The 55,549-nt window shown below is 70.2% G+C and carries 54 protein-coding genes and 1 pseudogene (2 of these 55 running past the window's edge); 27 read left to right on the top strand and 28 right to left on the bottom strand.

Annotated features, from left to right (window positions below; all coding sequences use genetic code 11):
- On the bottom strand, nt 1-396 hold the beginning of the coding sequence (locus tag ACWFR3_RS00545; RefSeq protein ID WP_453732284.1) for an NCS2 family permease. Its footprint begins 969 nt before the window's first position; the window shows 396 of its 1,365 coding nt (coding positions 1-396); the start codon lies at nt 394-396; its stop codon lies beyond the left edge, outside the window.
- 215 nt (nt 397-611) lie between these two features.
- Between ACWFR3_RS00545 and ACWFR3_RS00540 the strand changes: the two genes are divergently transcribed.
- A complete protein-coding gene (locus tag ACWFR3_RS00540) occupies nt 612-1,589 on the top strand; it encodes a LacI family DNA-binding transcriptional regulator (protein WP_453732283.1) in 978 nt (325 codons plus the stop codon).
- Between the two features lie 133 nt (nt 1,590-1,722).
- On the opposite strand, the gene ACWFR3_RS00535 is transcribed toward ACWFR3_RS00540, so the two are convergent.
- Nucleotides 1,723-2,928: an NADH:flavin oxidoreductase gene (locus ACWFR3_RS00535; RefSeq protein WP_453732282.1), complete on the bottom strand. Its 1,206-nt coding sequence runs from the start codon at nt 2,926-2,928 to the stop codon at nt 1,723-1,725.
- A gap of 201 nt (nt 2,929-3,129) precedes the next feature.
- On the opposite strand from ACWFR3_RS00535, the gene ACWFR3_RS00530 reads away from it, so the two are divergent.
- Both ACWFR3_RS00530 and ACWFR3_RS00525 read left to right on the top strand, forming a co-directional pair.
- A complete protein-coding gene (locus tag ACWFR3_RS00530) occupies nt 3,130-3,531 on the top strand; it encodes a VOC family protein (RefSeq protein ID WP_453732281.1) in 402 nt (133 codons plus the stop codon).
- A 1,583-nt stretch (nt 3,532-5,114) separates the two neighbouring features.
- Nucleotides 5,115-6,347, top strand: a complete 1,233-nt coding sequence (locus ACWFR3_RS00525) for a GNAT family N-acetyltransferase (protein ID WP_453732280.1) — start codon at nt 5,115-5,117, stop codon at nt 6,345-6,347.
- Nucleotides 6,348-6,399: 52 nt separating this feature from the next.
- Here ACWFR3_RS00525 and ACWFR3_RS00520 read toward each other — a convergent pair whose 3' ends face one another.
- Entirely contained in the window at nt 6,400-8,196 is a 1,797-nt protein-coding gene (locus ACWFR3_RS00520; RefSeq protein ID WP_453732279.1) for a cytochrome c biogenesis protein CcdA, read from the bottom strand.
- Between the two features lie 433 nt (nt 8,197-8,629).
- Here ACWFR3_RS00520 and ACWFR3_RS00515 point away from each other — a divergent pair, with 433 nt between their 5' ends.
- The 3 genes from ACWFR3_RS00515 to ACWFR3_RS00505 all read left to right on the top strand — a co-directional run bounded on the left by ACWFR3_RS00515 (nt 8,630) and on the right by ACWFR3_RS00505 (nt 11,920).
- On the top strand, nt 8,630-9,208 hold the full coding sequence (locus ACWFR3_RS00515; protein ID WP_453732278.1) for a fasciclin domain-containing protein: 579 nt from the start codon (nt 8,630-8,632) through the stop codon (nt 9,206-9,208).
- A 244-nt stretch (nt 9,209-9,452) separates the two neighbouring features.
- Complete coding sequence (locus ACWFR3_RS00510; protein WP_453732277.1) at nt 9,453-10,259, top strand: GntR family transcriptional regulator; 807 nt, start codon at nt 9,453-9,455, stop codon at nt 10,257-10,259.
- Between the two features lie 113 nt (nt 10,260-10,372).
- The gene (locus ACWFR3_RS00505; protein WP_453732276.1) at nt 10,373-11,920 is read left to right on the top strand and encodes an MFS transporter; all 1,548 of its coding nucleotides are present in this window, start codon (nt 10,373-10,375) and stop codon (nt 11,918-11,920) included.
- Between the two features lie 53 nt (nt 11,921-11,973).
- Here the strand turns inward: ACWFR3_RS00505 and ACWFR3_RS00500 are convergent, their stop codons facing one another.
- The 4 genes from ACWFR3_RS00500 to ACWFR3_RS00485 form a co-directional block, all read right to left on the bottom strand.
- Nucleotides 11,974-13,506, bottom strand: a complete 1,533-nt coding sequence (locus tag ACWFR3_RS00500) for an amidohydrolase family protein (protein ID WP_453732275.1) — start codon at nt 13,504-13,506, stop codon at nt 11,974-11,976.
- A gap of 340 nt (nt 13,507-13,846) precedes the next feature.
- Nucleotides 13,847-14,542 (bottom strand): 3-oxoacid CoA-transferase subunit B, encoded by a 696-nt coding sequence (locus ACWFR3_RS00495; RefSeq protein WP_453732274.1) that lies wholly within the window; start codon nt 14,540-14,542, stop codon nt 13,847-13,849.
- Complete coding sequence (locus tag ACWFR3_RS00490) at nt 14,539-15,210, bottom strand: 3-oxoacid CoA-transferase subunit A (protein ID WP_453732273.1); 672 nt, start codon at nt 15,208-15,210, stop codon at nt 14,539-14,541. Before ACWFR3_RS00490 ends, ACWFR3_RS00495 begins: the two co-directional genes overlap by 4 nt.
- On the bottom strand, nt 15,207-16,454 hold the full coding sequence (locus tag ACWFR3_RS00485) for a thiolase family protein (protein ID WP_453732272.1): 1,248 nt from the start codon (nt 16,452-16,454) through the stop codon (nt 15,207-15,209). The genes ACWFR3_RS00490 and ACWFR3_RS00485 overlap by 4 nt, the downstream gene beginning before the upstream one ends.
- A 64-nt stretch (nt 16,455-16,518) precedes the next feature.
- On the opposite strand from ACWFR3_RS00485, the gene ACWFR3_RS00480 reads away from it, so the two are divergent.
- Together ACWFR3_RS00480 and ACWFR3_RS00475 are read left to right on the top strand one after the other, a co-directional pair.
- Complete coding sequence (locus ACWFR3_RS00480) at nt 16,519-17,406, top strand: LysR substrate-binding domain-containing protein (protein ID WP_453732271.1); 888 nt, start codon at nt 16,519-16,521, stop codon at nt 17,404-17,406.
- Nucleotides 17,407-17,724: 318 nt separating this feature from the next.
- Nucleotides 17,725-18,621 (top strand): arginase family protein, encoded by an 897-nt coding sequence (locus ACWFR3_RS00475; RefSeq protein ID WP_453732270.1) that lies wholly within the window; start codon nt 17,725-17,727, stop codon nt 18,619-18,621.
- Nucleotides 18,622-18,712: 91 nt separating this feature from the next.
- On the opposite strand, the gene ACWFR3_RS00470 is transcribed toward ACWFR3_RS00475, so the two are convergent.
- Nucleotides 18,713-19,921, bottom strand: a complete 1,209-nt coding sequence (locus tag ACWFR3_RS00470) for an MFS transporter (protein WP_453732269.1) — start codon at nt 19,919-19,921, stop codon at nt 18,713-18,715.
- 79 nt (nt 19,922-20,000) lie between these two features.
- On the opposite strand from ACWFR3_RS00470, the gene ACWFR3_RS00465 reads away from it, so the two are divergent.
- The 4 genes from ACWFR3_RS00465 to ACWFR3_RS00450 all read left to right on the top strand — a co-directional run bounded on the left by ACWFR3_RS00465 (nt 20,001) and on the right by ACWFR3_RS00450 (nt 25,019).
- Nucleotides 20,001-20,390 carry a MerR family transcriptional regulator gene (locus ACWFR3_RS00465; RefSeq protein WP_453732268.1) on the top strand — a complete coding sequence of 130 codons (390 nt, stop codon included), beginning with the start codon at nt 20,001-20,003 and terminating at the stop codon, nt 20,388-20,390.
- Between the two features lie 362 nt (nt 20,391-20,752).
- Entirely contained in the window at nt 20,753-22,249 is a 1,497-nt protein-coding gene (locus tag ACWFR3_RS00460) for a hypothetical protein (RefSeq protein WP_453732267.1), read from the top strand.
- Nucleotides 22,250-22,634: 385 nt separating this feature from the next.
- Nucleotides 22,635-24,263 (top strand): sulfite oxidase, encoded by a 1,629-nt coding sequence (locus tag ACWFR3_RS00455; protein WP_453732266.1) that lies wholly within the window; start codon nt 22,635-22,637, stop codon nt 24,261-24,263.
- Between the two features lie 90 nt (nt 24,264-24,353).
- Complete coding sequence (locus tag ACWFR3_RS00450) at nt 24,354-25,019, top strand: fasciclin domain-containing protein (protein ID WP_453732265.1); 666 nt, start codon at nt 24,354-24,356, stop codon at nt 25,017-25,019.
- A gap of 133 nt (nt 25,020-25,152) precedes the next feature.
- On the opposite strand, the gene ACWFR3_RS00445 is transcribed toward ACWFR3_RS00450, so the two are convergent.
- From ACWFR3_RS00445 to ACWFR3_RS00430, 4 genes and pseudogenes are all read right to left on the bottom strand, one after another.
- Nucleotides 25,153-25,821, bottom strand: coding sequence for a Type 1 glutamine amidotransferase-like domain-containing protein (locus tag ACWFR3_RS00445; RefSeq protein WP_453732522.1), 669 nt, complete (start codon nt 25,819-25,821; stop codon nt 25,153-25,155).
- Nucleotides 25,822-25,938: 117 nt separating this feature from the next.
- Nucleotides 25,939-26,754 (bottom strand): annotated as a pseudogene (locus ACWFR3_RS00440) (aminoglycoside phosphotransferase family protein).
- Between the two features lie 127 nt (nt 26,755-26,881).
- On the bottom strand, nt 26,882-27,880 hold the full coding sequence (locus tag ACWFR3_RS00435; RefSeq protein WP_453732264.1) for a hypothetical protein: 999 nt from the start codon (nt 27,878-27,880) through the stop codon (nt 26,882-26,884).
- Between the two features lie 106 nt (nt 27,881-27,986).
- Nucleotides 27,987-28,538 carry a helix-turn-helix domain-containing protein gene (locus ACWFR3_RS00430; protein WP_453732263.1) on the bottom strand — a complete coding sequence of 184 codons (552 nt, stop codon included), beginning with the start codon at nt 28,536-28,538 and terminating at the stop codon, nt 27,987-27,989.
- A 73-nt stretch (nt 28,539-28,611) separates the two neighbouring features.
- On the opposite strand from ACWFR3_RS00430, the gene ACWFR3_RS00425 reads away from it, so the two are divergent.
- Nucleotides 28,612-29,556 (top strand): alpha/beta hydrolase family protein, encoded by a 945-nt coding sequence (locus ACWFR3_RS00425; RefSeq protein WP_453732262.1) that lies wholly within the window; start codon nt 28,612-28,614, stop codon nt 29,554-29,556.
- Between the two features lie 807 nt (nt 29,557-30,363).
- Here ACWFR3_RS00425 and ACWFR3_RS00420 read toward each other — a convergent pair.
- The 4 genes from ACWFR3_RS00420 to ACWFR3_RS00405 form a co-directional block, all read right to left on the bottom strand.
- Complete coding sequence (locus tag ACWFR3_RS00420) at nt 30,364-31,572, bottom strand: RNA-guided endonuclease InsQ/TnpB family protein (RefSeq protein ID WP_453732261.1); 1,209 nt, start codon at nt 31,570-31,572, stop codon at nt 30,364-30,366.
- A 163-nt stretch (nt 31,573-31,735) separates the two neighbouring features.
- Nucleotides 31,736-32,752 carry an NADP-dependent oxidoreductase gene (locus ACWFR3_RS00415; protein WP_453732260.1) on the bottom strand — a complete coding sequence of 339 codons (1,017 nt, stop codon included), beginning with the start codon at nt 32,750-32,752 and terminating at the stop codon, nt 31,736-31,738.
- A gap of 55 nt (nt 32,753-32,807) precedes the next feature.
- On the bottom strand, nt 32,808-34,298 hold the full coding sequence (locus tag ACWFR3_RS00410) for an MFS transporter (protein ID WP_453732259.1): 1,491 nt from the start codon (nt 34,296-34,298) through the stop codon (nt 32,808-32,810).
- Complete coding sequence (locus tag ACWFR3_RS00405) at nt 34,295-35,170, bottom strand: polysaccharide deacetylase family protein (RefSeq protein WP_453732258.1); 876 nt, start codon at nt 35,168-35,170, stop codon at nt 34,295-34,297. The genes ACWFR3_RS00410 and ACWFR3_RS00405 overlap by 4 nt, the downstream gene beginning before the upstream one ends.
- Between ACWFR3_RS00405 and ACWFR3_RS00400 the strand changes: the two genes are divergently transcribed.
- Nucleotides 35,169-36,197: a LysR family transcriptional regulator gene (locus ACWFR3_RS00400; protein ID WP_453732257.1), complete on the top strand. Its 1,029-nt coding sequence runs from the start codon at nt 35,169-35,171 to the stop codon at nt 36,195-36,197. The genes ACWFR3_RS00405 and ACWFR3_RS00400 overlap by 2 nt on opposite strands.
- Before the next feature lie 133 nt (nt 36,198-36,330).
- The gene (locus tag ACWFR3_RS00395; protein WP_453732256.1) at nt 36,331-36,558 is read left to right on the top strand and encodes a hypothetical protein; all 228 of its coding nucleotides are present in this window, start codon (nt 36,331-36,333) and stop codon (nt 36,556-36,558) included.
- A gap of 108 nt (nt 36,559-36,666) precedes the next feature.
- On the opposite strand, the gene ACWFR3_RS00390 is transcribed toward ACWFR3_RS00395, so the two are convergent.
- Nucleotides 36,667-36,948: a hypothetical protein gene (locus ACWFR3_RS00390; protein ID WP_453732255.1), complete on the bottom strand. Its 282-nt coding sequence runs from the start codon at nt 36,946-36,948 to the stop codon at nt 36,667-36,669.
- 55 nt (nt 36,949-37,003) lie between these two features.
- Here ACWFR3_RS00390 and ACWFR3_RS00385 point away from each other — a divergent pair, with 55 nt between their 5' ends.
- Entirely contained in the window at nt 37,004-37,597 is a 594-nt protein-coding gene (locus tag ACWFR3_RS00385; RefSeq protein ID WP_453732254.1) for an alpha/beta fold hydrolase, read from the top strand.
- Between the two features lie 209 nt (nt 37,598-37,806).
- Nucleotides 37,807-38,184, top strand: a complete 378-nt coding sequence (locus tag ACWFR3_RS00380; protein WP_453732253.1) for a nuclear transport factor 2 family protein — start codon at nt 37,807-37,809, stop codon at nt 38,182-38,184.
- Nucleotides 38,185-38,212: 28 nt separating this feature from the next.
- On the opposite strand, the gene ACWFR3_RS00375 is transcribed toward ACWFR3_RS00380, so the two are convergent.
- Nucleotides 38,213-38,635, bottom strand: a complete 423-nt coding sequence (locus ACWFR3_RS00375; protein ID WP_453732252.1) for a VOC family protein — start codon at nt 38,633-38,635, stop codon at nt 38,213-38,215.
- A 277-nt stretch (nt 38,636-38,912) separates the two neighbouring features.
- On the bottom strand, nt 38,913-39,488 hold the full coding sequence (locus ACWFR3_RS00370; protein ID WP_453732251.1) for a CGNR zinc finger domain-containing protein: 576 nt from the start codon (nt 39,486-39,488) through the stop codon (nt 38,913-38,915).
- A gap of 104 nt (nt 39,489-39,592) precedes the next feature.
- On the opposite strand from ACWFR3_RS00370, the gene ACWFR3_RS00365 reads away from it, so the two are divergent.
- The 4 genes from ACWFR3_RS00365 to ACWFR3_RS00350 all read left to right on the top strand — a co-directional run bounded on the left by ACWFR3_RS00365 (nt 39,593) and on the right by ACWFR3_RS00350 (nt 43,638).
- A complete protein-coding gene (locus ACWFR3_RS00365; RefSeq protein ID WP_453732250.1) occupies nt 39,593-40,768 on the top strand; it encodes an epoxide hydrolase family protein in 1,176 nt (391 codons plus the stop codon).
- 217 nt (nt 40,769-40,985) lie between these two features.
- The gene (locus ACWFR3_RS00360; protein WP_453732249.1) at nt 40,986-41,195 is read left to right on the top strand and encodes a hypothetical protein; all 210 of its coding nucleotides are present in this window, start codon (nt 40,986-40,988) and stop codon (nt 41,193-41,195) included.
- Between the two features lie 645 nt (nt 41,196-41,840).
- Nucleotides 41,841-42,425, top strand: a complete 585-nt coding sequence (locus ACWFR3_RS00355; RefSeq protein WP_453732248.1) for a hypothetical protein — start codon at nt 41,841-41,843, stop codon at nt 42,423-42,425.
- 268 nt (nt 42,426-42,693) lie between these two features.
- Nucleotides 42,694-43,638, top strand: a complete 945-nt coding sequence (locus ACWFR3_RS00350; protein ID WP_453732247.1) for a dipeptidase — start codon at nt 42,694-42,696, stop codon at nt 43,636-43,638.
- A 158-nt stretch (nt 43,639-43,796) separates the two neighbouring features.
- On the opposite strand, the gene ACWFR3_RS00345 is transcribed toward ACWFR3_RS00350, so the two are convergent.
- On the bottom strand, nt 43,797-43,994 hold the full coding sequence (locus ACWFR3_RS00345; RefSeq protein WP_453732246.1) for a hypothetical protein: 198 nt from the start codon (nt 43,992-43,994) through the stop codon (nt 43,797-43,799).
- A gap of 32 nt (nt 43,995-44,026) precedes the next feature.
- Nucleotides 44,027-44,947: an EamA family transporter gene (locus tag ACWFR3_RS00340; RefSeq protein WP_453732245.1), complete on the bottom strand. Its 921-nt coding sequence runs from the start codon at nt 44,945-44,947 to the stop codon at nt 44,027-44,029.
- 126 nt (nt 44,948-45,073) lie between these two features.
- Between ACWFR3_RS00340 and ACWFR3_RS00335 the strand changes: the two genes are divergently transcribed.
- Nucleotides 45,074-45,631 carry a CGNR zinc finger domain-containing protein gene (locus tag ACWFR3_RS00335; RefSeq protein ID WP_453732244.1) on the top strand — a complete coding sequence of 186 codons (558 nt, stop codon included), beginning with the start codon at nt 45,074-45,076 and terminating at the stop codon, nt 45,629-45,631.
- Between the two features lie 227 nt (nt 45,632-45,858).
- Here the strand turns inward: ACWFR3_RS00335 and ACWFR3_RS00330 are convergent, their stop codons facing one another.
- Nucleotides 45,859-46,593 carry a TetR/AcrR family transcriptional regulator gene (locus tag ACWFR3_RS00330; RefSeq protein ID WP_453732243.1) on the bottom strand — a complete coding sequence of 245 codons (735 nt, stop codon included), beginning with the start codon at nt 46,591-46,593 and terminating at the stop codon, nt 45,859-45,861.
- Nucleotides 46,594-46,679: 86 nt separating this feature from the next.
- Here ACWFR3_RS00330 and ACWFR3_RS00325 point away from each other — a divergent pair, with 86 nt between their 5' ends.
- The 3 genes from ACWFR3_RS00325 to ACWFR3_RS00315 all read left to right on the top strand — a co-directional run bounded on the left by ACWFR3_RS00325 (nt 46,680) and on the right by ACWFR3_RS00315 (nt 49,236).
- Nucleotides 46,680-47,633, top strand: a complete 954-nt coding sequence (locus ACWFR3_RS00325) for an ATP-binding cassette domain-containing protein (protein WP_453732242.1) — start codon at nt 46,680-46,682, stop codon at nt 47,631-47,633.
- Entirely contained in the window at nt 47,630-48,451 is an 822-nt protein-coding gene (locus tag ACWFR3_RS00320; protein ID WP_453732241.1) for an ABC transporter permease, read from the top strand. The genes ACWFR3_RS00325 and ACWFR3_RS00320 overlap by 4 nt, the downstream gene beginning before the upstream one ends.
- Before the next feature lie 152 nt (nt 48,452-48,603).
- On the top strand, nt 48,604-49,236 hold the full coding sequence (locus ACWFR3_RS00315) for an FMN-dependent NADH-azoreductase (protein WP_453732240.1): 633 nt from the start codon (nt 48,604-48,606) through the stop codon (nt 49,234-49,236).
- A gap of 464 nt (nt 49,237-49,700) precedes the next feature.
- On the opposite strand, the gene ACWFR3_RS00310 is transcribed toward ACWFR3_RS00315, so the two are convergent.
- From ACWFR3_RS00310 to ACWFR3_RS00300, 3 genes are all read right to left on the bottom strand, one after another.
- Nucleotides 49,701-50,405, bottom strand: coding sequence for a hypothetical protein (locus ACWFR3_RS00310; protein WP_453732239.1), 705 nt, complete (start codon nt 50,403-50,405; stop codon nt 49,701-49,703).
- 262 nt (nt 50,406-50,667) lie between these two features.
- On the bottom strand, nt 50,668-50,859 hold the full coding sequence (locus tag ACWFR3_RS00305; protein ID WP_453732238.1) for a hypothetical protein: 192 nt from the start codon (nt 50,857-50,859) through the stop codon (nt 50,668-50,670).
- Nucleotides 50,860-51,282: 423 nt separating this feature from the next.
- Nucleotides 51,283-51,663: a winged helix-turn-helix transcriptional regulator gene (locus ACWFR3_RS00300; protein ID WP_453732237.1), complete on the bottom strand. Its 381-nt coding sequence runs from the start codon at nt 51,661-51,663 to the stop codon at nt 51,283-51,285.
- Between the two features lie 74 nt (nt 51,664-51,737).
- Here ACWFR3_RS00300 and ACWFR3_RS00295 point away from each other — a divergent pair, with 74 nt between their 5' ends.
- Nucleotides 51,738-52,427 (top strand): NADPH-dependent F420 reductase, encoded by a 690-nt coding sequence (locus ACWFR3_RS00295; protein WP_453732236.1) that lies wholly within the window; start codon nt 51,738-51,740, stop codon nt 52,425-52,427.
- A gap of 428 nt (nt 52,428-52,855) precedes the next feature.
- On the opposite strand, the gene ACWFR3_RS00290 is transcribed toward ACWFR3_RS00295, so the two are convergent.
- Entirely contained in the window at nt 52,856-53,227 is a 372-nt protein-coding gene (locus tag ACWFR3_RS00290) for a hypothetical protein (RefSeq protein ID WP_453732235.1), read from the bottom strand.
- Nucleotides 53,224-53,889 (bottom strand): TetR/AcrR family transcriptional regulator, encoded by a 666-nt coding sequence (locus tag ACWFR3_RS00285; RefSeq protein ID WP_453732234.1) that lies wholly within the window; start codon nt 53,887-53,889, stop codon nt 53,224-53,226. The genes ACWFR3_RS00290 and ACWFR3_RS00285 overlap by 4 nt, the downstream gene beginning before the upstream one ends.
- 70 nt (nt 53,890-53,959) lie before the next feature.
- Between ACWFR3_RS00285 and ACWFR3_RS00280 the strand changes: the two genes are divergently transcribed.
- Nucleotides 53,960-54,622 (top strand): O-methyltransferase, encoded by a 663-nt coding sequence (locus tag ACWFR3_RS00280; RefSeq protein WP_453732233.1) that lies wholly within the window; start codon nt 53,960-53,962, stop codon nt 54,620-54,622.
- A gap of 186 nt (nt 54,623-54,808) precedes the next feature.
- On the opposite strand, the gene ACWFR3_RS00275 is transcribed toward ACWFR3_RS00280, so the two are convergent.
- Nucleotides 54,809-55,549, bottom strand: partial view of an alpha/beta fold hydrolase gene (locus tag ACWFR3_RS00275; RefSeq protein WP_453732232.1) — the 3' portion only. It continues 129 nt past the right edge of the window; 741 of the gene's 870 nt are visible here — the last part of the coding sequence; its start codon lies beyond the right edge, outside the window — the gene reads right to left on this strand; the stop codon is at nt 54,809-54,811.

Below are 55,549 nucleotides of genomic sequence, written 5' to 3'. Positions count from 1 at the left end.
GAAGGCGACGCCGGACCAGAAGACCATGCCCAGGGCCGTGTCCCAGGGGACGTGGTCCTGTCCGACGATGGTGAAGGCGATCAGTGCTACGCCGCCGAGGCCCGGGGCGACGACGAAGGGCAGGTTGGCGATCAGGCCCATGGCCAGCGTCGCGAGGGCGATGGCGATGATGACGGCGGTGGTCGCGGCGCCGTGCGGGACCCCGGCGGAGGCCAGCTGGCCGGGGACCACGACGACGGCGTAGGCGGCGGCCATGAACATCGAGGCGCCGGCCACGAGTTCCGTGCGGTGGCTGCTGCCGCGGTCGCGGACGCCGAAGAGCCGCTCGACGCGCGAGGCGGGCGGCGGGGTGGCGGCGTCGGTCTGCTCGCCGGGCGGCGGAGCGGTGGTGGGCATGGGGACCTCGGCGGGGTGAGGGGCGGGCACGCGGCTGTCGGCGCGGGCGGAGTACGGGCGTGCGGGGAACCCGGCTTGGCCCGGTCTCTGCAACCGGTCTCTGAAACCGGTTGCAGAGACCGGTTGCGGGTATCATGGCACGGCATCAGGCGAAAGTGAACACGGGTCTCGGGCGGATCTTCGATCCTGCCGGGCACATCAGGCAGGGGACGGCATTGGCGACGCTCTTGGACGTGGCGCGTGCGGCGGGGGTGTCCAAGGCCACCGCCTCGCGGGCACTGCAGCGCCCCGAACTGGTCGCCGAGAGCACGCGCCTGCGCGTGCGGGAGGCGGCCGACCGGCTCGGTTTCCATCCCAACGCCGCCGCCCGCGCGCTGACCACGGGCCGTACGGGCCTGATCGGGCTGATCGTGCCCACGCTCTCCAACCCGTTCTTCGCGCCGCTGGTGATGGGCGCGCAGCAGGCGGCCGAAGAGACCGAGAGCCACCTGCTGATCGCGGTCTCGGAGTACGACGCGCAGCGGGAGGCCGCCCTCGCCGACCGGCTCTCCGAGCAGGCCGACGGCCTGATCATGGTGACGCCGGTCGGCACCGACGCCGCGCTGCGCGAGCGCTTCCGCCGCCGCCCGCTGGTCCTCGTCGACCGCCAGGTGGGCCGGCTGCCCGCCGTGGTGGCCGACACCGCCGCGGGCCTGGGCGAACTCCTCGACCACCTGCTGGCCCAGGGCCACCGCCACATCGCCTACGTCTCGGGGCCCGCGGGCTCCTGGGCCGACGAACAGCGCCGCACCGCCCTGAGCGCCCAGGCGTCGGCGGCCGGCGCCCGGCTGAACGTCCTGGGGCCGCTGCCGCCCACCTTCGACGCCGGCATCGAGGCCTCCCGCGCGCTGCCCGCCGAGGCAACGGCCGTCCTGGCCTACAACAGCTATCTGGCACTGGGGCTGCTGCACGGCCTGAACGTGGCCGGACGCCGCGTGCCGGCGGACGTGAGCCTGGCGGCGGCCGACGACCTCAGCACGCTCAGCGCCACCACTCCCCCGGTGACCGCACTCGACGTGCCGCTGCAGGAAGCCGGGGCCCTGGCCGTCACCCGCCTGCACGAGCTGCTCGAGGGCCACCGGCGCACGGTCACCTCACGTCTGCCGGCCGCTCCCGTCCTGCGCGCGTCGACGGCACCGCCGCGCGGCCGGTAGCCGCCCGTCCGGGACCGCCCGTCGCCTTGCTCGAAGACCTCGGCGCGGGTTCGTTCGTGGACTCAGCCCCGGCCGGGGCGCGCTGCGGCGCCAGCGCCAGCGCCACCCGCCCGGCACGCGCCGCGCCGGGCCCCTACCGGGTGCCGATCAGCGGGCAATGCGTCCCGGTGTAGATCGTGGGCATGCACAGGTTGCAGTGCGTACAGCGCGAGCGGGTGCCCGGGGACTGCCCGATACGCCGTGGCAGGTCGGGCTCGCGCAGCAGGGCCCGGGCCATGGCGACGAAGGCGAATCCCCCGGCCATGGCCCGGTCCATGCCTTCCCGGTCGGTGACGCCGCCCAGGAGGATCAGCGGGAGCGTGAGTGCCTCGCGGAACTTCTGTGCATGCTCCAGCAGATACAGCGGCTCGTACGGATAGGCGCGCAGGAACGATCTGCCGATCGTGCGCAGACCGATCCGCTGGGGCAGCGGGAACTGGTTCGCGAACTCCTTGACCGGGGCCTCACCGCGGAACAGGTACATCGGGTTGAGCAGCGAGCTGCCGGCGGTGAGCGCCAGCGCGTCCACCGAGCCGTCCTCCTGCAGCCAGCGGGCCACCTGCAGGCTGTCGTCCAGGGACAGGCCGCCGCGCACCCCGTCGGTCATGTTGAGTTTCGCGGTGATCGCGATCCGGGTGCCGACCTGTTCCCGCACGGCGCGGGCCAGGTCCAGGGCCAGCCGAGCCCGGTTGGACAGGCTTCCGCCGTAGGCGTCGGTGCGCCGGTTGAGCCGGGGGCTGAGGAAAGCGCTGGCCAGGTAGTTGTGGCCCAGGTGCAGCTCGATGGCGTCGGCCCCGGCATCCAGGGCCAGCTGGGCCGCCGCCGCGTGGGCCCGGACCACGCGCTCCAGGTCCTCACTTGTGGCGGCGCGGTCGCGGCGCAGGCTGACCGGGTTGAACCCGCCCATCGGGGACAGGGCGGGAAGCTGATTCGAACGGGCGTCGGCCACCGGGCCGGCGTGCCCGAGCTGGAGGGAGACGGCGGCGCCCGCCTCGTGGACGACGGCGGCAAGTCGGCGCAGTCCGGGCAGCACCTCAGGGCGCATCCACAACTGCGCGCGCTGGGTACGGCCTTCGGGGGCGACGGCGCAGTAGGCCACGGTGGTCATCGCCACGCCCCCGGCTGCGGGGCGACGGTGGTATTCGATCAGCTCGTCGGTGACCAGCGCGTCGGGCGTGGCCCCCTCGAAGGTGGCCGCCTTGATGATCCTGTTGCGCAGTCGCACCGGGCCCAGCCGGGCCGGGGCGAGCACGTCGGGTACCGGCTCGGAGGGGCGGGGAGGCGGGGCGGCCGCAGTCATACGGAAAGCGTCCCAGAAACCTGACGAACTGTCAGCCGCCCGTGGTGACCCACCCGGTACGCCGTTGGCCGACCGGCGAACCCCCGCGCGACCGGCAACCGCCCTTCCAGGACCGCCGGATCACCGGCACGCCAAACAGCAACTGATCGACGCGGCAAGACCCTGTACACGGGCGCCGCCGGTGGGCAAAGATCGCGATTCATGACCGACAGTGTGAGCGCACGTTCGTGGCCGGGCGGCATCAAGGCCATCACCCTCTTCACCGAGGACCTGGCAGCGACCAAAGAGTTCTACCGGGAAGTCTTCGCACTCCCCGTCCACTGGGAGAACGAGAACTCGGCGGTGTTCCAGTTCGGCGACACGCTGATCAACCTGCTCGACAGCACAGCGGGGCCCGAACTGATCGAACCCGCCTCCGTCGCGCCCCGCGAGGCCGGTTCCCGTCTGGTGTTCACGCTCGCCGTGGACGACGTGGATGCGACCTGCGCGCTCCTGGCGGCGCGGGGCGTCGAGCTGCTGAACGGGCCGATGGACCGGCCCTGGGGCATCCGCACCGCCTCTTTCCGCGACCCGGGCGGCCACCTCTGGGAGATCGCGACGTGACAGCGCCGATGCCGTGAGAGCGCAGCGGCGCGGCTGACGGGACGGGTCCAACCGGGCCTGAACGAACTCCGCGCCGTTTTCCCGCACGGCGATCTGCCTGCCGCCGCCGAGCCCGCCCCGCCGCCCCCACCGGCCCCGCTCGGCCGCGCCGGCCATCCCGACGAGGTCGCCGCCACCGCCGTGACGCGGGACGCATTCGCCCCTCCAGGGCTGGGGCCCGACCCGCACGCCTCAAGCGAACGGGAAGACATAAGGAACAGGGCACCGCACCGGTGGCCACGCACCTGATGGTTGAGGACAATCGGATCGTGCGCATGCACCTGTACGAGGACACCCTGACCGTCGAGGCGGCGTTCAACGCCGGCTGAGTGGAGGGTGCCCAGGGCCCCGTGGCCCGGCCGGTGCGAGTCGTCCAGGGGCTCGCAGACCGTTCACCGGGTCGCTCCATACCTGCACTCCAGAACGACGACCGCCGGCACGGCGGATCACCGTCGTGCCGGCGGCGGCTTTGGGCGAGGTCAGCGTCCGATGCTTCGCTCGCTCCCAGACCACCACTGGGCCGGTATCGCGCTATGGAGCGCACGGACCCTGGCGGCGCCGAAGGCAACTCCCTTGACAGGATGCACAGGTACGTCCACGCGCGCTATTTGTTGGACTTCTTAGGAAGATCCTCTGCTACGACGGCAACAAGCAGGATCAGGACCGCTGCGGCCATGAAGGCGGCCGACAGAATACGGAGCACGGCTGCGTCACTCTGTACGTACAAGGCCCAGAAGGCGACGGCCATCCCCCCTACGGCAGCAGCGACGCACCCAAGGTGGAGGCACGTCAGCCACCGGGGAGGATCCTCACCGTCAGGCACCCGACGCGTGGCAGAGCGCCCAGGCACCCGACGCGTGGCAGAGCGCCCAGGCACCCGATGCGCGACAGAGCGCCCAGGCACCCGGCGCGCGACAGAGCGCCCGGGTATCCGATGCGTGACAAATTTAGCGAGCAGCACAACGACGCAGACGTTGACAGCATTGCTGAAAAAGTCGGGATCGAAGTCGTTGCAGCTCATATCGGGGCCCTCGCCATCCAAGCCGCGCACCCCGAGACGATCACCACTTCTGGAGGCACGATGCCCTCCACAGCGCCAGCACAAGGCAACAGGCCCTGCAGTCCTTCTGAGACGACCGTACCGAGCCGAACACTGCACGGATCCACCCCAACAAGCACCGAATTCGCACAGTATCCCCCTCCCAGGAGGCGGACTTGTACGGCAGCGGTTCTCGTTCTGCGTGCCGGGCGGCCTTCTCCGCGATCGCCCGGCAGGCCATCGCCCTGGCCACGGCCGCCTTCGTGGCGAGGGTGATGTTGTCGTGGATACCGGCCCGCCGGCGGTCGTATCCCTGCACCCCTACGCGAGACCACCGGGCGGAAGGCAGCTCGATCACCCAGTACGGGCGCCGTGGCGACGCCCCTGGGACCGGGCCCTGCTGTGACCTGCCGTATTTTGTTTGCGCTGGTCACAGCCCAGAGGATGCACTGTGATCAGACACCATGAGGCGTGGTGCCGGTATCGCAAGGAGGCAGCGGCAGCAATGGAGATCCGTTCCATAGATGGCGACGACCTGGACGTTTTCGTCGACACTGTCCATGCCGCGTTCGGGCACTTCCCCGAAACCCCGGTTGAGGGCGGCGGGCTGTGGTGGTCGGCGCTCGAAGCCGACCGCTGTCTGCTCGCCCGGGCCGAAGACGGGCGGCCTGTCGGCACGGCTGCCGCGTATTCCTTCGAACTCACGCTGCCCGGTGACGTCCTCGCCCCGGCCGCCGGGGTGACGGCCGTCGGTGTCCTGCCCTCGCACCGGCGCCAGGGTGTGCTCAGCGCGTTGATGCGCCATCAGCTGGCCGAGCTGCGGGAGCGCGGCGAGTACCTCGCGGTACTGCTGGCCTCCGAGGCGCAGATTTATGGCAGGTTCGGCTACGGACCCGCCACCTACACCGGGCAGCTGACGGTGCCGCGCCACCAGGCCGCGCTGGCCACGCCCCGCTCACACCAGTTGGCCGGCCTGTCAGCTGCGGGCGCGGACAGCGGCTCGGTCGAGGTAGTGCGGCGCGCCGAGTGCGGAGCCATCCTGGAGGAGGTCTACGACCGCTACCGCCGCGCCCAGCCCGGCGCGCTGTCGCGGCCGCACCGCTGGTGGGCCCTGCGCGCCGGGCAGGCCCCGATCTCACCCGCACCGCGCTACGTCGCCGTGCACCGGGACGCCGACGGCATCGCGGACGGCTACGCCAGCTACGCCATCGGCGACGCCCAGACCCTGACGGTCGATGAGATCATCGCCACCGACGACGCCGTCTTCACGGCCCTGGCCCGCTTCGCCCTCGGCCACGACCTGGTGGCCCGGGTCGTGTTCAAGCACGTACCGCCCCATCACCCGCTGCGCTGGCAGCTCGCGGACTTCCGCGCCGGCGAGGTCAGCGGCGACAGCGACTGGCTCTGGGTACGTCTCCTGGACGTGCCGCGCGCGCTGACCGCCCGCGGCTGGTGTGCGGACGGCGAGTTGGTCCTCGACGTCCAGGACCCGTTCCTGGCCCAGCACGGCCGCTACCTGCTGACCATCCGGGACGGCAAGGCCGACTGCGTGCGCACCGACCGGGAGCCCGACCTGTCCCTGGACGTGCGCGACCTGGGCTCGCTCTACCTCGGCGGCACCGCCCCGAGCACCCTCATGCGGGCCGGACACATCCACGCCCACCACCCTCACGCCGCCGCCCTCGCCGACAACCTCTTCCGCGCCGAACGCTCCCCGCACTGCCTGCACTGGTTCTGACCGTCAGCGCGCCGGCCGCCTGTAGGTGCGCAAGGCGTTGCCGAACACCCGGCTAGCCGAAGGTGAGCACGTAGGCCTGGATTCCGGGTTCGAGACGCACTTCGAGGTGTCCCTGACGGGCTGTCTTCTCGTCGACGAGGCGGTGCATCGTCGGTGTTCCGTCGATCTGCAGCGTCTTGATGGTCTTGCCGTCGAGCAGGGCGGTCACCTTGCCCTTCCCGGCGAGCACCATGTTGACGTTCTTGGCCTTGTAGGTCATGGCCAGACGGGCGTCCGGCCCGGCGGTGAAGTACTCATATCCGGCCGTCCAGGTGCCGCTCAGCGCGAGCCGGTCGGCAGGGATGCCGGTCGGGAAGCGGTAGACCTTCGCCTGGTCGTCGGCCAGCGGGTCGCCGACGTAGCCCTTGATCAGGTGGTTGCTGAGATAGGTCTCCGGCGTGCGGTCGGCGGTGAGCTCCGCGTCTGCCTGGCCGGTCCGGGGCGGCAGGGTCACGGTCGGGTCCGCCTGGCGCAGAAGGTCGCGGATGAGTTCTTCGGTCTGCGCGTACTGGCCCTCGCCGAACTTGAAGTAGCGCACCGTGCCGTCGGCGTCGATGAGGTACTTGGCGGGCCAGAACCGGTTGCGGTAGTTGCTCCAGGTGGTCAGCTTGTTGTCCAGGGCCACGGGGTAGGTCACGCCGAGCTTCCTGGCCTGGCTTTCGACGTTGGCCGCCTTCTTCTCGAAGCCGAACTCCGGCGAGTGGACGCCGATGACCTCCAGGCCCGCGCTCTTGTAGGCGCGTTCCCAGGATCTGATGTGCGGCAGGCTGCGCTGGCAGTTGATGCACGAGTAGGTCCAGAAGTCGATCAGCACCACTTTGCCGCGCTGCTCGGCCAGATCGACCGGTGCGCCGCCCGGCGTGTTGAGCCACTTCGAGATGCCCTCGATGGGCGGGGCCTGGCCGCACGAGCGCAGGTCGGCGGCACCGTCCTGGCAGCGGGAGAGCTCCTTGTTGGAGTCGTCGTAGAGGCCGGAGAGCTGCTGGCGGGCGACCTTGCTGTCCTCGATCTTCTTCTGGGCTGCGGACGTGTAGTCCGGCAGCGCCCGCTGGATGGCGTCGGTGACGTTGAGGGCCAGCCCCAGAGCCAGGACGATCATGAGGCAGCCGGCCACGATCCGCAGCTTCCTGGCGCGCTTGCGAAAGGCGCCGATCCGCTCCGAGACCCGCCGTCCGGCCAGGGCGAACACCAGCAGGGGAAGGGCGGTGCCGATGGCGAAGGACACGGTCAACGCCACGATATCGAGGCTGAGTTGGCCCTGCGCGCCGGCGACGGTGATGGCGGCGAGCACGGGGCCGGCGCAGGGCACGTACAGCAGGCCCAGCCCGAGTCCGAGAGCGAACGCCCCGCCCTCCTTGTTCACCTGGCGTTGGGGGATCCGCGCGAAGGGCTTCTCCAGGAGCCGCTCGACGGGCGGGAAGATCAGGCCGAGTCCGATGAAGACGAGCAGCCCCAGACCGGCGTAGCGCAGGATGTCCTGGGGCAGGCCGAGCGCGGTCACGATGGTCACGCCCAGCAGCGTGAAGAAGCTGAAGCTGATCACGAGGCCGGCGACGACGGCGTAGGGGCGCCGGTTGCGGGGGCTCTTCACCGAGGGCGGATCGTCGACCAGCACACCGGAGTCGGAGTCACGCGAGGTTGCGGCTGCTGACCTGCCGGGCTTCGCGCTCGCACCCGCCGAAGCGGGCTGCTGCGGCCTGTCGGATGCCGGGCCGCCCGCGAGGAATACGACGGGCAGGACCGGCAGGATGCAGGGCGAAACGGCAGTGATCAGGCCTCCGAGAAGACCTATCAGAATCAGGATAATCATGAGATGCCGTCCCTGTGCCCGGCCTCCGGCGGACCCGGATGCTTATAGGTAATCCGGACCCGGGACGCGGGCGGATTGGCGTAAATAATTCAGCAATGCGGCGACAGCACGCACTCGCCCAGACATGCTCTGACACGCCATGGCCTGGGCAGACCTATACCGGCGCGCGCAACCATGCACGGCGCCGCAGGCAGAATTCACCGCTCGTGAACTCACGGTGGTAAGCAGGTAGCTCGCCGTCAGCATTTGAGCATTTGAATACATTTTTTTCGGTAAAGGCCAATCCGGCTCTGGTTCCGCTTCGAATTACCGGTGAGATCGAGATGAGTCGGCTTCTGTGACCCGCTTCGGGGGCGAGTTCTCCGCCGGCCTCCCTCGACGCTCCTACCGGCGCTCGCCGAGCGCTCGTCTCCGTCCCGAGGAGGGACCGGTCATGACTACCCGAAGCATGATCCGTACTGCCGCCGTCTCTGCCGCGGCCATCGCCCTGCCTGTGTCCCTTGGGGTGCTCGCCCCGGCGGCACACGCCGACGACAGCAAGACCTTCGGGTCGGCGTGCTCGTCGGTTCCCAAAGAGGGGGCAGGCAGCCTCGACGGCATGGCCAAGGACCCGGTCGCCACCGCCGCCTCCAACAACCCGGCACTGTCCACCCTGGTGACCGCGGTCAAGAAGGCGGGCCTGGTCGACACGCTCAACAACGCGAAGGACATCACCGTCTTCGCGCCGTCCAACGACGCCTTCAAGAAGATCCCGAAGGCCGACCTGGACAAGGTCCTCGCCAACAAGGAACAGCTCACCAAGATCCTCACCTACCACGTGGTGGGCGAGAAGGTCGCGCCGAGCCAGCTGTCGATGGGGTCCTTCAAGACCCTGGAGGGCAGCAAGCTCACCACCGACGGATCCGGCGAGAAGTACAAGGTCAACGACATGGCCAACGTCGTCTGCGGCAACGTCAAGACCGCCAACGCGACGGTCTACATCATCGACAGCGTTCTCATGCCGCCCAAGTAGGCGGCAACGTCTGCAGTCGGGTCCGGGGTGTCGCAGCAGCAAGGCGACACCCCGGACGCGTGCCCCGTGCCCGCCCGGAGCGGGTGGCGCACCCGCCCGGGCGCCCGGCAAAGCCCCAGGTCACGGCATCACCGCAGGTCACATGGGGTGGCGTAACTTCGCGGCAACATTGCTGGCCTAGCGTCGGTGTCCGGCGCGGCGTGTTGCCCGCGCCGGATACCGACTCATCCACCGTGAGGGAGCCATGCGCGATCCGAAGCCGAGCGGGGACGGGTCCGGCGTGCCGCTGACGCGGGCCGACCGGGCCCGTACCGTGGCCAGCGTGCTGCGCAGGCAGGTCATGCGCAGCGCTTTTCCCGGTGGCGTACTGCCCGACGAGCGTGCCCTGATCGCCGAGTTCGGCACCTCCCGCAACACGGTCCGCGAGGCGCTGGGTCTGCTGCGTGACGAAGGTCTTGTCGAACGCCGCCGGGGCGTGGGCACGGTCGTGATCGGCCGCGCCTACGAGCATCCGCTGGGCGAACTGTCGGGACTCGCCGAGGTGCTCCAGCGGCACGGCGCCGTCGTCAACGAGGTGCGCGAATCCCGCCTCCTGCAGCCGCCGCTCACGATCGCCCGCCGTCTTGACCTGGCCGAAGACAGCCCGGCCGTCTACCTGGAGCGGCTGCGCCGGGTGGACGGCATCCCTCTGTCCCTGGACTGCACCTATCTCATCCCCGAGGTGGGTGAGCCCCTGCTGGCGCACGCCGGCCGCACACCGCGCACGCTGGAAGACCACGACGTCTTCGATCTGATCGAGACCGCGACGGGCCTCCCGCTGGGCTCGGCCGAGGTGTCCGTCCACGCCACCATCGCCGATCCGGCGACCAGCACGGTCCTTGAGATGCCCGCGGGCGGCGCGATCCTGGCCGTCGAACGCCTCACCCGTCTCGCCGACGGCCGCCCCGCCGACCTGGAGTTCCTCCATCTGCGCGGGGACCGGCTGACCCTGCACGCCACGCTCGACCGGGCGACCAAGTACGCCGCCAGTCACCCCAGTTATCCGTCGTAGCGGCAGCACGGACGAACGGCCGGTGCCAGCACGCCTCCGTGAGGGGGTGGCAGCGCCGTGTCCCGCTCGCGGTGTGCCGTGCTGCGCCCGGCTGCTCTTTCACGGAGGTCTCGTTGGACCACGCCAATCCCGCCCCTGTCACCGGTCCGGGCGCCCACCCCCGCGCCGAGCCCGCGCCCGCCACCGCCACCACCCCCGCTCGCGGCGCCCGCCGTCACCGTCCGCCCGCGCTGACCACGCTGGCCATGTGCCTGTGCGTCACCCTGGTCATCGGCATGGTCTCCGCCGTCAATCTGGCCATCCCCGACCTGTCGGCCGACGCGCTGCGCCCCTCCGCCCAGGCCGTGGTGTGGGTGGTGGACGGCTATGTCGTCCTCTTCGCCTGCCTGTTGGTGCCCGCAGGCGCGCTCGCCGACCGCAGGGGCCGCAAGGGAACGCTCCTGTGCGGCATGACCGTGTTCACGCTCGGCGCGGTGATCTGCGCCGTCGCCCCGCACATCACCGTACTGATCGCCGGGCGCATGATCAGCGGGGTCGGCGCGGCCGCCGTGCTGCCCAACACCCTGGCCCTGCTGGTCGAGGGGCTGCCCGAGCCGGCACGGCGCAAGGCCGTCGCCGTGTGGGCCTCCATGACCGGGCTCGCCGCCGTCCTGGGCAACGTGGGCGGCGGCGCCGCGCTCCAGTACGGCAGTTGGCGCACGCTCTTTGTCTGCCTCATCCCGCTCGCGCTGTGCGCGCTGCTCCTGGTGGCCGCCGTGGCACCCGTCACCGCCCACCGTCCGAGCCCCGCCGCGCCGCTCGCCAGCGCCCTGCTCACCGCCGGTTTTCTGGCCCTGCTCTACGCGATCGTCTCCGGCCCCCAGTCCGGCTGGAGTGCCCCGCCGGTGCTGGCTGCCGCCATAGCCGCGGTCGTGCTGCTGGCCGGCTGGGCGCGGCATGAACTGCGCGCCCGCGAACCGCTCCTGGATCCGCGGCTCTTCGCCCGGCCGGCCGTGCGCGCGGGTGCGGCGGGGATGGCCGCGCTCTTCGCCGGCATGTTCGGCCTCTTCTACCTCAACGGCCAATACCTGCAGTACGCCAAGGGGTACGGGCCGCTCGAAGCCGGGCTGCGGTTGCTGCCCATGGCCGCGGCGCTGTTGGCCGGACCGCGCCTGGGCCTGCTGCTGGAGCGGGTGTGCGGCCGGCGCGGCACCGTCCTTTTCGGGATGCTGGTCCTGGCCGCCGGGCTGTGCGTGGTGTCCGCCGCCGACGCCCGCACCCCCTACACGCTTTATGCCCTGGGCGCCGCACTGACCGCGCTCGGCTGCGGCACCGCGAGCCCGCTGCTGTCACACGCCATGATGAGTGCGCTGCCCGCCCGGAGGGCGGGAACGGGCTCCGCCCTGCAGAGCCTTGCACGGGAGTTGGGCAGTGCCGTGGGCATCGCCGTCACCGGCACCCTGACCACGGCCGTCTTCACCGCCCGCCTTCCCTCCCCCCTGTCGGGCGCCGATGGGCCGACGACGGTCGCCGAAGCCGCGTCCCGCACCGCCGACCCCCGCCTGCACACGGCGGTCGTCGATGCGTTCACCGCGGGCCTGCACACCGCGACGCTGGCCCTGGCCGCCGCGATCACGCTGGTGGCGTTCGCGGTCGCACGGTGGCTTCCGCCGGGGCGGTGAGCCAGCCGGCAGAGCCGGGGTGAGGGCCCGCGGGCCGCCACCCCGGCCGGCGGCTACCGCGGCTCCACGCGCTGCAGTCCTGCGCGGCGCACCACCTCAGGCCCCGTCTTCGCCGCCTGTGCCACCAGCGCGCGGCCGTCCCAGTCCGGCGGCCACCCCTCCCACAGCCGCAGCTTGCCGTCGACCACAACCGCGGTGATCTGGTCGCGGTTGGCCAGCCGGACCAGTTCCCACTCCAGGTCCCACGAGGGGGTGAGTTCGGGGACGTTGATGTCCACGACGAGGAAGTCGGCGGCCTTTCCCGCCGCGATCTCCCCGGTCACCTTGCCCAGACCGAGCGCGTCGGCGCTGAGCGATGTCGCGTGCTCCAGCCACAACCCTCCCGCGCCGCACGAGGAATCGCCCGCGGCGATCCCGTACGCAAGGCGCTGGGCCGTCTCCGCGGCGTCGATCAGGCGGAATCCGTCGCCGCGGGTGCCGTCCGTGCCCGTCCCGAAGCGCACGCCCATCGCGGCGAGCATCGTGGCGTGGGCGACGCCGTTGCCCTTCCAGGCACTGGCCACGGGGTTGTAGCTGATGGCCGCGCCGGAGTCGGCGAGCATGCGCATCTCGCCGGGCGTGAGCAGCGTGGCATGCGAACCGAGCGTGTGCGGGCCGAGCGCCTTCAGATGGTGCAGATACTCCACGGGCCGGCGCCCCACGCTCTTCAACGACCTTTCCACGGAGGCCAGATGCTCGTTGACGTGAATCTGGAACACCGCGCCGGCCTCGCGGCACAACTCCGCCGTCCGCTTGATGATGCTCGCGGACGCGTCCTCGGGCACGGGGATGGCCAGCGAGGGGTGGATCAGCGGATGCGCCTCCCACCGCCGCAGATGTTCCGGTCCGCCCTTCCCGTCGGAGACGACCTTGGACAGGACGCACCGGATACCGGCCTCTTCCGCTCCCCTGGCCACCACGGCCACATCGACCGGCGCCCGCGTCCCGGCATCGGCGACCGTCGTGAAGCCGCCGCGCAGCGCCTCCAGGGACGCCAGCTTCGCCGACACATAAGCACTCTCTTTGTCCAGGGCGTGTTCCAGCGGCTCCCAGATCGTCTTGAAGATCTCCGAAGGCTGCCCGAACGACTGGGCCTTGCCGAAACTCTGCGTCAGGTGGTGATGGGCGTCGACGAAACCCGGCATGATCAAGTGCCCGTCCAGCCGCACCGGCCGCAGGCCAGGGTGCGCGGCGATGAGTTCGCGCGCCGGGCCGACCGCCTTGAACTTCCGGCCGTCAACGAGCACGGCCTGGCCGCGCTTTGGCCCCTCCGGCAACAGCAACAACTCCGGTACGAGCAGTTTCCTGGCCCCGCTGAACTGCTCGGCGCGCACCGCACGGGGTGCGTCGGCACCGCCCTTGGGGCCCGTGTCCGCGCTGGCGCTCCCGGCGGCCGGAGCACTGATGAGCCCGGCGGCACCCGCAAGGCCCGCCCCGACGAGAAACCCGCGCCTGCCCGGCGGCTCCCCCGCACCCGCCGGCCCCTGCTCTGGCCGGTCGCTGTGCTCTTGCGCTGCTGACCGCTCGTGTTGCTGCTCGCTTGCCAACTCACCCGCCCGCTTTCGTACGTCACATGCCTGCGCAGTCCTCGATTCCGCGCACGCCGGACTCCGCGCACGGGCGACAGCGGTGCGCCGCAGCGACGGCGAAACCCGTTGTCAGCCGTACGCGTGGCTGGGCGTGCGGAGTGGCCCGACCCTAGAACGACCGCCGACAGTGGAACAAGACTTCCGGCATGCGGCATTCACGTATCGAGGGGGCAGGTGGCACAACCGCCGCCCACGGCCACTTAACGCCTGGTCAAGCCGTACATCCGGGCTGCATAAAGTGGCGTAACTTCACGGAAACATTACGGGTAGGGCGGGTGCACTGCGGCTAGGTGCTGCCTCACTGCCCTCCGAAGATCAGCGGCACGTCCAGGCGCGCGGCCAGCTCGTCCGGCGTGATGCCGAAGGTCTGCGCCACGCGCACTCCCTGCGGGGAGAGGTCGAACACCGCGAGATCGGTGTAGACGCGGTCGACGCAGGAGAGGCCGGTGAGCGGGTAGCCGCACTCGGGCACCAGCTTGGGTGTTCCGTCCTTGGTGAACAGGGTCATCATCACGAACACCTTCTTCGCCCCGATGGCCAGGTCCATGGCTCCGCCGACTGCGGGGATGGCATCGGGTGCGCCCGTATGCCAGTTGGCCAGGTCGCCGCCGCCGGAGACCTGGAACGCGCCAAGGACGCAGATGTCCAGATGGCCGCCGCGCATCATGGCGAAGGAGTCGGCGTGGTGGAAGTAGGCGGCTCCGGGCAGCTCGGTGACGGGAACCTTGCCCGCGTTGGTCAGGTCGGGGTCGACCTGGCCGTCCTGCGCGGCGGGCCCCATGTTGAGCATGCCGTTCTCGGTGTGGAGCACCACGCCGGAATCGGCGGGCAGATGGTCGGCGACGAGCGTCGGCTGGCCGATGCCCAGGTTGACGAAAGCGCCCTGCGGGATGTCGCGCGCGATGAGGGCGGCGATGTCGTGCTTGCCCAGCGGGCCCTGCTCGTTCTTCGACGCTCGACCGGTGGTGGTGTTCCTGGTGTTCGCGGTGTTCATGCCTGGGCCGCCTCCTGAACCACTCGGTCGACGTAGATGCTGGGGGTCACGACGGTTTCCGGGTCGATCTCGCCGGTTTCGACGATCTCGCGTACCTGGGCGATCACGGTGGTCGCCGCGGTGGCCATGACCGGTCCGAAGTTGCGGGCGGTCTTGCGGTAGACGAGGTTGCCCATACGGTCGGCGCGGTGGGCGCCGATCAGTGCGACATCGCCCTTGATCGGGTATTCGAGGACATAGGTGCGGCCGTCGATCTCGCGTGTCTCCTTGCCCTCGGCGAGCAGGGTGCCCGCCCCCGTGGGGCAGAAGAAGGCACCGATGCCGGCTCCGGCCGCCCTCATGCGCTCGGCGAGGTTGCCCTGTGGAACCACCTCCAGTTCGATCCGGCCGGCGCGGTAGAGCTCGTCGAACACCCAGGAGTCCTTCTGGCGCGGGAAGGAGCAGATCACCTTGCGGACGCGCCCCTTGGCCAGCAGTGCGGCGAGCCCGGTATCGCCGTTTCCGGCGTTGTTGGACACCACCGTGAGGTCGCCGGCTCCCTGGCGGATGAGCGCGTCGATCAGGTCGACCGGCATCCCGGCCATGCCGAACCCGCCGACCAGCACGGTCGAGCCGTCCTTGATCCCGGCGACCGCCTCGTCGGCGTGGGCGCACAGTTGCACGCTCATCGGTTGCTCCCCTTGCTTCCCGTGTTGCTTCCCGTGACGTTCTCCAGGACCAGGGCGAGCGCCTGGCCGACTCCGATACAGATCGCCGCGACGCCCCACCGCTCGCCGGACGCGCGCAGCCGGTGGGCCAGGGTGCCCAGCACCCGTCCTCCGGAGGCGCCCAGCGGGTGGCCCAGCGCGATCGCGCCGCCCTTGGCGTTGACGATGTCCGGGTCCACGCCCCAGGCGTCGACGCAGGCCAGCGACTGCACGGCGAACGCCTCGTTCAGCTCGACGGCGGCCACGTCGGACCAGGCGATGCCCGCCCTCTTCAGTGCCCGGTTCGCCGCTTCCACGGGGGCGTAGCCGAACAGCTGCGGATCCAGCGCGGACACCCCGCGGCCGGCGATACGGGCCAGCGGGTCGGTGCCGATCTGATCGGCGGCGGCACCCGAGCCGAGCAGGACGGCCGAGGCGCCGTCGCTCAGCGGGGAGGCGTTGCCTGCCGTGATGACGCCGTCGGGGCGGAAGACGGGCTTGAGTGCGGCGAGCTTCTCGGTCGTGGAGCCGGGGCGGATCCCCTCGTCCCGGTCGAGCACGGCGCCCTTGGCGTCGACGGACACGGGCACGACCAGGTCGTCGTAGAAGCCTGCGTTCCACGCCGAGTCGGCGAGGGTGTGGGAGCGGGCGGCGAAGGCGTCCTGGCGCTCGCGCGCGATGGAGAAGCGGCCCGCGAGCTGTTCGTTGGCCTCGCCCAGGGACACGGTCCACTCCTTGGGCATCCGCTCGTTGACCAGGCGCCATCCCAGCGTGGTGGACACGGCAGTCATGTCTCCTGCGGGAAACGCTCGCGCCGGCTTGGGCAGCACCCAGGGCGCCCGGGTCATCGACTCGACCCCGCCGGTGAGCACGATGTCCGCATCGCCGCTCTCGATGGTGCGGGAGGCGATGAGGGCGGCGTCCAGGGAGGATCCGCACAGCCGGTTCACGGTGGTGGCGGGCACCGAGGTCGGCAGCCCCGCCAGGAGGACGGCCATCCTGCCGACGTTGCGGTTGTCCTCGCCGGCTCCGTTGGCGTTGCCCCAGACGACGTCGCCGATCTCGGCCGGGTCGAGGGCGGGGGCCTTGGCCAGGGTCGCGGTGATGGCCAGCGCCGCGAGGTCGTCGGGCCGGACGTCGGCCAGGGCTCCCGCGAAACGTCCGAAGGGCGTTCGTGCTGCTGCGTACAGATAGCTGTCGGTCACCCGCTCACGGTAGGAGCACATCGTTCATCACGTCCAAGACCTAGTCGGCATGAATTGATAAGGCACCCTTATTAAGATGGGGTCCATGGAACTGCGACAGCTCCGGTACTTCCTCGCCCTGGCCGAGGAGTGCCACTTCGGCCGCGCGGCGGCCCGTCTGCACGTGGCGCAGCCGGCCCTGTCCCAGCAGATCAAGCAGCTGGAAGGAGAACTGGGCCTCTCCTTGTTCAACCGGTCCACACGCCACGTCGAGATGACCGAGGCCGGCCGCCGGCTCACCGACTACGCGCGCGTCCTCGTCGCGGAGGAGGAGCGTGCCCGGGTACACATGCGCGAGCTGGCCACCGGGCACGCGGGACGCATCTCCGTGGGTTTCATCGGCACGGCTACGTACGACGTGCTGCCGCGGGTCGCTCGCACCGTGCGGGCGGAGCTGCCCGGGATCACCATGGACCTGCGCGGCGAGCTCCTCACCCCGGAACTCGTCGAGGGGCTGCACCAGGGCACGTACGACCTCGTGGTGGTCCGCGGCGCGGTCGCCGACGCGGATCTGCGCATCACGCCACTGCGGTCCGAGCCCCTCGTGGCCGTGCTGCCCTCGCACCACCCGCTGGCAGGCCGGCGGCGCATCTCACTGGAGGCCCTGGCCGGCGAACCGTTCGTCGTCCATCCCTCTCAGTCCCGCTCCTCCATGTACAACCGGGTGCTGTCCGCGTGCGAGCGAGCGGGCTTCCGCCCCATCTCGCTGACGGAGGTCGGCGAGACGGCCACCTTGGTCGTCTTCGTGGCGGCCGGCCACGGTGTGGCCCTGGTGCCGCAGTCGGTGAGAAGTCTGAGCCTCGAGGGCGTGACGTATGTGCCGCTGGCGGAACCCGAGTCCGTCGACCTGCTGCTGGCCCGCCGGGCGCGACGCAACTCCCCTGCCGCGGAACAGGTCGCCTCGGTGATCGAGCGGTGCGCGGGTGCGGCGTGAGCGGCGTGAGCGCCGGGTCGCACGCGGACGGCGGCCACGGACCGGGCGGGCAGGCGGACGTGGGAGCCGCCAGGACTGAGCCGACCGGGCCCGCTCAACGGCCGCGTGCAACTGGCGCACTGCTGGGCGCCGTATCCGGGGTCATCCCTGTGCGGCGCCAACACGCCCAAGGCCGTGCCTAGTTGCGACACCCGACCGGGGGCTTCGCAGGGCGTGTGCTCCGGCCGCACGGGCATGTCCGTCACCGTCCCTGCCGAGGCGATGGGGCGCTCGGCGAAACATGTGGCCCGCACCGCCCCGCGCGGACACAATGGCCCGATGCGCCCTCTCGTCGTCATGGATGCTCCGTCCAATCTCGGCCTCCGGCCGCCCACCGAAGGCAGCGTGCCCGGCTGTTACAAGCTGGCCGGCGCGCTGCGAGAACAGCGGCTGGTGCAGCGGATCGGGGCGTCCGAGGGCGGAGTGGTCGTGCCGCCCCGCTACGACCGCGGCGACTGGAGAGAGGGCGACGGCGTGTTCAACGCCGGCGCCATCGCCACGTACACCCGCAAGCTCGCCGACCGCATCGAACACCACGTCCGGGCCGGAGACTTCCCCGTCGTCCTGGGCGGGGACTGTTCCATCCAGCTCGGCGCCTCGCTCGCCCTGCGCCGCATCGGACGGTACGCACTGGCCGTCATCGACGGCTCGGCGGACTTCCGCCACCCCGGGAACTCCGACCGTGTCGGTGCCGCGGGCGGTGAAGAGCTGGCCATCGCGACCGGCCGCGGCCAGAGCGACCTGACCGATCTCGAAAGGCTTCGGCCCTACATCAGGGACGAGGATGTACGGGTCCTCGGCATCCGCGACTACGACGAGGAGCGGGCCGAGCTCACGGAGTTGAAGATCACGAGTGCGACGGTCGGGGAGATCCGGGAGCGGGGTGCCCGGGAGCTGGCGGGCGCGATGGTGCAGGCACTTGAGGCGCCTGCGACCGAGGGGTTCTGGGTGCATCTGGACGCGGACGTGCTGGACCCCTCCGTCATGCCCGCCGTCGACAGCCCTGACCCCGGCGGACTCCTGCCCCACGAACTCGCCCCGCTGCTGCAGACCTTGGTGCGCTCGGACCGGTGCGTCGGCTTCAACCTCACCATCTACGACCCCGATCTCGACCCCGACGGCTCCTGCGCGGCCCTCCTGGCCGACATCCTCCAGACGGCGTTCGCCCGCCCCTGACCGGCGCAGGAGCGGCGACGGCCACTCCGTGAGAACCGCACAGCACGCCCCTCCGCCTCCTTGCGGAGGTGAGGGACGGGGGAACGGGGAATCAGGCAGCGACCGGAGCCTGGAGGTCGCCGTCCTTCGCCGACGTCCGGGTCCGGTTCCGGTTCCGGTTCCGGGGCAGGACGAGATAGGTGAGGGCCAAGCCGATCAGGCTCAGTACCGCACCCGCCAGGCCGGTCCACCGCAGAGCGCCGGCGGCGACGATCGCACCACCGATGACCGAGCCTGCTGCGGCCCCGAGGTTGAAGGCACCCACGTTGACGGAGACCGCCAGGCTCGGGGCGGCGCCCGCGTGGTGCAGGATCAGTCCCTGCAGCGGGGCAATGGTCGCGGTGGCGAGCAGGCCAAGCACCAGGATTGCCGCCACGGCGGTGGGCTGCCACGCCGCGGCGAACGGAACGAGCAGGAGCGTCCCCGCCAACCCGCCGAAGACCCCGCGTACGGTCGCGCTCATCGACTTGTCGGTCAGCTTTCCGGCGGCGAGGTTGCCCAGGAAACTGCCCGCGCCGTAGGCGAGCAGCAGACCGGAGACCGCCGCGCCGGAGAAGCCGGAGACGCGGGTCAGCAGCGGGGCGATGTAAGTGAACACCGTGGCGACCCCGGAGAAGCCCACCGCGGTGGTGGCGATGGCGAGCATGACCGGTCGGCGGGTCACCACGCCTATCTCGTCCCGCAGTCGCGTGGAGGGTGCCTCCTGCCGGGGCAGCACAGCGGCCAGGAGTACGGCGCCCAGCAGGGAGAGAACGCTCAGCACGGCGAACGGAGTTCGCCATCCGGCGCCCTGCCCCAGCAGGGCGCCCAGCGGCACTCCCAGGAGGGTGGCCACGGTGAAGCCGGAGGCCACGGTCGCGATGGCCGAGCCCGTCTTCCGGGCCGGGACCACCCGGGTTGCCGTCACCAAGGCCAGGGCCAGGAAGGCGGCGTGGCTGAGCGAGGACACCACGCGGCCCACCAGGAGCAGGCCGAACGACGGGGCCACAGCGCTGATCACGCTGCCCGCCGCGAACAGCAGCATCAGGCCGACGGCGAGCCCCTTGCGGGGCAGTCGCGAGGTCAACAGCGCCATCAGCGGGCCTCCGATGACGACGCCGAGGGCGTACGCGGTCACCGCTTGTCCGGCGGTTCCCACGGAGACGTCCAGGTCAGCAGCGACCTGGGGCAGCAGCCCGGCGATCAGGTACTCCGAGGTACCCACGACGAAGACGCTCGCGCACAGTGCCGCGAGCGTCGCGAAACCCTTGTTTACGTTCATGCCGCAGACGCTAAAGTCTCACATCGGTATGAGAGTCAAGGCGAGCGGGCCGTGCCCGCCCGGCCCTCAGGAGGTCGCAGTGCGCATCGGTGAGTTGTCCCGGCGGACCGGCGTGGCGGTGCACCTGCTGCGCTATTACGGGGAGCAGGGTCTGCTGCACCCGCAGCGGCGCCCCAGCGGCTACCGGGAATACGTCGAAGAGGACGTTGCCGTCGTCCGCCGCATCCGCAGCCTGCTGGCCGCCGGCCTGTCCACCTCGACGATCACCACGGTCCTGCCGTGTCTGCGGGACACCGGCGAGCGTCTCGTGCCCACCTGCGCGGACCTGCTGGCCGACCTCCACCAGGAGCGCGAGCGCATCGCCCAGGCCATCAGCGACCTCCAGACCTCGATGGACGCGCTCAGTGTCGTCATCGCTGCGGCCCCGTCCGACGTCACGCGCCGGGCGCTGGCTGCGCTGGGCGGTTGAACGAACGGGTTCTCGGTGAGCGTCCGGGGCCGTGTCCGGTGAGCGACATCCGAAGCCGTGTCCGGTGAGCGATCAGCGGCTTCGTGCCCAGCCCCGGGCCGGACGGAGGCACCGGTAGTGCACGGCCCTGCCAGGACGCGCGAACCGCAGGGGCAGCGTCTGCTCCTGATGAGCATCAGCGGCGTAGAAACTGCGTACATCCGTGCCGCACCACGCGTGCACCGCACCGGGGCGGGAACCAGGATTTCCTCGCCCGGCAGGCCGCACCCTCAACTGCGGTGCCAACTGCGGTGCTGCACGCCAACGGGCCCGCTCCACCCCATTGACCGGCCAGATGAGCATCATTGCTTCGGAAGTGAGCCATGTCGCAGCAGAATGCGTTTCACGACGTCGGTGCTCTGCACTTCGGCCGGCGGGCAGAGTTCGATCAGGCCGAGGTGCAGCGAGTGCACCAGGCCGTACAAGACAGCCAGATCCGCGACTTGTATGTGCTGGTGCACGGAGCCCAGAACGATGAGGCGCTGGCCGCGGCTGCCGACGACGCGTTTCGGCACATGCTCGCCGACGCATGGGCAGACGCTTCTGCCACAGCGGGCTTGCTGGGAGTGCGGTGGCCGTCGCTGTGTTTCAGGGACGAGGGCATCCCGGGTGTCGCGGAATCCGAGACGAAACGTGAACGTGACGCGTATCCAGGCCTCAGCCGGGCGATGAGCGACGATCTGGTCCAGCATCTGCCCGACAGCGCGTCCCCGTTGGCCGAGATCGCCGAACTGCTGAACGACCGGCCCGGGCACGAGGGGGCATTCGACGACCTCGGGTCCGCCCTGCGCCGGCTCGCGGAGACCCCCTTGCAGGATCCGCTGGCCGAATTCGCCGCCGACACGGAGGGCGAGGTGCTGGCGCAGACCGACCCGCTCATGCTCTTCGAGGACACGAAGACGATGTGCAGCGAATTCACGGCCGCGCTGGCCGACTTGACCGCTTCTGCGGACAAAAAGCCGGGCGAACCCGCCCGCCACGAGCCCGGAACCGGCGATGCCGATCCCCCGGCGTCCAGGGCGGGCACCCTCCCCGAAATCCGGGTGGCGGGACACAGGCCGGCCACGCCCCTCAGCGACCGGGTGAGCAGGACCGGCACGGTTTCCGCCGGCGGCCCCGTGGGGCTCAACCGCCGCCGTCAGGGGTCCGCGAACTTGTGGCACGGAGCGCATGAACTGTTCCGCCAAGTGGTGCGCCATGTGCTGCGCCGCCGGGCGGGAGCGGTGGGGCAGGCCGGTCTGGGCCCCTGCCTGGCGGCGCTGGCGGACGCCGGCGAGACGCGGATCCATCTGGTCGGCCACGGGCTGGGCGGCCGACTGGCCGGATTCGCGCTGCGCGGCCTGGAAACGCAGGGGTCGGGCTCGGTGATGCTCTCGTCCCTCACGCTGCTGCAGGCAGAGATGTCGCACTTCGTCTTTGCCGACAGCCTGCCCCAACAGGTCTCCGGGCACGGCGCGTTGTGGAATCAGCGGCGACTGATCAACGGGCCCCTGGTCTGCACCTTCTCCCATCTCGACACGCACCTCGGCGTGATGTATCCGTTGTCGTCCCAAATGATCGGCGACTCCGCGGAATTGGCCACCCTGAGCCGCAAGTGGGGAGCCCTGGGCTTCGACGGCATCCAGGGCATCGACGGCCCTCCCCCCACCACCTTGGCCGACGCCCTGGAGTGCGACCTGAGCGAGATGCCGTACACGAACGTGGACGCCTCCTCCCTCTTCCGGTCCGACAGCATCCCGATGGGAGGACACCATCACGTCATCCACCCGGAGATAGGGCAACTGCTGAGGATGGCGGCAGAGAGCTGCGCGCCGAAGTGACCTGGGTCAGTGCGCGCCGGCCCCGAACTCCGAGTGCCGGGCCCGTACGGCATAGGCGTCATCGTCCCGCCTGTCCCGGGGAGGAGGCGGAGCAAAGCGACGTTGCCGGATCTCTTCACGAACCTGAGCGATCAGTTCGTAGAAGTCTTCGTCTGTCATCTCGCCATCACCTCCTCGTCTACAGGTAATTCGGAACAGCCCATATAGACGGATTGGTTTGCTTGTTCCCCCTTATGCCTGCCTCCCGGCGGCAGGTTGCAGCAAGCATTCGAACCCGCGGGCCCTGCGGATTGGTCCAGAGGAATTTCTCCCCCGAATGAGTGGGGGACCAATCCGCGCCCGGCCGCCGCTCCGGATATGCGGTGTGAGTAAAGAAGCGAATCCAATGAGGCGCACGAGTGCGTGGCGGCTCGGCGGGCTGGGTGCCCTGAGCGGTCTGCTGGCCGGCTACGCCGCGCTGGCAACGGCCGAGCTCGTGTCCGTCGCGGTCCGTCCCGAGTCCAGCCCGGTCATCGCCGTGGGCGGAGCGGCGATCGACCGTACGCCGGCCGCGGTGAAGGACTGGGCGATCCGGCACTTCGGGACGAACGACAAGCTCGTCCTGCAGCTGGGCATCCTCGCGGTCCTCACACTCCTGGCACTTTTCCTGGGCGCATTGGCGGCCCGCCACCGGCGCATCGGCTCGGCAGGTGTCCTCTTGTTCGGCGTGGTCGGGGCCTTCGCCGCGACGAGCAGGCCCGACTCCGTGAACGCCGTGGACGCGCTGCCCTCGGTGGCCGGCGCCGTGGTCGGGGCGGGGCTCCTCTATTACCTGGTCGGGCGCCTGCGCTCACGCGGGAGTCGGGGGCCTGACCGTAAGCCGGTGGCAGCGGACAGCGTGCGGCGTCCCGCGGACAGCGATCCGGATCATGCCGAGGAGACGGGGTGGGACCGGCGGGGATTCATCGTCGCGGCCACGGCCGCCGCGGCCGCGTCCACGGGTGTCGGTCTCCTGGGACGCTCCCTGAACGGTACTCAGGGGCAGGACGCCGTCGCCTCGCGCAACCGGGTCAGGCTCCCCGCCCCGGCATCGGCCGCCTCCCCCACCCCCAAGCGCGCGGCGCTGCGCATCAAGGGCATCAGCCCGTTCACGACGCCCAATGAGGACTTCTACCGGGTCGACACCGCACTGGTGGTACCCAAGGTCGACGCGACCTCATGGCGGCTGCGCATCCACGGCAAGGGCGTCACCCGCGAGAGGACCCTGAGCTTCGCGGACCTGCTGCGCATGCCGCTGATCGAACGGAACATCACGCTGGCCTGCGTCTCCAACGAGGTCGGCGGCCCCTACGTGGGCAACGCCCGGTGGATCGGCGTGCGCCTGGCCGACCTCCTGGACCAGTGCGGCGTCAAGCCGCCCTCCAAGGGCGGCTCCGCCGACCAGCTGGTCGCGCGGTCCGTGGACGGGATGACCATCGGCAGCCCGGTCGAGGACGTCATGGACGGCCGCGACGCGATGCTCGCCCTGGGCATGAACGGCCAGCCGCTGCCCTTCGAACACGGCTTCCCGGTACGCATGCTGGTCCCCGGCCTGTACGGCTACGTGTCCGCCTGCAAGTGGATCCAGGACATCGAGCTGACCACGTTCGACGACTACGACCCCTACTGGGTCAAGCGCGACTGGGCCCGCAAGGCACCGATCAAGACCCAGTCCCGTATCGACACCCCCAAGCCCTTCGCCCGGCCCAAAGCGGGCACGGTGATGGTGGCCGGAGTGGCCTGGGCCCAGCACCGCGGCATCGACAAGGTCGAAGTGCGCGTGGACGACGGCCCCTGGCAGCGGGCCGATCTGGCCGCCGAGGACACCCGCGACACCTGGCGCCAGTGGTCCCTCCCCTGGAAGGCCACCTCGGGGGGCCACACCCTCACCGTGCGGGCCACCGACCGTACGGGCGAGACCCAGACCCAAAAACGCACCCGCACCATCCCCGACGGGGCCAGCGGATGGCACTCGGTGGTGGTCACCGTGGACTGACCAGCTGCTGACCGCTCGCCGTTCTTCGGCAGCCGGCCAGATCCCCCCCCCCCACTCGCCTTACTGCACGCAGACACTCAAGGAGTAGAAATGAACGCCATCACTCGTCGTACCCGCCGTGGAGCCCTCGTTATCGCCGCGGCAGCGATGCTGCCGCTGGCCCTGACAGCCTGCTCCAGTGACGACAGCAAGGACAAGGCGTCCTCGGACGACAAGTCCGCCGCCTCTTCGGAGACCACCCCCGACAAGGGCAAGGAAAGCGCCGGCAGCAGCGGCATGGAGGAGCCGTTCGGCCCGGCCTGTGCCTCCGTGCCCAAGGACGGCAAGGGCAGCTTCGACGGGATGGCCAAGGACCCGGTCGCCACCGCCGCGTCCAACAACCCGGAGCTCTCCACCCTGGTCACCGCCGTCAAGAAGGCGGGCCTTGTCGACACCCTCAACAACGCCAAGAACATCACGGTGTTCGCCCCGACCAACGACGCCTTCGCCAAGATTCCCAAGGCGGACCTGGACAAGGTCCTGAACGACAAGGCCATGCTCACCAAGGTCCTCACCTACCACGTGGTGGGCCAGAAGCTGGCGCCCAAGGACCTGGAGAACGGCTCCTACGAAACCCTGGAGAAGTCCAAGCTGACGACGTCCGGTTCGGGCGAGTCCTACAAGGTCAACGACTCCGCCAAGGTGGGCTGCGGCAACGTGAAGACCGCCAACGCCACCGTCCACATCATCGACACGGTCCTGATGCCGAAGATGTGACAACGGTCAGGTGCGAGGGGCCGGCCACGTGTGTGCGTTGCCCCTCGCACCTCGCACTCGCACCGCGCACCTCGACGGGCGGCGCACTGCCCTGTCCGGGGCTCCCCGCCACGACTCCCCGCCATGCGCTGAGTCACGGATGGAAGCGCCACCGGCCTTCGGAAACGACATCCACCTTGTCGTCCCTGACGCGAACAGCCGTTTCGTCGTCGATGAAGTAGACCGGGAAGTCCGCCCGCGCGGCGATGTGATCAGCCCAGGCGTCGTCCCGCTCGGGGAAATCCGGCGAGTCAAGGTGGGGCTTGAGATACCAGTCGAAGAGGCCGAACGGCGGCTCCACGGTCGTCGCGCCGAGTACGTGGAGGTCCGCGGTGTCCCCGATGACGTCGGCGGAGTGTGCGGTGAGATTACGGCTGAAGATCATTGATCCGGCGCTGACCCCCACGTAGACCTTGTTCTCCAGCGCTTTGAGGAAGCCGTCGGCCAGGCCATTGCCGGTGATGCTGCGCGCGAGGTGGTAGTGGCTGCCTCCCTCGACATAGATGACGTCGGCGTTGAGCAGCCGGTCGAGCACCATCTGCCGGGGCAGGCCGTTCAGCTCCAGGACGTCGAACTCCCGCCAGCCCAGGCCGTACAGCCGGTTCATGTCGGCGACAACCCACCCGTGGTCCCCGGGCTCGGCGGTGGATGCCGTGGGAACGAACACGACGTTCGCCGATCCGAACGGCTTTCCCAGCATGTCCCGCAGCGCATCGCGCAGCGTCTCGTTGCGCAGGCCGCTCGCCGTCAGCAGAAGGTTCATCGGGTGAGCCAAGCACGGCAGGCGAACGCACGCAACGAAGCCGGGATCCGCCCATACCGTCATGGCATGTCGGTATCGGGAGCAGGTACCGAGCTCGTTTTCTGACCCCTGGCCCGATCAGTCCAGCAAGGTAGTCGTGAAGCTCTCGTGGTGGGCCGCAAGCCACTCCTGGATGCGGTCCCACCGTTGCCAACCGCCGCGCTCGGACAGCACCTGTGTGTAGACAGAGTCGCCATCGGTCACTCGGTCGGCGACGAAGGCCCGGCAGGATGCTGTGGCCTGTTCGATGATGCCGGGCAGTTCGGCGCGCTCTTGCGAGGAGAGGCCGTAGCCGTCGGCGAGGATTCGCAGGCGTGTCAGGGCATCCAGTCCGGCGGGGTGGAGGGCTGCCGCGGACTCGGGGTCGAGCATGGGGATCCAGTAGCGGGCGGTCATGGCGACGTCCCACAGTGGTCGCCCGGGCGCTGCCAGGTCGAAATCGATCAGGGCCGTGGCATGGCCGTCGCGGAAGACGACGTTCTCCGGGCACACGTCGTTGTGGCACAGCATCGTTCCTCCCTACGGGTCGGCCAGAGCCCGGGGCCAGGCGGCGCGGGTGTCCACGGTGATGGCCGCGCTGGCGTCGTGCAGGCGTCGCAGCAGGCTTCCCACCGAAGTCAGAGCGGTCTCCGTCATCGCCCAGCGGGGAAACGGCGGCAGGGCGACGTCGCCGGGGATGTAGGTCAGCTGCTCGCGGCCGTCCGCGGTGAGCTGCAACGGGCTCGGAGCCGCGTCGAAGCCGTGCTCCTTGAGCGCGCGGAGGTGGGCGTGCAGGGCGCGCGCAGCAGGCGGCGCCGGGCGTTCCACCAGGGAACCTCGGCGGAAGACCACGCCCGCGTTCATCATGCCGCCGTCGAGCGCTTCGCCTTGCGCCGCCCCGTCCTCAACTGTCATGTCGATCACGCTATCGGGAGGCCGGTGAACGCTGGACCTGAACGGCGCTTCCGCTTCTGCCGCGCCAGGCCGGGAAGGCGGTTTGGTCCGCCACCGGCCTGTGCGATGGCTGCCTCAGATGACTGCCTCAGGCGAGCCGGGCGCGCAGGCAGGCGAGCACCACGCCCACGGGGGCCAGCACCACGGGCAGGAGCACGAGTGCCACCGCGAGCGGGGCAATGATGACCAGGACGCCGGTGACCCACACGTTGTCGTCGGTGGTGGCCAGCATGAGCAGGCCCGCCCAGTGCGCCACGTACGTACCGAGCCACTGCAGCACGGCGAAAGCGACGGCGACCGCGGCGGCGCCCAGCAGGCAGATCCCGGTGGTGCGCAGCCGCGCCGTGCGGGTCAGCGTCCAGGAACGGCGCATCGAGGCCGTCGCCGAGCAGTTGTCGGCCACCCGTACGGCAGTTGCCGGTGCGAAGCGGGCGAGGAGGACGAGCCCCAGTCCCCAGATCACGACGGGCAGGATCCGGCCGACCAGGATGAACTGCACGGTCGCGGGTTCGTGGTAGGTGGGCCACACGACCCCGGGCACCATCTCCATGTCGACTGCGGCCAGGACAAGCAGGCCCGCAAGGGCCGGGCCGAGGGCGCACGCCAGGGTGAGCGACTGGATGCGGAAGGCGACGCCCAGGTGCGGACGGGTGCGCCGCCACAGGGCGCGGAGGGTGAGGGTGTCGGGCTCGGCGACCGGTCCTGGGCCCGTGCCCGCCGTGTCGCGCTCCCGCGCGTGCGCCACGGTCACGGCCTGGGCGGCGAGCAGCCAGGCGATCAGGGCCATCGCCACCAGGAGCAGCAGCGGGTACACGCAGAGCGCGACCTTGACGAGGCCGTCCCACTGGTCGATGTAAGCGACGTAGGATTCCTCGTTGGCGATGGAGCCCTCGGCGGTTCGTCCGGCCTCCAGGAAGAGGCCCCACGACGCGGCGAACCCGCCGGCCACGATTCCGCCGCCGACGGCCAGCGCCGCCGCGGCCGCCGCGGCGGCCGAGCCGAATACGAGGCGCCGGTCGCGGCCGGTGATCCGCAGTCCCTCGGCGACAACGGAGTCGCCGTCCCGGCGGGTCGTCGAGCCGGTCATGAGGGCGGCACCTTCCGGATGATGATCTTCCATGGTTACTGCGACGTCCGGATCCGTGCGTTCGGTTCCCGGACGCGATGGGCCGGCTCCGCGCGGACACATCGCCTCAGGGGGTCTGGTCCTCTTCCCCGGCCGCCTTGTCGGGCAGCAGGGCGAGGCTGATGATGTGGCGCTCGCGGTCGTCTCCGGGGGCGCGTTGCGTATACCGGGCGATCAGGGCCTCCAATTCCTGCACCAGTGCGCCGAATTCCTCGGTGGTCGCCCATACCGCTCCCTGCCGGTAGAGGACGCCGTCGCGCGAGGGGTCGGCGTCGTCGCGGGAGAGGTAGCGGTCGAGATCGGCCATCATCGCCCCGGTGAAGACGGTGAAGGCCTGCCGGTGGTCGTCCTTGGTCATGGCGGCGCGGGCTTCCTCGTCGACCAGCGCCCCGTCCTGCCGGACCCGGTAACTGCGTTCAACCGTCCCGCGTACGGGGGTTTCCCGCACCACTTCCAGGATGCCGGCCTCGGTGAGGGTGGCGACGTGCCGGTACATGGTTGCCGGCGAGACGTCAGGGAGGCGTTGGCGGAGCTGGGCGGTGGTCAGTTCACCGGCGCCGACCAGGGTCTGCAGGATGCGCATCCGGACCGGGTGGAGGAGGAGATTCGCGGTTGCCATGGCTCACTTTCTCATATCTGATAACGTTCTCGCACTTGAGAACGAACAGGCGCGGAACGAAAGAGGCGCGGCCTTGCCCGACACCGACATGACGGTCACCGCGGACGACGGGACCTCGCTGGCCGGCACCCTGACACTGCCCGTGGGCTCCGGCCCGCACCCGGCCGTCGTGCTGCTGCACGGCTCCGGCCCGCTGGACCGCGACGGCAACACGGCCAAGCTCCCGATGAACCTGGCGCGGCCGGTGGCCGAGGCCCTCGCCGCACGGGGGATCGCCACCCTGCGCTACGACCGCCGCGGCAGCGGCGCCAATCCCGGCGACTGGCGGGCCGCCGGGTTCAGCGACAACCGCCGGGACGCCGCCGCGGCCGTGCGCGCCCTGGCGGGCAGGGGCGACATCCGGGCGGACGCGATCGGCGTGATCGGCCACAGCGAGGGCTCGCTGCACGCCATGGCCCTGGCGGGCCGGACGGACGTGCGTGCAGTGGTGCTGCTGGCCGGCTTCGCCAACCGGGGCGAGGACGCCTTCCGCTGGCAGGGCCGCTCGATCATCGCGAGCATGCCCGCTCCCGTCCGGCTGTTGCGCCGGCCGCTGGCAGGACTGGGCAGCCGGGCTCTCGCCCGGGTGAAGAAGACCCGGACGGACGTGGCGCGCGTGGCCGGCGCCAAGGTCAACGCCCGCTGGATGCGGGAGATGCTGGTCCATGACACCCGGCACGACCTCACCGCAGCCCACGCCGCGGTCCTGGCCGTCACCGGCGACAAGGACCTTCAAGTCGACCCGGACGACCTCCGGGAAATCGCCCGGCTGGTCCCCGGCGGCGCGGAGACCCACCGCATCGACGACCTCACCCACATCCTGCGGCGCGACTCGGGACGCCCCACCCCGGCCTCCTACCGCCGCCTGCTGCGCGAGCCGGTCGACCCCGCCCTGCTCGACCTCGTCGCCGAGTGGCTCGCCCGCCACCTGGCCGCGGCCGCTCGCGGGACGTCCGCCGAGGGGCAGTCCGCCTCCTGACCTCCCGGCAGCGCCCGGCCGCACCCGGGCGGCCCCGCGGCACAGCAGTCCTGGCCAGTAGGAGTGCGCTCTGGAAGCGCGGGTCGCAAGGCGTACGGGGCCGACGAAGACGGGTCCGCCGCCAGCACCGGAGCCAGTCCGGCAGAGGGTCATCTGAGACAGGTCGCTGGGGCACGGCAGCACCGCGACCCGTAGCTGGATGGTCCGATACGGACGGCCGTTCGCATACGGTCCCGTTCGCGGGGCAGCCTTAAGAAGAGAGCACCAGTCCTTGGGGAGGGAGCTGAGCGCAGTGAACTGCCCTTCTTGCGGAGGCGCGGCACAGCAGGGCCCGGACGGCTCCTGGGGGTGCGGGCAATGCGGCCCTATCTCCCGTTCGGCAGCCGTGTCGTGGGTAGGGTCGGGGCCATGACGGCAGAACAGCCCCCCACACCGGCCGTGGAACTCCCCGAGCCCCAGGAAATCACAACGACGGACTGCCGCGGCTGCGGCACCCAGGTGTCCGGCATCAGCGGGCGCTACGCCTGCGGAGTATGCGGTTGGACCAACCCGTGGGACGAGGGACATCAGGACCTACCGGCCGCCGATGACGATCCCGACTGGCCCAAACCCAGACACAGCATCTGACCCACTCCCCCGGCAGGTCGGCAGCGTGCCGCTTCAGGGGCGGCGAGGGCCGCCCGGTCCCGGTGCCCCATACCGGTCCGGCAAGGGGTACAGGCTCGACAGGTTCTGCGCCGTCCGGCACAGGACCAGCAGGTCGTGACTCCTCCCCCAGCTAAAGCAGGGGGCTTCTCCTGTCGGTGGCTAGGCCACGTGGGGAAGGACCAGCCCGGCCCTGAGTGCGACGTTCCAGGCACCGACCCGGTCCGCGTGATCGCGGTGTCCGCAGGCGGTGCACCGGAACTTTTCGCCGTCGCGGCTCTCGCCGTCCACATGCCCGCACGGCGGGCATGTGCGCGAGGTGTTGCGGGGGCCCACCGGAATCAGAACACGAGCGGCGCTTTCAGCCTTCTGCGCGAGGATTGCCAGGAACACCCCCCAACCCGCGTCAAGAATGCTGCGGTTGAGCCCGGCCTTCGCGGCGGCCCCGTTCGCCGGGAACACGCCGGGCGTCCGGGGGTCGGGCTGCGGCCCGGGGGCGCGCACCATGTTCGCGATCGTCAGCCGCTCGTGAGCGATCCGGTCGTAGGTGCGCACCAGCGTCAGCGCCGTCTTGTGCGCGTGATCGAGACGCTGACGCCGCACCTTGCCGTGCAGCCCGGCGACCTTCTCCACCGCCCGCCGGTGATGGGCCGACCGCTGGTCCCGCCGCACGCGCGGGAACGTTTTCAGAGCCCGCTGGGCCTCCGCGAGAACTGCGGCGTTGGTTCTGCCGTGCCGCGGGTTGGGCAGATGCCCGCCCCCGGCGGTGGTCAGGAAATGCGTGATGCCCATGTCGATGCCGGTCACCGCACCCGTGGCCGGGAGCGGTTGGGCGGGCACGTCGTCACAGGCGAGGACGACGTACCAGTGTCGGCCCTCGCGCTTGACACTGATCGTCTTGACCCGCCCGGTCACCGGCCGGTGCCGGTGCACACGGACATGCCCGACGCCCTGGAGCCGCACGCGGGTGACGGGGTCGTGCGGGGTGGCATCCCAGCGGCAGCCGTCGCCGTCCCGCGGGAAGTCCACCGTGTCGAACCAGCTGACGCCCCTGAAGCGCGGGTAGCCCGGCTTCTTGCCGGCCTTCACCCGGCGGAAGAACGCCTGGAAGGCCCTGTCCAGGCGGCGCAGGGTGGCCTGCTGGCTGGAGAACGACCACCGTCCCTGACGCTGCGGATCAAACGCCCGGATGTCCCTGAGCTGGCCGGACTGCTGCCCGTACCTGATGCTCGTTCCCGAGGGGTGCCGGTAGGCGTCCCGGCGCTCCTGCAACGCGCCGTTGTAGAGGGAGCAGTGATCGGCCAGCATCTCGCCCAGCGCCTGAACCTGTCGCACGGTAGGGCGAAGCAGAAACTTGTAGGCACGCATCACCGCAATCACCCCCTCCAAGCAGTTGTGAAAATTCTAGTGCGGGTCACTGACAACGGCCCTCCGCCCAGCGGCGAACCGCCGCCCTCTGCCCCGCTGACGCGGGAGCTTCGTTTCACCCCCCGCCTAAAGGCGGGGGTACCCACGAAGGAGACAGATGGCTGGGTCAGCTGTCGAGGCGGACGAGCATCTTGCCGGTGTTCGCGCCGCTGAGTACGCCCAGGAAGGCGGCAGGGGCCTGGTCGAGGCCGTGGATCACGGTCTGTTCGGTGTGCAGGGTGCCGTCGGCGAGCCAGGCGGCGCCCTGCTTGATCCACTCGGGGAAGAGGTGGAAGTAGGAGTTGACGAGCAGGCCGCGCAGGCTCAGCTCCTTGGTGTATGCCTGGTAGAGGTTGGTCGGTCCCGGCACCGGGGCGGTGGCGTTGTACGAGCTGATCGCGCCGACCAGCGCGAACCGGCCGCCGGGGCGGGCGGCGCCGATGGCCGCCTCCAGGTGGTCCCCGCCGACGCTGTCGAGGTAGATGTCGATGCCCTCGGGGGCTGCCTGGACGAGCTGTTCGGCGATCGGGGCGGCTTTGTAGTCCAGGGCGGCGTCAAAGCCGAAGTCGCCCGTCAGCTTCGCGGTCTTGCCCGGGCCGCCCGCCGAGCCGATCACCCGCGCGGCGCCGAGACGGCGGGCCAACTGGCCCGCCACGCTGCCGACGGCGCCGGCCGCGGCGGAGACGAACACCACGTCGCCCTCCTGGACCGGTGTGACTTCGGTCAGAGCGGCGTACGCGGTCAGTCCGGTGGTGCCCAGCGGTCCCAGATATGCCGCGGCGGGGGCGAGTTCGGTGTCGATGACGGTTGCCGCCGGGGCGTCCAGGACCGCGTATTCCCGCCACCCGGCGAAGTGCGAGACGGTGGCCCCGGCCTTGATCGCCGGCGTCCGGGAGGCGACGACCTCGCCCACCGCGCTGCCCTCGAGCGCGGCGTGGAGTGCGAACGGCGGGATGTAGGAGGGAGCGTCGGTCATCCGGCCGCGCATATACGGATCGACCGACATCCAGTCGTTGCGGACCAGGATCTGGCCGTCGGACAGGGCCGGTATGCCGGTGTGGACCAGGTCGAAATTCTCCGGGCCCGGGGCGCCGGTGGGGCGGGAGGCCAGGCGGATCTCGTGGCCGGTGCGGGGTACGGTCATGGGTCGCTCCTTGACGTGTCGGATAAAGGCGCCGGATCGAAGTGCCGAGTAGTGGTCAGCCGTCGGCCGGGGCGACGGCGGTCTCGCCCGGCGCAGGCTGCTGCGGTGCGTCCGGCCCGGGCTTGCCGCGGAGCAGCACCAGGGCGACGGCCAGGGCGGCCGCCACGAATCCGGCGGCGGTCAGGAAGGCCGCGTGGTAGCCGCCGAGCAGAGCCGACTTGGGGTCAGCTGCTTCGGCCGCGAGACTGTTCGTACGGGAGGTGACGACTGCGCTCAGCACGCTCAGGCCGATGGCTCCCCCGATCTGCTGCGTGGTGTTGAACACGCCCGAGGCGATGCCGGACTCCTCGGGGGCGACGGCCGCCATGCCCAGCCCCATCATGGCGGGCGCGGCCAGACCGAAGCCGATGCCCATTACCAGGCTCGCAGGCAGGAAATCCACCACGTATGTGCCGCCGGCGCCGCCGGTGCGGCTGAACGACAGCAGCACGAACGCCGCCGTGACCAGGACGAGCCCCAGGAAGAGCATCGGGCGCTGCCCGAACTGCATGATCAGCCGGGCCGAGAAGCCGAGCGAGATCACGGCGATGACCACGGCGACCGGCATGAAGCCCAGCCCCGCCTCCAACGCGCTGTAGCCGAGCACCTGCTGCAGATAGAGGGTGCCGAAGAACAGCAGCCCGAACATGCCCGCGATCATCATGAACTGCACGACGTTCGCCGCCGTCAGCGGCCGGGAGCGGAACAGCCGCAGCGGCAGCAGCGGCCGCGCCGCGGTGGCCTGCCGTACGACAAAGCCGGCCAGCAGTGCAAGGGCGAGCACGCCGAGAGCCAAGGTACGGGCGGAGGTCCAGCCGGCCTGCTCCGCGTCCACGATCGTGTAGACCAGCAGCATCATGCCGACCGTGACCAGTCCAGCGCCCAGGAAGTCGGTCCCCTTGCCCAGGCCCTGGGCGTCGTCCGGCTTGACCGTGCGCCAGCCCGCCAGGATCACCGCCGTGCCGATCGGGGCGTTGATGAAGAAGATCCAGTTCCAGCTGAGCAGATCGGTCAGCACCCCACCGAGCAGCGGCCCGACCGCGCCGCCGCCCGCGGACGCGAAGCTGTAGGCGCCGATGGCCTGGGCCTGCCGCCGCGGCTCGGCGAACTGAGTCGCGACCATGCCGAGGATGCAGGCCGAGGCGACCGCGCCACCGACCCCCTGCAGGAACCGGAACCCGATCAGCGTCGCCTCACTGGCCGCGAAACCGCAGAGCAGGGAGGCGGCGCTGAACAGCGCAATCCCGGTGAGGAATACGGACTTGCGGCCGAGCAGGTCTCCCAGCCGCCCCGCGAGCATCAGCAGACCGCCGAACGGGATGACATAGGCGTTGACCACCCAGACCAAGTTCTCCGAGGAGAAACCGAGCCCGCGCTGGAGGGTCGGAAGCGCGACATTCACGATGTTCTGATCGATGACGATCATCATCTGCCCGACGCACAGCACGATGATCGTCAGCCAGGGCGAGGTAGCCCGCTGCGGCCCGGTCGCGGTCCGTTCGGTCACGATCTTCCTCCGAAGGCGCGGAGGTAGTGCTCGGCGATCTCATCGCTCGTGGCCGACCACACCCCGGGGTGGTTCACGACGTACTCAAGCGCCTGGTCGAGGTACTTGGTCCTAAACGGCTGACCGATGACGAACGGATGCAGCGCCAGCGCCAGCACGCGGCCGCTGACCGCCGAGTCGGCGTAAAGCTGATCAACCTGATCCTGCACCAGCTGCACGAAGTCGGGTCCGGTCATGCCGTGCATCGTGAACAGGCCGAGGTCGTTGAGCTCGACCGAGTACGGCACGCTGAGCATCCCGGGGACGTTCAGCGAGTACGGCTGGTCGTCGTTGGTCCAGTCGAGCACGTAGTCGAGGCCGAGTTCGGCGAGCAGCGCGGGCGTCTGGAACGTCTCGGTGAGCGCCGGGCCGAGCCAGCCGCGCGGGCGCTGCCCGGTGGACTTCTCGATCGTCTCGACGACGTCGGTCAGGTAGGCACGCTCGTCGTCCTCAGCCATGCCGGTCTGCCGGGTGGAGTTGTCGCGGCCGTGTGCCAGCCATGCCCAGCCGCGAGAGAGTCCGGCCTCGATGATCTGCGGATAACGCGTGCAAACGGCAGAGTTGAGCAGCGCGCTGGCGCGTACGCCATGCCGGTCGAGGGTCTGCATGACGCGCCAGATGCCCACCCGGACCCCGTACTCTCGCCAGCCGTGGTTCAGCGGATCCGGCACGAGAGCGGCGGTCGCCTCATTCAGGCTGGTCGAAGCGACGCCGAGCTGGAAGTGCTCAACGTTCAGCCCGACATAGAACGCCACCCGGGCGTCGCCAGGCCACCTGAAGGGCTTCCGCTCGGTGATCGGAATGTAGTCGTAGAGCTCGTTGTCTGACTGCATGGCATACATGGTGCGAACGCACACCCTCCAGAACGAGAGCGATCTGCTCTACGATCGGTGCGCCAGGCTCACCAGTTGGTTTCAGGGGGACGCGGGGGTGGCGGCGATGTTGGAGCGTCATGAGATCGAGGCGTTCCTGGCCGTGGCCGAGGAGTTGCACTTCCGGCGCGCCACCGAGCGGCTCGGTCTGGCACAGGGGAGGGTGAGTCAGATCGTCGCCAGGCTCGAACGCCGCCTGGGCGTCATGCTGTTCACGCGTACGAGCCGGAAGGTCGCCCTGACTCCCGCCGGGCAGCAGCTGTACGACGGTCTGGCGCCGGCGCACCAGGAGATGCTGGAGGCGGTCGCGAAGGCGCTGGCGCTGGGCAAGGGGGTCACCGGCACGCTGCGCGTGGGTTTCTCCTCGCAGTGGGCGAGCGACATGGTGCTCAGTACCGCCGAGTCCTTCCGGCGTATACATCCCGGCTGCCTGGTCGAGATCCAGGAGATCCCGCTCTACGACACCTTCGGCCCGCTGCGTGCCGGCGTGGTGGACCTGCAGCTCACCGAGTTCCCGATGCAGGAGCCGGACCTGGTGGCCGGACCCGTGATTTTCTCCGAGCCCCGGGCGCTCATGGTGCCGGCTGACCATCCGTTCGCCCGGCAGGAATCGGTATCCCTGGAGGATCTGGCACGCACCCCGCTGGTCACCGTCACCGGCGACAGCCCGACGTACTGGCTCGAGCACATCTATCCGCGCCGTACGCCGCAGGGGAAGCCAATCACCCACGGTGCCGGCGCCAAGTACTGGGTGGAGGTGCTCACGCTCGTCGCATCGGGACACGGGGTCTCCACCATTTCGCTGCGCGGTGAGCGCTTCCACGCCCGCCCCGGCGTCGCCTTCGTCCCGTACCGCGACGCCCCGCCCATCGAGTACGGCCTGATATGGCGCTGCGACGGTTACACCGCACGGGTGCGGGCCTTCGTCGAAACCCTCTGCCGACTCGCTCCCGGACACGCGGCCGACGACCGCGGCCCGGAGTCATGATCTGCGTTCACCGGTCGGACGAAGGTGGTGGTCGCAGCGATGCTGGAGCGTCATGAGATCGAGGCGTTCCTGGCCGTGGCCGAGGAGTTGCACTTACGGCGCGCCACCGAGCGGCTCGGTCTGGCACAGGGGGGTGAGACAAATCGTCGGCCGGCTCGAACGCCGCCGGGGTGTCGTGCTGTTCGCGCGTATGTGCCGCGAGGTCGCCCTGACACCCGCCGGGCAACGCCTGTACGACCGCCTGGCCCCGGCCCACCGGGAAATCCAGGAGGCGGTCGCGCAGACGCCGGCGCTCGGCAAGGGCATCGCCGGGACACTGCACGTGGCTTCTCCACGCAGTGGGCGAGCGACACGGTGCTGAAGACCACGGACGCGTCGCCGACGAAATAGCCGCCCAGGCCCGAAAGACCGGGCTCACCGGCTCGAAAAGCGAGAAACACCAGCGCACCTACCCCGACCAGCCCAACTATCAACTCGGAGCATGGTCAGCTGCCTTCACTTGAAAGGAGCCGCACCCCCTGGCGATGGTCCAGTACACGTAGCCGTCGATGCCTCCGTTCCACTGGGCGAGCAGCGCCCAGTCCTCGGGGCCGGGCCGCTCCCAGGGGCTGGCCGTTGTCTCCTCGGCCTCCTCCCCTGCCGCCAGTGCCGCGGATCCCGTGATGGGGTCGGCCTCGCCGTAGGAATCGGTGGAGTATCCGTCGATCTGCAGGTGAGTGCCCTTCAGATGTGCCCAGTCCTCGTAGCGCACCTGTGACCACGCCGCGCGCAGCTTGGCGGCATAGGGGTGGTCGGCCGGCTCGAACGTGCCGGTCCCCCTTCCGGGCCAGGGCGACGGCGCCGTCTCCGCGACGCTTGAGGACCAGTTGGCGGCAGTGCTCGCCGCCGTGGATGCGGCGCCCGGAAAGCCCCTGGTGGCAGGGCACTCCGCAGCATCGACCCTGGCCTGGCTGGCCGCCGACGCACGACCGGAGAAGGTGGCCGGGGTCGCCCTGATCGGCGGTTTCCCCGCCCACGACGGTCGGGCCTACGCCGATCACTTCGCGATCGAGGCCGGCGCCATGCCCTTCCCGGGCTGGGCACCCTTCGAGGGCCCGGACGCCGCCGACCTGGACGAGCAGGCGCGGGAGCGCTTCGCGTCCGCCGCCGTTCCTGTCCCCGAGGCGGTCGCCAGGGCAGTCGTCAGCCTGACCGACGAGCGCCGCTTCGACGTCCCCGTCGTTGTGGTGTGTCCCGAGTTCACCCCCGCCCAGGCCGAGGAGTGGATCGCCGCCGGTGAGAGTCCTGAGCTCGCCCGCGCTACCCGCCTTGAGTATGTGGACCTCGCCTCGGGTCACTGGCCGATGGTCACCCGCCCCCGCGAACTCGCCCGCATCCTGGCAAAGGCCGCCCATCCCTAGCGGTGCCGTGCCGGGTGCCCCCTGGGCGAGTTGCAGGCGCACACATGCTGGGGATCCTCGTCGACGTGATCCGCATCTGCCGCGCGTGCACCAGCCGGCCAACTGAACGCCAGCGGCCGGGCGGTGTCATGACCGGGCTGGTGCACTGTGATCTGTCGACGGCGCACGGGGACGGACGCGATCCGCGAAGCGACTGGTATGACTGGTGCATGCAGGAAGAGACCGCGCGATCCGCGATAGACACCTTCATCTCCGCCTTCAACACCTCGGACGACAACTATGTGACTTCGCTGCTCTCCCAGGCCCTGACCTCGGACGTGGTCTTCTGGGGACCGTTGGGCCGCAGTGAGGGCATCGAGGCGGTCGAGCGATTCGTACTGGACATACGCCGTCACCCCGCAGGCACCGGCACCATGGTGCGCTGTTCGGCGGTGGACATGCCGGGCGAATGGGCCCGGTACCAGTGGGTCTTCACCACGCCGCAGGAAGGCCCCCGCCTGGCGGGAACGGACGTCGTCCATCTGCGGCGGAGCCTCATCGACCAGATCATCGTCTTCGCGGGTGAGATCGAGCCGTCCGTCTCCTAGGACACCGGCCCGGAAGCCGCAGTAGCCGTCAGCCGGTGGTTCGTGACGGCGATGCGGCGCGTGGGCGATGGGCGCGAACGTCCACAGGGCGTCCATCGGGATCGCGAGCCGTCATCGTCCACTGCGTGGGCAGTGTCTCGATCTGTCCGACCGGCCACCCGGCGCCCAGGATTTGCTCGCGAACCTCACACAGTTGCGCGTGTGTTCCCACGCGCAGTCCCCATCCGGCTTTGTTCAGAGGGTCAAGAACCGTGGTGGGGGCGGTGGCGGTTTCCACGATCATCAGGTGGTCGTCGCCGCCGACATCGACGACCGCGATCCGAGGATCAGATGCGGTTGCAGCGCGCTCGAATGCGAGCGTTGCTCCGAGCAACTCCGTGTAGTAATGCACGAGTTGGTCGAGGTCGGTCGTGGACAGCGTCAGATGGTTGATTCCCAAGAGTTCGGGCATGGTGGGCCGACTCTAGTACAGCCGCTCGAGCCCCTCGATGGAGCCGGGGCCGCCTTCAAGTTCCAGACCGGCACGCAGCGGGTCCAGTCCACCTGCCGGTGAAGTACGGGGCCTGCCTGGTGTCTGCAACCGGCAGCGGACGAGGGCGATCGGTTGGGTTGTGGTCTGTGCGGCTACCGCATCAACTCGGTGCGGGATGCACGGTGACGTGGGGGTGCGCCCGCCGCGAAAGAGGTGTCGCCGGCGCGGAGCCCACCAGGAAGCGCCGAGCTAACGATCACTTCGCCGATCCGGGGTTCTTGCGCTGGTTGGCATTGAAGCGCGCCTTCTTCTGACGGTTGCCGCACGTGTTCATGTCGCACCACTTGCGGGTGCGGCTCTGGCTGGTGTCGAAGAAGGCGGCCTGGCAGGTGGGTGATGCGCACAGGGCCAGCCTTCCGTCTCGTTCGCCCGCGAGCACGCTGATCGCGTCGGCGGCGATCACGCTGAGTGCGTCTTCCACACGGGAGGCCGGGCTGAGCCGCCATTGCCGCTTGCCCTCGGGCGTCAGGATCGCCGCGGCCCGCCCCTGAGCGCTGAAGTCATTGATGACGTGGACAGCAGCCGCGGGCAGGGCGTCCTGGACCGCGGCCGCTGTCGCGGCGGCGTGAATCGACTCCCTCAGTTGCCGGGCGAGATCGAGCTCGGCAGTGGTGCAGGAGTCCACGGCGAGGCCGTACACGGCCAGCCAGTCGACGAGGCGGTGCGGCACGGGAATGCGCTCCACGGCGTCGCCGTGACGCTCCGACAGGGTCCCCGTGAAGCTGGTCGCCAGCACGACACCGAGGCGGAAGTCAGGAAACGCAGCAGGCATGGAACCACCTTAGCCGGTTGCCGCGTGGCGCGGAAAGCTGCTAGAACCGTCTTAGCCGGTTCGCGAGAGTTCGCAGCCGGTTCCCGCGACGGCCAGGAGGTCTCATGCCCCGCCCCACCGGCGACGTACAAGCATTTGAAGCCCACGCACCCGACGCCGACCTCGACGATCTCCGCGCTCGACTGGCCTCGGCGCGACTGCCGGAGGCCGAGACGGTGCACCCCGCCGCGCCCGGCCCCCGCCGGTGGGAGCAAGGCGTCCCTCTCGCCGACCTCACCGATGTCGTGCAGTACTGGCGCACCGGGTACAACTGGCGGTCGTTCGAAGAGCGCCTCAACCGGATCGGCCAGTTCCGCACGACCATTGATGGTCTGGGAATCCACTTCCTGCACCGCCGGTCCGCGCGCGCAAATGCCACGCCTCTGCTCCTGACGCACGGCTGGCCGGACAGCATTGCCCGGTTCATCGATGTCGTGGACGAGCTGGCAGATCCGAAAGATGCGGACACTCCGGCATTCCACGTCGTGGTCCCGTCACTGCCCGGCTTCGGTTACAGCGACAAGCCGGCCACCACCGGGTGGGGAACCGAAAAGATCGCGGCCGCGTGGGTGGAGCTGATGGGACGCCTCGGCTACGGCCAGTTCGCAGCCCACGGCGGCGACTGGGGAGGCAACATCACCACGGTCCTCGGCGGCAGGTTCCCGGCGCATGTTCTCGGCATCCACACCACATTCGCGGAGGGACCGCCCGGGTTGACCACGGACGGGCTGACGGCGGTCGAACGCGAGTGGACCGAGGACACCCGTGATTTCTGGAGCCGCCGCGCGGCGTACGCGAAGCAGCAGGCGACCCGGCCGCAGACCATCGGCTACTCGCTCGTCGACTCTCCGGTCGGGCTTCTTGCCTGGATCCTCGACAAGTTCGCCGAGTGGTCCGACACCGAGGACAGCCCGTTCGAGACGATCTCCAGAGACAGGATTCTTGACGACGTCACCCTGTACTGGCTGACGCGGACCGGCGCATCGGCGGCCCGCATCTACTACGAGAGCCACAACTCGCTGGACCCCGAACTCCGGGTCGACGTCCCGTCGGCGATCACTGCCTATCCCCGTGACGTCGAGAAGTGTCCGCGTCCCTGGGCGCAGGAGCGCTACCGGCAGATCGTCCGGTGGACGGAGCCCGAGACCGGGGGACATTTCCCGTCGCTGGAGGTTCCCGGGTACTTCGTCAAAGATCTGCAGGAGGGCCTTGCGGCAGTGCTGGCCGCCGCCGATCGGTGAACGCGGCCGGGCGCCCGGCACTCGGTCGCCGCCTGATCCGGTTCACGGCGTTGCCGGACGGCAGCCGGGACGAGGCCGTCGAGAGGGCAGAACGCGGGCAGGCCGGGGACGGCGCTCCTTCTGCTGACGGGCCACTTCAGATGCAGCACAGGTGTGAGGGGAGTGTGAAAATCAAAGGACGGCCTGCACCGGGCCCGGCCCGTCTCGTTCCCAGGGCATGCGCGAAGCCCCGACTCCCCAGCCCAAGGCCGAGCTCTCCGCCGCCTACTGGCTCGACTCCCCCGTCCTCGAACAGCACGGCCTGTGCGCCTGCCCGCTCGAAGACGACGCAGCACCGCGCCGCCGTGAAGGAACGATTCGCTACCTGTGGATCGGCCTGGCCTGCGCGCTGATCATCACCGCCCTCGCAGCGGCCGTGTCGGCGTGAAAGGTCCCCTCACCGGATCCGGACACCCAGCCTCACCTCACCTTTCTACCCGGCCCGCCGACCGCAATACACCACCAGTTGGACCGCAAGAGGACGAGAGCAGGGGCTGTGCGCCGGCGGTCGTCCACCCGCCGTCGGGCACCGGAGGACGCCGGGTGACCGCGCACGGCACGATCCTCGGCCTCGCACACTCGGACGCCGACGTCATCGAGTTCCTCCGCCTCGCAGGGCTGCCGGATGCGGAAAGACTCCTCGATGACCCGGCACAGGTGCAATGGCGCGGCCAACGAGCACACCTATACGGGACGGCGTGAGGCCCCACCGCACTGCCCGTGGCCTGCCTGCAGCGTGAACGCCGTCCCGCCTCAACGGCCGGGTACGCACAGCCGGTTCGGTGGTCATCTGACGCCATTCCCGAGTTGACCTACCAGCCCTCCCAACACGCGCCGCCACCAGCGCCGATGCCGCATCAGCAGGACGCAGATGACAGGCAGTCAGCCGCACGCCTCGCGGCTGCAAGCGGACGCGGGACGGTACGAGGGTGGCAGGGCGCCGTACATCGCGTGGCAGGCGCCGGACGCTGCCACAGGAACTGGCGGCAAGGGCGCCTGCGGTGAGTTGCGGGGCGGCGGATAGCGTGCGGGCATGGCGTTCACGGGGAAGCGGCGGGTCCTGTACCGGCAAGGCAGTGGGTTCTGGCGGATGACGGCGAAGTGGGTGGTGGTCTTTGGGGCCCTGTACCTGCTGGACGGCGGGCTGCTGCGGTCATGGGGCGACGCCGTGGTCTGGCCGATGATCGGGATCCTGCTGTGGGTGCCGTTCGGCATCGGCGTCGTCTGGTACCCCAAGAAGGACCAGCGCGTCGAACTGACGGCGCGTGCACTGCGGGTACGGCGCAAGCGGCTGCCGATGGACAGGGTGAACCTGTTGCACGTGGCCCGGCTGTGGCTGGAGGGGCGATCGACCGCGGACGACCAGCCGGTCCTGGAATGGACACGCTTCGACCGGGTGGTGTGGGTTCCGCTGCACGACGGCCGGGCGTTCGGCGTGGAGTTCCGCGACCCGGCCGCGTTCGCCAAGGTCTTCGGCGCCTTCGCGGTCAGCGCGTGCGGCGGTCCTGACATCGTCCGCGCGAGGGCCGCAGCGGTGAGCTACCCGGATCCGGTCCCGATGCGGGCCCGTCGCTCCGACGACGGCTCATGGGCGGACCTCCTGGACATCTTCGGCTGAGAGCCGCCAACCCACCACAGCGGGAAGCGCCTTGGCGATGCTCCGGGCTTGGCCCTGACGGCCTTGCCGGTGGCCTCGACCGACTCCACCAGCACGCTTCCCACCACAGGGAACAGCAACTCTGCGACCAGGGGCAGGGGGCTCCACAGCCGACCGGCTGCCGAAGCCGAAGTCGAGCCGAAACCGAAACCGACCAGAGCAGCGGCATGATGCCTACCGGATGCCTACCGTGTCAAACGAATCTTCAGGACCGCGCCATCGTCCGCCCTTGCTCTGGGAACAGCACTGCTGCCTGCCGCTGGAGCGGCACGCGGATGTGGGCGAACTGGCCCGCTACAGCCGGCCGGGCGGCAGCTTCGTCTCGGTGAATGCGGGTTACGCGCCGCACAGCGCCGCCGATGTCACCTCTCTGATCGCCGACTGGCGGGCGCGGATCACGGCGGACGACCGTCTGCGGCTGGCCGCGAGCACCGACGACATCGAGGACGCCCGGCAGGCGGGTGAGGTGGCGGTCGCCTTCGACCTGGAGGATTCCGGGCCGCTGGAGGGGCAGTTGGACCGGGTGCGCCAGTTCTACGACCTCGGCGTCCGCACGATGCTGCCCAGCTACAACAACCGCAATGCGGCGGGCGGCGGCTGCCTGGACCAGGTCGACGAGGGACTCACCGCCTACGGCCGTGCACTGATTGGGGAGTTGAACGCCGTCGGCATGGTCGCGGACGGATCGCACTGCGGCGCCCGTACCGGCCTTGACATGTGCGAGGTCTCCCGACAGCCGGTCATCTACAGCCATTCCTGTATGCGCGGGGTGTGGGACCACCCGCGCAACATCACCGACGAGCAGGCCCGGCAGTGCGCCGCCACCGGCGGGGTCATCGGCATCACCGGAGTGGGGATCTTCCTGGGCCCCAACGACGCCACCGTCGAGGCGCTGATGCGGCACATCGACTACGCCGTCGACCTCGTCGGACCGCAGCACGTCGGCGTCGCCAGCGACTACCCGTTCGGCCACGAGGACTTCAACGCGATGCTCACCCAGAGCCCGCAGCTGTTCCCCGACTGCTACACGGACTGGGGACCGATCAACTTCATGCCGCCCGAAGGGCTGCTGACCGTCGAAGACGCGCTCCTGGCACGCGGATACCCCCATATTGCCGTGGCTGCGATCCTGGGCGGCAACTTCCGCCGCGTCGCCGCGCAGGTGTGGCAGTGACCCGCACCGCACGAGGGCCCGGGGACCGGACACCGGGCGCCGGCCCCGACGCTCAGCAGGACCCCGGCAGTCTCCGCCGGGTGCGGCCTGTGCAAGGGCGGACAGCGCGAACGAGACCTGCCCTGCGTCGGTCCAAGTCCGGTGCTCGTTAACCGGCTTCAGCCTGGGAGGCTCTTGATCATCTCGCCGTTGACCAGGATGACGAGGCAGCCGCAGCCGCCGACGCAGTACTCCAGCTCGCCTTCGGAGGTGCGGTGGTGGGACCTGAGCGTCCACCACCGCGTCTCCGCTGGAGTCGGCTGGTGGCAGACAGGGCATCGGTCGTCCGTCGGCGCGATTGTGCATGCGGAAGTCATGACACCAACATGGCGTCATGGTCTAAGACAGTTCAACCATTACATCGGTCCGGCGGTTCAGCAGGGACAGGCGCCGGGTCGGACAGCCGGTCCGCCGGCCGAGCAGCTCGGCGCGCCGACCAGGCGCCGGCCAGGACGACCAGCGCCACCGCGCAGAGTTGGCGCTGCGTCAGCTGCTCGCGCAGCAGGATGAACCCGATGCCCGCCGCCACCGCGGGAGTTAGGGCGAGCAGCACTCCGAAGGCACGCACATCGATGCGTCGCAGGACCGTCATATCCAGGGAGTACGGAATCAGGGAGGACAGAAGGGCCACGAGGAGCCCGGCGCCCAGAGCGGCAGGGTGGGCAGCAACACGGCCGGCGCCGGTGAGAGCAGTGACGGGAGTCAACACGCAGGCGCCGCAGGCCAGCGCCAGGGTCAGGCCTGTCCAGTCGGGGAACAGGCGCCCGACCCGCTGGCTGAGGATCACATATCCGGCCCGGCCCAGCGCGGCGGCACCTCCCAGCAGGAGCCCGGCGGCGGAGAGTGAGGCGCCCGGGGCGGCCAGCAGCAGGACGCCCGCAAGCGCCAGCAGCGCCACTGCGAAATGCTGAAGCCGGCGGGACAGAATGACCGACAAGGTGAGCGGGCCGAGCAGTTCCAGGGTCGCGGCCACTCCGATCGGCAGGCGGCTGAGGGCCTGGAAATAGGCCAGGTTCATGGCCGCGAAGACCAGGCCGAGCGAGGTCGCCGCCCGCCACTGTACGGCCGTAATGCCCCGCAGTCGCGGCCGGACCAGCAGCCAGAGGACCACGGCGGAGAAGAACAACCGCATCCCGGCCAACGCCGTGGGGCCGACAGACGCGTACGCGCCTTTGGCCACGGCCGAACCCGCCTGCAGGCTGATGATCTGGGCCAGCATCAGGGCCGGTGCCGTCGCGGCGCCCTGCCGCGCCGAGCGGAGAAGCTTCACCGTCGCACTCCTCCCGCTGCAGTCCGTGTCAGCGCCGCCGTGACAGCAGAGTCCGCTCCCCGGCGCACCACCACGCGCCGCCGCGCATCAGTGCGGCCTGGACCCACACGATGGTGTAATCGTCTTATGCATTTCAACCATTACGGCGGGGAGGCTGCCCGCCTGGCTGCGGACCTGGCCAACTTGACCGCCCCTGCCCACCCCGAGCAGCTGGAGCCACTGCTCGCCGCGCACGGCGTGGTGCGGCGCACCCTCAGCGCCGCGCAGGCCGAGGCGATCTGGACATGGAGCCGGCGCCTGGCCGCGTGCTTCGGTCCTCAGGACCTCGATGAGAGATGCCGAGCCGTCAATACGCTGCTGGCCGACGCCTCGAGCAGTCCCCGTATCTCCCTGCACGACGGCCATCCCCACCTGCACTACAGCGCCACCGACGCCGACCCGGGCGCGCACGTCCGTGCCGTCACCGCAGCCGGGCTCGCTTACGTCGTCTGCTCCGCAGGCGCAGCACGGCTGGGGCGCTGCGCTCGCCGTGACTGTGCTCTGGCCTTCGTCGACACCTCCCGCAACGGCCGACGCACCTACTGCTCGGTGCGCTGCGCCAACAACGACGCCGTGGCCCGCCACCGCGAGCGACGCCACGGTGACAACCGGACCTCCGCGGCCCGCAATACCCGCCGCACGTGACTGGCCCGCGGGGCCGCCACCTCGCTGCCTACCGCGCAGGGGGCGGGTCTGTCCCCAGCCGCCGGCACCACCCTCGGGAGTGCAATGGCGTCCATCCAGCATGCCTGCACCGACCCGTCACCACGCACGCCGAACCGCCGCGAGCCGCTGCGGCGCATTCAAGGCTTGTGCGTCTATCTGGCTTTTCATGCCCTCACGGATGGTCGACTACGAGCCTGCCCTGGCCCTTACTGTTCGGACTCCGCCGTTGATGGGAGGGCCGCGGCAATGCAGTCGAGGACGCGCTGGAGCCCGTTCCGGAACTGGTCGTCGCGGCTCAGGTGCGGCTGCCGCGCCTCCATCACGATCTTGGTGAAGATCGGGTACTCCCCGCTCTTCACCAGCCGGTCGATGTACGGGTAGCTCCGCTCCATCCATTCCGACTCGCTGAGCCCGCTGCGGCGGACTTCCCTGGCCGTGCTGATCTCCTCGCGGACGGCGCCCTCGACGTAGCTGTTCAGCAGGGCCACGAGGCCGAGGTTCTCGTCGATGGGGACGAAGGCGTCGAGCACCCCCATCAGCCGTTCGACCAAGAGCAGTTGGTTGGGGCCAAAGCTGGGGAGTGACCGCTGCACGGTGGCGATCCACGGGTGCCTCAGCCACATGGTCCGCTGTTCGTCGGCGTAGCGGGTCAGGTCGGCGCGCCAGTCGCCCGAGGGCATGTCCGTGACGTCGATCTCGCCCATCACCTGGTCGGCCATGAGCTCGACCAGGTTCTCGCGGTTCGGGACGTACCGGTAGAGGGACATTGCGCCGGCGCCGATGTCGGCGGCGATCCGCCGCATGGTGGCGGCCTCAAGACCCTCGGCGTCTGCGATCCGCACGGCCGCCTTGGCGATCTTCGCGCGGCTGTGGACGGGCGTCGGCCCGTAGGTCGCGCGCTCGGGCCGCATCCAGATGTTCACGTACTCGGCGTCGGGCACCGTTTCGCCTCCTTGGTTGCGTACATAGTACCCAGTCGTCTAACGTCGCCGCCATGACCGCGTACAAGGTACCCAGTGGAGGGGTTATGCCTGATCCGATCGTGGTCGCCGAAGGGCTGCACAAGTCGTTCGGCGATACCCACGCCCTGCGGGGTCTGGACCTGAGCGTCCCGAGAGGAAGGGTCTGCGGCGTGCTGGGCCCCAACGGCGCGGGCAAGACAACCGCGGTGCGCATCCTGACGACCTTGTCCGATCCCGACGCCGGGCACGCCCGCATCGCCGGGCACGACGTCGTCCGCGACGCCGGCAAGGTGCGCGCCAGGATCGGGCTCGCGGGCCAGCACGCCGCCGTGGACGAGAAGCTCACCGGCCGCGGCAACCTGCGCATGTTCGGGCGCCTCTCCCACCTGCCCCGGCGCGACGCGCGCCGACGGGCCGACGAGCTGCTCGAACGCTTCGGTCTGACGGACGCCGCCGACCGGCAGGTCGCCGGCTACTCCGGCGGCATGCGCCGCCGACTCGACCTGATCACCAGCCTCATCCTGCGCCCCGAGGTGCTCTTCCTGGACGAGCCGACCACCGGACTTGACCCGCGCAGCCGCGGCGAAATCTGGGACAGCATCCGCGAACTGGTGGCGGACGGCACCACGGTGCTGCTCACCACGCAGTACCTGGACGAGGCCGACCAACTGGCCGACGACATCGCCGTCGTCGACCACGGACAGGTAATCGCCACGGGCACCCCCGACGAACTGAAGGCCACCATCGGCGACCGCCTCGACGTCGAACTCGAAGACCCCGCCGCCCTCCAGCCGACGGCGACCGCGCTCAAAGCACTGGCCGGGGCCGATCCCATCGTGACGGGCGCCGACCGGCTCAGCGTCGCGCTGCCGGGCCGCAGTTTCCGGTTCACCGAGATCGTGCGCGAGCTCGAACGAGCGGGTGTCGCCGCAGCCGACGTGCAACTGCGCCGGCCCACCCTCGACGAGGTGTTCCTGCGCCTCACCGACCAAACCGACGAAAAGGAGCTGGTCCGATGACCGACCTCGCCCCGCCGCTGGGCAACCGCCTGCGGTGGACGTTCACCGACGGGCTGACCCTGGTCGGCCGCGAGCTGGGCCGACTGCGGCAAGCTCCCGGCGAAATCATCGCGGCGCTGATCTTCCCGGCCGTCATGGTCGTGCTGTTCGGGTACGTCTTCGGCAGCGCGATCCAGGTGCCGAACGGCGGCGACTACCGCGAGTACCTCATGCCCGGCCTGTTCGCCATGGTGACCTTCTCCGCGTGGCTGGGGGTCATGACGCGGATGGCCGCCGACGCCTCCCGCGGTGTGATGGACCGCTTCCGCTCCATGCCGATGGCGCGCTTGGCGGTACCGTTCGGACAGACCGGCGCCGACCTGCTGACCGGCCTGCTGATGCTGGCCATGATGGTGAGCACAGGCCTGCTCGTAGGCTGGCAGCCGCACCGCGGCCTGATCCCCACTGTCCAGGCGTTCCTGCTGATGATCGTGCTGCGGTACGCGCTGAGCTGGGTGGGCGTCTACGTGGGCCTTGCAGTGAAGAACGACCAGGTCGCCGACGCGATGGTCCCGCTGGGCCTGCCGTTCACGATGCTGTCGAACGCCTTCGTCCCGACCGACGGCATGCCGGGCTGGCTGCGCTTCCTGGCCGACTGGAACCCGGTGAGCGCGCTCACCGCGGCCTCACGGGAGCTGTTCGGTAATCCGGGCGCCCCGTCCGGGAACGTGGCCTGGCCACTCGAACACCCGGTGACCACCGTCCTGCTCTGGTCGGCGGTGCTGCTGGTGATCTTCGTCCCGTTGTCACTCCGCGCCTACACGCGCAGAGGGCGCTGAATGCTCCGGTCATCTGCCTGGAGGCCCCTCGCCGCGCCAGCGTGGTGCGCAACTGCACCGGCAACCCCGGTCGGTGAGAGTCCGCGCACCTCACACCGCGTCGAGCGACGCGAACCACTGGATCGCACAGCTACCAACACCATGGAGACGTTATGAGCCTGTTTCGACTCGACGCCAGCATCTTTCCCGGCACATCCGCCAGCGCCGAACTCGCCGACCTCATGGAATCGGAGTGGACCGCAGTCCACCCGGACGTGCCGGTGGTACGCCGCCACCTGGGCACCGATCCGCTGCCCGCCGACGCCTGGGCACACGCCCACACCGGCAACTTGACGCCCGAACCCGACCGCACTCCCGCCCAGCGCGACGCGCTCACCCTCGCTGGGTCGCTCACCGCGGAGCTCGAGGCCGCCGAGGCGGTGGTGCTGGCCGTGCCGCTGTACAACTTCGGCGTCTCCCAGCACTTCAAGACCTGGGTGGACCTGATCATCGCCGGGTCGCCCCTGGGTAGTCCGGTACTCAAGGACAAGCCGACCTTCCTGGCCACCGTGCGAGGCGGCGGCTACGCCCCCGGCACTCCGCGCGAGGGCTGGGACCACTCCACCCCCTACCTCAAGCGCATCCTCGCCGACGTGTGGCAGGCCGACCTCGTCGTCATCGAACGCGAGCTCACCCTCGCCGCGACCTCCCCCGGCATGGAACATCTCCGGGACCTCGCCGCCGAGCTGCATACCAAAGCCCTGGCCGCGGCCCGCGACGCCGGCCGTGAAACCGCAGCCAAGTGACGCTGCCCGCTTCGGCGCACTGTGCACCCGCCGGCCAACGACGGTTGGTCAGCTGTGCGGTCAGCTCGGGGCGCGGCCGGACCGGCAAGGGCAAGGTGGCCATCCAGAACCACACTGCCCGCTTCCGCCTCGTGCCCCAACTCGCCAACGCGCTCAGCGGGCCGACCCCCGCGTACGTAAGCCGGGGTCGGTGTGGGCCGAGCTGCCGGGGCCCGTGAGCGCCAACGCCGAGCCGGTCGGGCACGTCCGCCTTGGCCAAGCCCGGCCCTCGACCGCCCCTTAGTCCCTCGACGCACAGCTCGGCTCCCCCGCCGAGGCCGGGGTGACGCGGGTCTTCTCGGAGGAGATCTCCACCCGTGCCACGAAACGGCCCGAGCTGGAGGCAGCCGTAGAGCTCGCCGGGGAGATCCGCTCCTCCGGCGCGGGCGTCACCGTCTCCCACAGGCCAGCCAGGTCGAATTCGGTCAGGTCACCGGCAAGGGGAGGATGGCCAGCGGGAGCAGTCCCGCCTCGACCGTGGCGCGGTCGATCGTAAGTCCGCAGTACCTTCCGACAGCAGCGAACACGGCCGGAGAGAGCTCTTCGTGATGCTCCTCGAAGTACAACTGTGCCTCTTCCTCCGTCGTATCGGAGCCGTCATACCCAGAGGGGAAGACCGCGCCCGCCGCGCGCAGTGCAGCGTCCAGTGCCGGCGACCAGTCGACGGTCTCCCCGAACTCCGCCTGCCGGGTCTGTCCGTCGCCCGGCGCGTGGAGGATCAGAGCGGGAGCATCGTGGCGGTTCAGCGTGAGACAGATGACCTCCTCACCCACCAAGGGCGCCATCGCGGGCACCGCTCGGTAGCCGAAGAACCAGGTAGCGGCGAACCCGTCCTCCAGGACGTACACCCACTCCCCCCAAGTGCCGTACATGGCACGGCTGACGTGCCCGAGGTCCCCACCGGAGGGCGCAGCCAACTCGTCCCGGTCCCTGAAAAGATCCTGGCACCGCAGCTGTTCGTCGTCCGCTCCGAGACGCACCAGGAAGTCGTCAACCCCGACGCCCCGTGCGGCGGTCAGCGAAATACTGCCCCGCATCCCGGGAACGCCGCTCTTCGCCTCCTCGAAACGGTGCTCGCCCATCCACCGCAGCCCAGCCGCTTCCTCTTCCGAATCCTGCTGCCCGCTCATCCCGACAACCTACAAGCGGACCGGACGGAAGGAGCAGCACACTCCCCGCCACCCGTACGGCGCCAGGACTGGGCTTGCCGGTCGTCCAGGATGGTTGCCGACGTGCGGCATGGCTTCTTCTTCCTTGCGGTGGCGGCCGCTCGGACGCGCAGGCGGACCTCGACCGAGTGCCGGGGCGTGGGCGAGCCCCGCCTCGCGCAACGGGGCGGGACTTGCGCAGCCCGCCAGACGGCCCGGCCTGTTGGCCGGGCCGGGCGTGCTATCACCAGAGTTCGGAGAAGGTGACCGACACGTCCTGCTGGTGGATCGCGGTGAGACCGGTGCCCTCCACGACCGAGGCGTCATGGGCGCCGACATCGGGACCGGCAGCAGTGGCAGTGCCACCGCCGACGGCGATGCAGGCTGTCAGCAGCGAGGCGAGGGCGGTGATGCGAAGGGCCTGGCGAGCATTCATGTGCGGAGTCTTCCTTTGGCTGTGAAGGCGATGGTTCACGCCCGCGGCGCCTAGCGATCTTGACCGGTGACAGGCCGGACATAAACCCGAACATGCGGACGACTCATGCCGGTACTTCCGACCGGGCAGCGACAGCAGCAGTCATGTGGGTCCGTCGGCGGCGGTCGTGAAGAGATCAGCCGACTCAGCTGCATGACCGACCCGGCGAGGACTGCAGCTGTCTCACCCGGGAGGAGAGGAGCGGTTACCGACGTCCAACCGGCAACCGTTCGGCAGTGCCGGGACTGCCGCGAATCGGCCTGCCGCACCGCAGTCGTACGCCGAGGCCGCCGTGATCGGCATCCCGGACGCCAAACGACAGGAGCGTCCTGGAGGAGGTGCGCGCTTATCTCGGGGTCGATGCACTCGGTGCTGCTGACCGGTCTAGCAGGTGGAATTAAGGGGCTGCGGGGCGGGCGTACATGCTGCTTCCTGAGCGGCAATCACCGCATCGCCGTATTCGAAGGCCCATGCGCCAACGGTGTCGATGGGCGCCAGCAAGGTCCGGCCCAGATCGGTCAGTGCGTACTGGACCCGTGCTGGTTCCCCGGGGTGTGCTCGCCGGTCGACCAGACCGTTGAACTGCAGCCGCCGCAACGTCTCGTTGAGGACCTTGGAACTGATCCCCCCGATCCGCTCCCGTAGTTCAACCGGGCGCCTGGGCCCCTCGCGCAGCGCCCAAAGCACCACGGCGTTCCAGGTGTTGGAAAGCAGGTCGAAGGCGAGACGGGCACGACAGTCGGCGAGGAAGGCGTCGGTGGTCACATACCAAATGGTGCCCGAACGGCCCTCTAGCGTCGTCACGAACGGTCGAAGCAGGCACTGAGAGGGGCCACAAGATGAGAATCGGCGTACTGGGAACGGGCGGCATGGCCGACGCGCTCGCCACGCACTGGGTGCGGGCGGGGCACGAGGTGCGCGTCGGGGGGCGGGACGCAGGCAGGGCGGAGCGGCTCGCGACGCGCATTGGGGGCGGTGTGCGGTCCGGCTCTCTGCGTTCGGTTGCCGAGTTCGGTGAGGTGGTGCTGGCGGCGCTGCCCTTCGGTGCGGGGGCAGAGGTGGTCGGGGACCTGCGCGCGGCCTTGGAGGGCAAGGTGCTGCTCGACTGCTCCAACCCGGTCGGCCCGGGATTCCGGCTGCTGACGGAAGGGGGCCCTTCGGCAGCGCAGCAACTGGCCGTGGCGGCACCGGGAGCGCACGTGGTCAAGGCTTTCAATCTCTGCCATGAGGATGTGTGGCGCATGCGGCCGCCGGTGTTCGAGGGGAGGCCGCTGGCCGTGCCGGTGTGCGGGGACGACGAGACGGCCTGCGCGCGTGTACGCGAATTGGTGCGGGACGTGGGCTGTGCGCCCGTGGCCGGCGGTGGCCTCGAACGTGCGGGGCTTGTGGAAGCGGCCGCCGCGCTGTTCATCGCGCTGTGGGTGGGCGAGGAAGTCGATGCGCAGGCCATCGCGCCTCCGCTGGCGTATGCGGCCGGGGCGGGCCGCCAGGACGCGGCGGACGGGAACACCGCGGCTTTCCGCCGTTAAGGGCCTGTGTGATGTCGTGACCCGTTGCTGAGTTCTTCCCTCGTCGTGGGGCGGGATCCGGTGGGGCTGTGGTCGTGAGCTGTTGGTCGATGGCAGGGGGGTGGCTACCGCCCGGTCGCGGCGCCCCCCATGCGCCTCCACGCGAGCCACGCGTCGGCGGTGCCGGGGGCGAGGTCGCCGAGGACGGCGTCCCCCCGCCCCTGCACGGTTCGCCTCGGTTCGGGCGCGCGGACAGCCCCGGCGGTGTACCTCCGTGCATCCGGAGACCGGCGGGCAGTCGTAGCTCATGCCGGTCGTCCTCCCGCTTACCCGGCCCGGGCCGAACGGTGGCCCGCCGAGCCCGCGCCTTCGCCGCGCAGCCCGGCCGGGCCGTGGGGCCGTCGGCGCGAGCACCGCCGGCAGCCACCGGTGTGATGGGGGACGTGCCCTCAGGCGGGGACGAAGACGTCTTCGTGGGCCCCGTCGAGGATGAACCCGTTGTCGAAGCGGACCCGCACGCTCACGCGCGGCCCCCGTTCCTGGAAGGCGGTCCACGCGGGTTCCAGGGAGCCAACCTTCTCTTCGAGCTGTCTCCTGCTCTCCGCGGGCATCTCGCCCCCGAAGGCGTCGAGCAGCGACTTGAGCCGCTCGTACTCGCGCACGTCCTCGCTCTCGTCCTGGTGGCCGACCACCTCCTCGACGGTCCCGCCGGTGCCCGCCGCCAGGGACAGGAATCCGACGACGACCCCCGACACCTCGGCCGAATCGGTCAGCCGGGTGTCCGCTGCCAGCACCACCCGCTGGCCTGCCTTCAGAGTCATCTGCTCCCCATCTCCCCTGCGTCGGCTACGTCTGCTACGTCCGCGCGGTGCAGGAACGCCTCCACGAGGCGGTCGGTGAAAGCCTGGTCGACGGGTTCCGCCGTCACCAGGACGCGGTGGTAGACCGGTCCCACGAGTTGGTCGATCTCCGCCGCCATGTCGAGTCCGGCGGCGAGCTGGCCGCGTTCCACCGCGCGTTCCAGCGGGAGCCGGTCGCGTCGGCGCTGTTCGTCGAGGTAGCCGGATCGCAGGGCGGCGGCGAACGCGGGATCGTGCTGGGCGTGCCCGATCAGGGCCTTGAAGACGGCGCCCGCGTCGGACCGGGTCAGGAACAGGGCCAGTTGGCGCAGGTGGGCGCGCAGGTCCGGGGCCAGATCGCCGTGGTCCGGCGGGGTCAGGGCCTCGGCCGCGTCCTGGAGGAAGGCGTCCAGGAGGATGTCGGTCTTGGTCTTCCACCAGCGGTAGACGGTCTGCTTGGCGACGCCCGCCCGGGCGGCGATGCCCTCGATGGTGACGCCGGTGAAGCCCTTCTCGACCACGAGGCCGTCGGCCGCCTCAAGGACTGCCTGCCGGGCCTGTTCGCTGCGGCCGTGCCTGTTGCCGTGGTGGCGTGCCGCCGGCTGTGGCCCGGCCGCCCCGGCGGCCGTACTTCCTCGTTCCATGTCTGCCTCCCGGGGCCAGAGTAGGCCAGAATCTCTAGACGTTACGCAACGGTGCGTCTAGTCTAGGTTCATGACACTCACCAACACCCTCGAAGACCCCCGCGTCGCCTCCGCCCTCGACCGGATGTTCCGGCATGCCGAGCAGGACGAGGAGACCAGCAGGCGGGCCCGGGCGGCGCGGCCCCGGGGCTCCGCGCCCCTCGGCCCGCAGGAGCAGGCAGACGCCAACGCGGAGGTGTACATGCCGATTTCCGCGCAGGGCGGCCGCCTCCTCTACAACCTGATCCGGGCCACCCGCCCCGCCACCACCGTCGAGTTCGGCACGTCCTTCGGCATCTCCACGCTCCATCTCGCCGCCGCGGTCCGCGACAACGGGACGGGGCGGGTCATCAGTACGGAACTGAGCGCCGCCAAGGCCGCGGCCGCCCGCCGGACGTTCGCCGAGACGGGCCTTGACGACCTGATCACCGTCCTCGAAGGAGATGCCCGCGACACCCTCGCCGCAGTCGACGGCTCCGCGGACTTCGTCCTCCTCGACGGCTGGAAGGACCTGTGCCTGCCCGTCCTGCGACTCCTCGAACCACGCCTCGCGCCCGGCACCCTCGTCGTCGCCGACGACGTCGACCTGGAGGACCTCGCGCCCTACCTCGACTACGTCCGTGACCCCCGGAACGGCTACCAGAGCGTCACGTTCCCCGTGGAGGACGGAATGGAGATCAGCTGCCGCCTCTAGAGCTGCGTGCTGCGTGACGTGCCGTCCCGTCCGCTCACACTGATCCCGACACCGACACCGACACCGCCCCCGACCGCCGGGCAGGCCGGGGCGGCCCGGGGTCGGCACAGGTGTCACCCCCTATGGTCAACGCCCGCGCGGCATCGGCCACTTCGGTATGCGACAGCCGCTCGTCCACCGGGTGGCTCACACGGCGCCGTCCAGGACCTGGCGCAGGCGGTGCGCGAACTCGTCCGGCTTTCCCGGGTATCCGAACTCTCCGTCGAGGAACCCGCCGTGATGGCTCGGGAAGACGGTCGCCTGCTGGCCGAGCAGCTCGGCGGTCGCGACGGAGGTGCGTCCGGTCTGCACGTGCCGGGACTCCTCGCCAACGGCGATCACCGTGCGGGTCTGCGCAGCGGCGATCGCCTCGGCGTCCGGCCGGTAGCTGCTGATGGCCCATGAGCGGTCGGACAGCAGCGGATCGCCACGCGCGCCGTCGTCCTCCGCGGGCATCCCGAATGCGGCGGGATCGGCCTCGGGTTGGGCGAAGTACGCGTCGGTGAACTCTCCCTCCCACGAGGTCATGGCCACGAACGCGGCCATCCCGGCTCCCCATCCGCGCTCTTCGTACGCCTGGCGGACGCCGGCCCGCGCCCGCACGGCCGCCGGGCCGTCCGGCGTGAGGGTGATCAGTGGCGGCTCGTGCGCGACCAGGGTGGTGACGTCCGCGGGAAATTCCGCCACGACGGCAAGCGCGGTGACCGCTCCGCCGCTGCTGGCGAACATCTCCACCGGCCCGGCGTCCAGCGCTGCGATGACGGCGTGCACGTCGTCGGCCTGGGTCTGCGGCGTGTGGTCCACCCGCCCGTCCCTGCGGGTGCTGCGGCCGAGCCCGCGCGGGTCGTAGGTGATCACGGTCCGCTCGGGGAAGCGCGCGGCGAGGGC

It is taken from the genome of Streptomyces sp. NPDC055189, from assembly GCF_053606765.1.
The sequence above is the reverse complement of the archived record's forward strand: the minus strand, read 5'-3'. Positions and strand labels throughout refer to the sequence as shown.

Excerpts from the sequence above, each read along its gene's own strand:
- ACWFR3_RS00535 (WP_453732282.1), bottom strand. The coding sequence starts at position 2,928 with ATGACTGCGGCCGCCCCGCCTCCCCGCCCCTCCGAGCCGGTACCCGAC.
- ACWFR3_RS00530 (WP_453732281.1), top strand. The coding sequence starts at position 3,130 with ATGACCGACAGTGTGAGCGCACGTTCGTGGCCGGGCGGCATCAAGGCC.
- ACWFR3_RS00525 (WP_453732280.1), top strand. The coding sequence starts at position 5,115 with ATGGAGATCCGTTCCATAGATGGCGACGACCTGGACGTTTTCGTCGAC.
- ACWFR3_RS00520 (WP_453732279.1), bottom strand. The coding sequence starts at position 8,196 with ATGATTATCCTGATTCTGATAGGTCTTCTCGGAGGCCTGATCACTGCC.
- ACWFR3_RS00515 (WP_453732278.1), top strand. The coding sequence starts at position 8,630 with ATGACTACCCGAAGCATGATCCGTACTGCCGCCGTCTCTGCCGCGGCC.
- ACWFR3_RS00510 (WP_453732277.1), top strand. The coding sequence starts at position 9,453 with ATGCGCGATCCGAAGCCGAGCGGGGACGGGTCCGGCGTGCCGCTGACG.
- ACWFR3_RS00495 (WP_453732274.1), bottom strand. The coding sequence starts at position 14,542 with ATGAACACCGCGAACACCAGGAACACCACCACCGGTCGAGCGTCGAAG.
- ACWFR3_RS00490 (WP_453732273.1), bottom strand. The coding sequence starts at position 15,210 with ATGAGCGTGCAACTGTGCGCCCACGCCGACGAGGCGGTCGCCGGGATC.
- ACWFR3_RS00485 (WP_453732272.1), bottom strand. The coding sequence starts at position 16,454 with ATGTGCTCCTACCGTGAGCGGGTGACCGACAGCTATCTGTACGCAGCA.
- ACWFR3_RS00480 (WP_453732271.1), top strand. The coding sequence starts at position 16,519 with ATGGAACTGCGACAGCTCCGGTACTTCCTCGCCCTGGCCGAGGAGTGC.
- ACWFR3_RS00475 (WP_453732270.1), top strand. The coding sequence starts at position 17,725 with ATGCGCCCTCTCGTCGTCATGGATGCTCCGTCCAATCTCGGCCTCCGG.
- ACWFR3_RS00470 (WP_453732269.1), bottom strand. The coding sequence starts at position 19,921 with ATGAACGTAAACAAGGGTTTCGCGACGCTCGCGGCACTGTGCGCGAGC.
- ACWFR3_RS00460 (WP_453732267.1), top strand. The coding sequence starts at position 20,753 with ATGTCGCAGCAGAATGCGTTTCACGACGTCGGTGCTCTGCACTTCGGC.
- ACWFR3_RS00455 (WP_453732266.1), top strand. The coding sequence starts at position 22,635 with ATGAGGCGCACGAGTGCGTGGCGGCTCGGCGGGCTGGGTGCCCTGAGC.
- ACWFR3_RS00450 (WP_453732265.1), top strand. The coding sequence starts at position 24,354 with ATGAACGCCATCACTCGTCGTACCCGCCGTGGAGCCCTCGTTATCGCC.
- ACWFR3_RS00445 (WP_453732522.1), bottom strand. The coding sequence starts at position 25,821 with ATGAACCTTCTGCTGACGGCGAGCGGCCTGCGCAACGAGACGCTGCGC.
- ACWFR3_RS00435 (WP_453732264.1), bottom strand. The coding sequence starts at position 27,880 with ATGACCGGCTCGACGACCCGCCGGGACGGCGACTCCGTTGTCGCCGAG.
- ACWFR3_RS00430 (WP_453732263.1), bottom strand. The coding sequence starts at position 28,538 with ATGGCAACCGCGAATCTCCTCCTCCACCCGGTCCGGATGCGCATCCTG.
- ACWFR3_RS00415 (WP_453732260.1), bottom strand. The coding sequence starts at position 32,752 with ATGACCGTACCCCGCACCGGCCACGAGATCCGCCTGGCCTCCCGCCCC.
- ACWFR3_RS00400 (WP_453732257.1), top strand. The coding sequence starts at position 35,169 with ATGGCATACATGGTGCGAACGCACACCCTCCAGAACGAGAGCGATCTG.
- ACWFR3_RS00405 (WP_453732258.1), bottom strand. The coding sequence starts at position 35,170 with ATGCAGTCAGACAACGAGCTCTACGACTACATTCCGATCACCGAGCGG.
- ACWFR3_RS00380 (WP_453732253.1), top strand. The coding sequence starts at position 37,807 with ATGCAGGAAGAGACCGCGCGATCCGCGATAGACACCTTCATCTCCGCC.
- ACWFR3_RS00375 (WP_453732252.1), bottom strand. The coding sequence starts at position 38,635 with ATGCCCGAACTCTTGGGAATCAACCATCTGACGCTGTCCACGACCGAC.
- ACWFR3_RS00370 (WP_453732251.1), bottom strand. The coding sequence starts at position 39,488 with ATGCCTGCTGCGTTTCCTGACTTCCGCCTCGGTGTCGTGCTGGCGACC.
- ACWFR3_RS00365 (WP_453732250.1), top strand. The coding sequence starts at position 39,593 with ATGCCCCGCCCCACCGGCGACGTACAAGCATTTGAAGCCCACGCACCC.
- ACWFR3_RS00360 (WP_453732249.1), top strand. The coding sequence starts at position 40,986 with ATGCGCGAAGCCCCGACTCCCCAGCCCAAGGCCGAGCTCTCCGCCGCC.
- ACWFR3_RS00355 (WP_453732248.1), top strand. The coding sequence starts at position 41,841 with ATGGCGTTCACGGGGAAGCGGCGGGTCCTGTACCGGCAAGGCAGTGGG.
- ACWFR3_RS00345 (WP_453732246.1), bottom strand. The coding sequence starts at position 43,994 with ATGACTTCCGCATGCACAATCGCGCCGACGGACGACCGATGCCCTGTC.
- ACWFR3_RS00335 (WP_453732244.1), top strand. The coding sequence starts at position 45,074 with ATGCATTTCAACCATTACGGCGGGGAGGCTGCCCGCCTGGCTGCGGAC.
- ACWFR3_RS00325 (WP_453732242.1), top strand. The coding sequence starts at position 46,680 with ATGCCTGATCCGATCGTGGTCGCCGAAGGGCTGCACAAGTCGTTCGGC.
- ACWFR3_RS00320 (WP_453732241.1), top strand. The coding sequence starts at position 47,630 with ATGACCGACCTCGCCCCGCCGCTGGGCAACCGCCTGCGGTGGACGTTC.
- ACWFR3_RS00315 (WP_453732240.1), top strand. The coding sequence starts at position 48,604 with ATGAGCCTGTTTCGACTCGACGCCAGCATCTTTCCCGGCACATCCGCC.
- ACWFR3_RS00310 (WP_453732239.1), bottom strand. The coding sequence starts at position 50,405 with ATGAGCGGGCAGCAGGATTCGGAAGAGGAAGCGGCTGGGCTGCGGTGG.
- ACWFR3_RS00305 (WP_453732238.1), bottom strand. The coding sequence starts at position 50,859 with ATGAATGCTCGCCAGGCCCTTCGCATCACCGCCCTCGCCTCGCTGCTG.
- ACWFR3_RS00295 (WP_453732236.1), top strand. The coding sequence starts at position 51,738 with ATGAGAATCGGCGTACTGGGAACGGGCGGCATGGCCGACGCGCTCGCC.
- ACWFR3_RS00290 (WP_453732235.1), bottom strand. The coding sequence starts at position 53,227 with ATGACTCTGAAGGCAGGCCAGCGGGTGGTGCTGGCAGCGGACACCCGG.
- ACWFR3_RS00285 (WP_453732234.1), bottom strand. The coding sequence starts at position 53,889 with ATGGAACGAGGAAGTACGGCCGCCGGGGCGGCCGGGCCACAGCCGGCG.
- ACWFR3_RS00280 (WP_453732233.1), top strand. The coding sequence starts at position 53,960 with ATGACACTCACCAACACCCTCGAAGACCCCCGCGTCGCCTCCGCCCTC.